The organism is Syntrophales bacterium (assembly GCA_035363115.1).
In the GTDB taxonomy this organism is placed as follows: Bacteria; Desulfobacterota; Syntrophia; order Syntrophales; family PHBD01; genus PHBD01.
The window spans coordinates 172370-230040 of the sequence record DAOSEM010000005.1 but is presented as its reverse complement, the minus strand read 5'-3'; the positions used below and the strand labels follow the sequence as shown (position 1 = coordinate 230040).

Annotated in this window: 55 protein-coding genes (1 of these 55 cut by a window edge); 27 read left to right on the top strand and 28 right to left on the bottom strand. The window is 62.2% G+C overall.

What is annotated here, in order from left to right:
- Positions 1–923 precede the first annotated feature (923 nt).
- From ccsB to PLO63_11980, 8 genes are all read right to left on the bottom strand, one after another.
- Positions 924–1766, bottom strand: a complete 843-nt coding sequence (gene ccsB / locus PLO63_12015) for a c-type cytochrome biogenesis protein CcsB (protein ID HOI74858.1) — start codon at positions 1764–1766, stop codon at positions 924–926.
- Positions 1763–3148 carry a cytochrome c biogenesis protein ResB gene (locus tag PLO63_12010; protein HOI74857.1) on the bottom strand — a complete coding sequence of 462 codons (1386 nt, stop codon included), beginning with the start codon at positions 3146–3148 and terminating at the stop codon, positions 1763–1765. Before PLO63_12010 ends, ccsB begins: the two co-directional genes overlap by 4 nt.
- Before the next feature lie 219 nt (positions 3149–3367).
- On the bottom strand, positions 3368–4159 hold the full coding sequence (locus PLO63_12005; protein ID HOI74856.1) for an enoyl-CoA hydratase-related protein: 792 nt from the start codon (positions 4157–4159) through the stop codon (positions 3368–3370).
- A gap of 51 nt (positions 4160–4210) precedes the next feature.
- Complete coding sequence (locus PLO63_12000) at positions 4211–6082, bottom strand: hypothetical protein (protein ID HOI74855.1); 1872 nt, start codon at positions 6080–6082, stop codon at positions 4211–4213.
- An 8-nt stretch (positions 6083–6090) separates the two neighbouring features.
- Positions 6091–6900, bottom strand: coding sequence for a rhodanese-like domain-containing protein (locus tag PLO63_11995; GenBank protein HOI74854.1), 810 nt, complete (start codon positions 6898–6900; stop codon positions 6091–6093).
- Complete coding sequence (locus PLO63_11990) at positions 6884–8881, bottom strand: multiheme c-type cytochrome (protein ID HOI74853.1); 1998 nt, start codon at positions 8879–8881, stop codon at positions 6884–6886. Before PLO63_11990 ends, PLO63_11995 begins: the two co-directional genes overlap by 17 nt.
- A 120-nt stretch (positions 8882–9001) precedes the next feature.
- Positions 9002–9892 (bottom strand): sulfurtransferase, encoded by an 891-nt coding sequence (locus PLO63_11985; protein HOI74852.1) that lies wholly within the window; start codon positions 9890–9892, stop codon positions 9002–9004.
- 23 nt (positions 9893–9915) lie between these two features.
- Entirely contained in the window at positions 9916–10935 is a 1020-nt protein-coding gene (locus PLO63_11980; GenBank protein HOI74851.1) for a cytochrome c3 family protein, read from the bottom strand.
- 91 nt (positions 10936–11026) lie between these two features.
- Here PLO63_11980 and PLO63_11975 point away from each other — a divergent pair, with 91 nt between their 5' ends.
- The 20 genes from PLO63_11975 to PLO63_11880 all read left to right on the top strand — a co-directional run bounded on the left by PLO63_11975 (position 11027) and on the right by PLO63_11880 (position 27864).
- Positions 11027–11191: a hypothetical protein gene (locus PLO63_11975; protein ID HOI74850.1), complete on the top strand. Its 165-nt coding sequence runs from the start codon at positions 11027–11029 to the stop codon at positions 11189–11191.
- Positions 11192–11596: 405 nt separating this feature from the next.
- Positions 11597–12172 carry a phospholipase D family protein gene (locus tag PLO63_11970; protein ID HOI74849.1) on the top strand — a complete coding sequence of 192 codons (576 nt, stop codon included), beginning with the start codon at positions 11597–11599 and terminating at the stop codon, positions 12170–12172.
- 50 nt (positions 12173–12222) lie between these two features.
- Positions 12223–12768 (top strand): DUF4142 domain-containing protein, encoded by a 546-nt coding sequence (locus PLO63_11965; protein ID HOI74848.1) that lies wholly within the window; start codon positions 12223–12225, stop codon positions 12766–12768.
- A 190-nt stretch (positions 12769–12958) separates the two neighbouring features.
- A complete protein-coding gene (locus PLO63_11960) occupies positions 12959–14521 on the top strand; it encodes a flavocytochrome c (protein ID HOI74847.1) in 1563 nt (520 codons plus the stop codon).
- A gap of 70 nt (positions 14522–14591) precedes the next feature.
- Positions 14592–15305 (top strand): cytochrome c3 family protein, encoded by a 714-nt coding sequence (locus PLO63_11955; GenBank protein HOI74846.1) that lies wholly within the window; start codon positions 14592–14594, stop codon positions 15303–15305.
- A gap of 223 nt (positions 15306–15528) precedes the next feature.
- Positions 15529–16902, top strand: a complete 1374-nt coding sequence (locus tag PLO63_11950; protein ID HOI74845.1) for a sigma 54-interacting transcriptional regulator — start codon at positions 15529–15531, stop codon at positions 16900–16902.
- A gap of 161 nt (positions 16903–17063) precedes the next feature.
- Positions 17064–17960 carry a rhodanese-like domain-containing protein gene (locus PLO63_11945; GenBank protein HOI74844.1) on the top strand — a complete coding sequence of 299 codons (897 nt, stop codon included), beginning with the start codon at positions 17064–17066 and terminating at the stop codon, positions 17958–17960.
- Between the two features lie 223 nt (positions 17961–18183).
- Positions 18184–18585, top strand: coding sequence for a NifB/NifX family molybdenum-iron cluster-binding protein (locus PLO63_11940; GenBank protein ID HOI74843.1), 402 nt, complete (start codon positions 18184–18186; stop codon positions 18583–18585).
- A gap of 233 nt (positions 18586–18818) precedes the next feature.
- Positions 18819–19679 carry an Mrp/NBP35 family ATP-binding protein gene (locus PLO63_11935; protein HOI74842.1) on the top strand — a complete coding sequence of 287 codons (861 nt, stop codon included), beginning with the start codon at positions 18819–18821 and terminating at the stop codon, positions 19677–19679.
- 25 nt (positions 19680–19704) lie between these two features.
- On the top strand, positions 19705–20055 hold the full coding sequence (locus tag PLO63_11930; protein HOI74841.1) for a NifB/NifX family molybdenum-iron cluster-binding protein: 351 nt from the start codon (positions 19705–19707) through the stop codon (positions 20053–20055).
- A gap of 35 nt (positions 20056–20090) precedes the next feature.
- Complete coding sequence (locus PLO63_11925) at positions 20091–20534, top strand: iron-sulfur cluster assembly scaffold protein (GenBank protein HOI74840.1); 444 nt, start codon at positions 20091–20093, stop codon at positions 20532–20534.
- Positions 20535–20557: 23 nt separating this feature from the next.
- Positions 20558–21064 (top strand): tRNA (N6-threonylcarbamoyladenosine(37)-N6)-methyltransferase TrmO, encoded by a 507-nt coding sequence (tsaA, locus tag PLO63_11920; protein HOI74839.1) that lies wholly within the window; start codon positions 20558–20560, stop codon positions 21062–21064.
- A gap of 50 nt (positions 21065–21114) precedes the next feature.
- Positions 21115–22140 carry a (Fe-S)-binding protein gene (locus tag PLO63_11915; protein ID HOI74838.1) on the top strand — a complete coding sequence of 342 codons (1026 nt, stop codon included), beginning with the start codon at positions 21115–21117 and terminating at the stop codon, positions 22138–22140.
- Between the two features lie 108 nt (positions 22141–22248).
- Complete coding sequence (locus tag PLO63_11910; GenBank protein ID HOI74837.1) at positions 22249–23208, top strand: MBL fold metallo-hydrolase; 960 nt, start codon at positions 22249–22251, stop codon at positions 23206–23208.
- A gap of 135 nt (positions 23209–23343) precedes the next feature.
- A complete protein-coding gene (locus PLO63_11905) occupies positions 23344–24348 on the top strand; it encodes a (Fe-S)-binding protein (GenBank protein ID HOI74836.1) in 1005 nt (334 codons plus the stop codon).
- Positions 24349–24797: 449 nt separating this feature from the next.
- Positions 24798–25970, top strand: coding sequence for a YedE family putative selenium transporter (gene yedE, locus PLO63_11900; protein ID HOI74835.1), 1173 nt, complete (start codon positions 24798–24800; stop codon positions 25968–25970).
- Positions 25971–25983: 13 nt separating this feature from the next.
- A complete protein-coding gene (locus PLO63_11895) occupies positions 25984–26202 on the top strand; it encodes a sulfurtransferase TusA family protein (protein HOI74834.1) in 219 nt (72 codons plus the stop codon).
- Between the two features lie 89 nt (positions 26203–26291).
- Positions 26292–26768, top strand: a complete 477-nt coding sequence (locus tag PLO63_11890) for a DUF3343 domain-containing protein (GenBank protein HOI74833.1) — start codon at positions 26292–26294, stop codon at positions 26766–26768.
- Entirely contained in the window at positions 26756–27646 is an 891-nt protein-coding gene (locus PLO63_11885; protein ID HOI74832.1) for an NAD(P)H-hydrate dehydratase, read from the top strand. Before PLO63_11890 ends, PLO63_11885 begins: the two co-directional genes overlap by 13 nt.
- On the top strand, positions 27643–27864 hold the full coding sequence (locus PLO63_11880) for a hypothetical protein (GenBank protein HOI74831.1): 222 nt from the start codon (positions 27643–27645) through the stop codon (positions 27862–27864). The genes PLO63_11885 and PLO63_11880 overlap by 4 nt, the downstream gene beginning before the upstream one ends.
- 123 nt (positions 27865–27987) lie before the next feature.
- Here the strand turns inward: PLO63_11880 and PLO63_11875 are convergent, their stop codons facing one another.
- The 10 genes from PLO63_11875 to PLO63_11830 all read right to left on the bottom strand — a co-directional run bounded on the left by PLO63_11875 (position 27988) and on the right by PLO63_11830 (position 35600).
- On the bottom strand, positions 27988–28278 hold the full coding sequence (locus PLO63_11875; GenBank protein ID HOI74830.1) for a GYD domain-containing protein: 291 nt from the start codon (positions 28276–28278) through the stop codon (positions 27988–27990).
- 257 nt (positions 28279–28535) lie between these two features.
- Entirely contained in the window at positions 28536–29375 is an 840-nt protein-coding gene (locus tag PLO63_11870) for an MBL fold metallo-hydrolase (protein HOI74829.1), read from the bottom strand.
- A gap of 11 nt (positions 29376–29386) precedes the next feature.
- Complete coding sequence (locus tag PLO63_11865; GenBank protein HOI74828.1) at positions 29387–30259, bottom strand: ATP-binding protein; 873 nt, start codon at positions 30257–30259, stop codon at positions 29387–29389.
- 131 nt (positions 30260–30390) lie between these two features.
- A complete protein-coding gene (locus PLO63_11860; GenBank protein ID HOI74827.1) occupies positions 30391–31335 on the bottom strand; it encodes a radical SAM protein in 945 nt (314 codons plus the stop codon).
- On the bottom strand, positions 31332–31598 hold the full coding sequence (locus PLO63_11855; protein HOI74826.1) for a zinc ribbon domain-containing protein: 267 nt from the start codon (positions 31596–31598) through the stop codon (positions 31332–31334). The genes PLO63_11860 and PLO63_11855 overlap by 4 nt, the downstream gene beginning before the upstream one ends.
- A 3-nt stretch (positions 31599–31601) precedes the next feature.
- The gene (locus tag PLO63_11850) at positions 31602–32450 is read right to left on the bottom strand and encodes an ATP-binding protein (GenBank protein HOI74825.1); all 849 of its coding nucleotides are present in this window, start codon (positions 32448–32450) and stop codon (positions 31602–31604) included.
- 97 nt (positions 32451–32547) lie between these two features.
- Positions 32548–32910 carry a NifB/NifX family molybdenum-iron cluster-binding protein gene (locus PLO63_11845; GenBank protein HOI74824.1) on the bottom strand — a complete coding sequence of 121 codons (363 nt, stop codon included), beginning with the start codon at positions 32908–32910 and terminating at the stop codon, positions 32548–32550.
- Positions 32911–33007: 97 nt separating this feature from the next.
- Positions 33008–33388 (bottom strand): DUF5320 domain-containing protein, encoded by a 381-nt coding sequence (locus tag PLO63_11840; GenBank protein ID HOI74823.1) that lies wholly within the window; start codon positions 33386–33388, stop codon positions 33008–33010.
- A gap of 27 nt (positions 33389–33415) precedes the next feature.
- Positions 33416–34027 (bottom strand): NifB/NifX family molybdenum-iron cluster-binding protein, encoded by a 612-nt coding sequence (locus tag PLO63_11835; protein HOI74822.1) that lies wholly within the window; start codon positions 34025–34027, stop codon positions 33416–33418.
- Between the two features lie 175 nt (positions 34028–34202).
- The gene (locus PLO63_11830; protein ID HOI74821.1) at positions 34203–35600 is read right to left on the bottom strand and encodes a sigma 54-interacting transcriptional regulator; all 1398 of its coding nucleotides are present in this window, start codon (positions 35598–35600) and stop codon (positions 34203–34205) included.
- 329 nt (positions 35601–35929) lie between these two features.
- On the opposite strand from PLO63_11830, the gene prxU reads away from it, so the two are divergent.
- Positions 35930–36655, top strand: coding sequence for a thioredoxin-dependent peroxiredoxin (gene prxU, locus PLO63_11825; protein ID HOI74820.1), 726 nt, complete (start codon positions 35930–35932; stop codon positions 36653–36655).
- A gap of 171 nt (positions 36656–36826) precedes the next feature.
- Here prxU and PLO63_11820 read toward each other — a convergent pair whose 3' ends face one another.
- Together PLO63_11820 and PLO63_11815 are read right to left on the bottom strand one after the other, a co-directional pair.
- Positions 36827–38908, bottom strand: a complete 2082-nt coding sequence (locus PLO63_11820) for a molybdopterin-dependent oxidoreductase (protein ID HOI74819.1) — start codon at positions 38906–38908, stop codon at positions 36827–36829.
- Between the two features lie 285 nt (positions 38909–39193).
- Positions 39194–41275: a molybdopterin-dependent oxidoreductase gene (locus PLO63_11815; protein HOI74818.1), complete on the bottom strand. Its 2082-nt coding sequence runs from the start codon at positions 41273–41275 to the stop codon at positions 39194–39196.
- 473 nt (positions 41276–41748) lie between these two features.
- Between PLO63_11815 and PLO63_11810 the strand changes: the two genes are divergently transcribed.
- Positions 41749–44076, top strand: coding sequence for a hypothetical protein (locus PLO63_11810; protein HOI74817.1), 2328 nt, complete (start codon positions 41749–41751; stop codon positions 44074–44076).
- A 47-nt stretch (positions 44077–44123) separates the two neighbouring features.
- Positions 44124–44756, top strand: a complete 633-nt coding sequence (locus PLO63_11805) for a hypothetical protein (GenBank protein ID HOI74816.1) — start codon at positions 44124–44126, stop codon at positions 44754–44756.
- A 131-nt stretch (positions 44757–44887) separates the two neighbouring features.
- Here PLO63_11805 and PLO63_11800 read toward each other — a convergent pair whose 3' ends face one another.
- The 3 genes from PLO63_11800 to PLO63_11790 form a co-directional block, all read right to left on the bottom strand.
- Complete coding sequence (locus PLO63_11800; protein HOI74815.1) at positions 44888–46645, bottom strand: biotin carboxylase N-terminal domain-containing protein; 1758 nt, start codon at positions 46643–46645, stop codon at positions 44888–44890.
- Positions 46646–46821: 176 nt separating this feature from the next.
- The gene (locus PLO63_11795; protein HOI74814.1) at positions 46822–47652 is read right to left on the bottom strand and encodes a cytochrome b/b6 domain-containing protein; all 831 of its coding nucleotides are present in this window, start codon (positions 47650–47652) and stop codon (positions 46822–46824) included.
- A complete protein-coding gene (locus tag PLO63_11790) occupies positions 47645–48658 on the bottom strand; it encodes a 4Fe-4S dicluster domain-containing protein (protein ID HOI74813.1) in 1014 nt (337 codons plus the stop codon). The genes PLO63_11795 and PLO63_11790 overlap by 8 nt, the downstream gene beginning before the upstream one ends.
- Positions 48659–49013: 355 nt before the next feature.
- Between PLO63_11790 and PLO63_11785 the strand changes: the two genes are divergently transcribed.
- Positions 49014–49493 (top strand): tetratricopeptide repeat protein, encoded by a 480-nt coding sequence (locus PLO63_11785; GenBank protein HOI74812.1) that lies wholly within the window; start codon positions 49014–49016, stop codon positions 49491–49493.
- Positions 49494–49516: 23 nt separating this feature from the next.
- Positions 49517–49984 carry a DUF3617 family protein gene (locus PLO63_11780; protein ID HOI74811.1) on the top strand — a complete coding sequence of 156 codons (468 nt, stop codon included), beginning with the start codon at positions 49517–49519 and terminating at the stop codon, positions 49982–49984.
- On the opposite strand, the gene PLO63_11775 is transcribed toward PLO63_11780, so the two are convergent.
- From PLO63_11775 to PLO63_11765, 3 genes are read right to left on the bottom strand one after another with little or no spacing between them, the layout of a single operon-like run.
- Positions 49944–50921 carry a hypothetical protein gene (locus tag PLO63_11775; GenBank protein ID HOI74810.1) on the bottom strand — a complete coding sequence of 326 codons (978 nt, stop codon included), beginning with the start codon at positions 50919–50921 and terminating at the stop codon, positions 49944–49946. The two genes, PLO63_11780 and PLO63_11775, sit on opposite strands and share 41 nt — an antisense overlap.
- The gene (locus PLO63_11770) at positions 50918–51937 is read right to left on the bottom strand and encodes an ATP-grasp domain-containing protein (GenBank protein ID HOI74809.1); all 1020 of its coding nucleotides are present in this window, start codon (positions 51935–51937) and stop codon (positions 50918–50920) included. The genes PLO63_11775 and PLO63_11770 overlap by 4 nt, the downstream gene beginning before the upstream one ends.
- 11 nt (positions 51938–51948) lie before the next feature.
- Positions 51949–53262 carry a KamA family radical SAM protein gene (locus PLO63_11765; protein HOI74808.1) on the bottom strand — a complete coding sequence of 438 codons (1314 nt, stop codon included), beginning with the start codon at positions 53260–53262 and terminating at the stop codon, positions 51949–51951.
- Positions 53263–53507: 245 nt separating this feature from the next.
- Here PLO63_11765 and mutM point away from each other — a divergent pair, with 245 nt between their 5' ends.
- On the top strand, positions 53508–54293 hold the full coding sequence (gene mutM / locus PLO63_11760) for a bifunctional DNA-formamidopyrimidine glycosylase/DNA-(apurinic or apyrimidinic site) lyase (protein HOI74807.1): 786 nt from the start codon (positions 53508–53510) through the stop codon (positions 54291–54293).
- Positions 54294–54488: 195 nt separating this feature from the next.
- Here the strand turns inward: mutM and PLO63_11755 are convergent, their stop codons facing one another.
- Complete coding sequence (locus PLO63_11755) at positions 54489–55472, bottom strand: Tim44 domain-containing protein (GenBank protein HOI74806.1); 984 nt, start codon at positions 55470–55472, stop codon at positions 54489–54491.
- Positions 55473–55578: 106 nt separating this feature from the next.
- Positions 55579–56217: a hypothetical protein gene (locus PLO63_11750; GenBank protein HOI74805.1), complete on the bottom strand. Its 639-nt coding sequence runs from the start codon at positions 56215–56217 to the stop codon at positions 55579–55581.
- A 755-nt stretch (positions 56218–56972) separates the two neighbouring features.
- Here PLO63_11750 and PLO63_11745 point away from each other — a divergent pair.
- On the top strand, positions 56973–57671 hold the 5' portion of the coding sequence (locus PLO63_11745; GenBank protein ID HOI74804.1) for a site-specific integrase. It continues 567 nt past the right edge of the window; the window shows 699 of its 1266 coding nt (coding positions 1–699); its start codon is at positions 56973–56975; its stop codon lies beyond the right edge, outside the window.

Sequence of the window (57671 nt, the reverse complement as noted above, 5' to 3'; positions counted from 1 at the left end):
CGCCCTCCGGCGGGCATGCAATGCCACACCCCTCCCCGAGCCCCCCTCCTTTTCGAAGGAGGGGGGCTCTTCTTTGGGGAGATAGAGCGACGGATTTCAAATCCGCTCCTCTTCCTTTTTCCTTTTTTTTAAACAGAACCAGCCGCCAATGGATGGTCGAATGGCGGGAGGGGGACTTCCCTCGCGCTCAGAAGCGTTTTTTCGACCCTGCATCGTCTCGCTCCGCTGCAAAGTCATAACTCGCACCTGGCGGTGCTCAGACAGATGACTTTGCGGGCGCTGCGCTGCGACGGCAGGGTGCCCCGAAAAAGCCGCTATTCGCGCTCCGGGAAGCCCCCTCTCCCCGACCGACGTTCGCGGGGGCGCGACCGGGGGTTCCCAGAGGAGCAATTCGAAAACGTTTCCGGATCCGAGGCTCATCGGTTTCAGAAGGCGAAGAGAGGAAACGTTTTCGCGACGGCGGGAGCCCCCGTGGCAGCCCCCTGCGCCGATGCGTTGAATGTGAAAGGAAAGGGAATTCGGCTCGGTACAAAAAGAAAAGAAATAGGAAATACAGGGACACTTCCCTTATTATTTTGATTCGGGAACAACGCGCCTTGCCTGTTCGTGACGAAAAAATAGGGGAAGTGTCCCTATGTTTAAAGGTTCGCGGGGGCGCGACCGGGGGTTCCCAGAGGAGCAATTCGAAAACGTTTCCGGACCCCAGGCTCTTCCGTTTCAGAAGGCGAAGAGCGGAAACGTTTTCGCGACGGCGGGAGCCCCCGTGGCAGCCCCCTGCGCCGATGCGCTGAATGCACAAGGAAAGGGGATTCGGTTCGGAGGGAAAGAAAAAGAAAGACGGAAAGAGGAGCGGATTTGAAATCCGTCACTCCTGAACAGAATGACGAGGGGAACGAAGCAGGCGGGCAATTTTCAATAACCCGTCACATGTAGGCGTGGAGGCTGGGCAGATAATTCACCCCCAGATACGTGAACAGCATCGCCGCGAATCCCACCAGGGCAAGGACGGCCAGTCGTTTCCCCCTCCAACCCCGGATGAACCGGGCATGAAGAAGGGCGGCATAGACGACCCAGGTGACGAGAGACCATGTCTCCTTGGGGTCCCAGCTCCAGTAGGCTCCCCAGGCGTAGTGTGCCCAGATGGACCCGGTGGCGATCCCCAGGGTCAGGAACACGAATCCCAGCAGCACACTCTGGTAGAGCAGCTCCTCCAGGTCGTCCTCGTCCGGAATGTGCGAGACGAAACGGGAGGAACCCGCGCCCGGATTTCCCCGCCGGAGCTTGATCAGGTACAGGATCGCCAGGCCGAAGGCCACCGTAAAGGCGGCATATCCCATGAAACACGTGATGACGTGGCTCGTGAGCCAGTTGCTCTGGAGGGCCGGGATCAGGGGCTGGATCCGGTCGCTGATTCCCGGTGAAATGGAGGCGTAGGCCATCAGCAGAAAGGCGACGGGAACCACGAACACACCGGTCGTGCGGTTCCGCGTCCGCCACTCCACCAGGAGGTACAGAAAGGCCACCGCCCATGAAAAAAACACGAGAGACTCATAGAGATTCGAAAGGGGGGCATGCCCCATCCCCATCTCGTAGGACTCCCTCCACCGGAGGAGCAGGGCTGCCGTGTGAGCCAGCAGTCCCGCCACCAGGGTCCAGGAAGCCGCTTTCCCCCATCCGTCCCGTCCGCGGACGATGCCGATCAGGTATCCCGTGAAGGAGGCGAAATACAGAAATGTAACCCAGGCCAGGATCTTCGAGCTGATCATTGCGGCTTGTCCTCCTTCCCCCGGAGCGCCCCGACCAGACCGGCCAGTTCGCGGTCCAGTCCCGCGGACGTCCGCAGGCTTCGCCCCGCAATGGAGATCCGGTGCTTTCCCCTGTTCTCCTCCACGAGCATCCAGACACGGCGGTGATCCACCAGGAAGACAACCATCAGTCCCGCCACAAGGACCAGGCCGCCCAGCGCCACCAGGGGAACCCCCGGATCGGTCGCGGCCTTCAGAACCGTGTAATATCGAGCCTCGATGCCCTGAAGCGAGAAGACATAGGGGGAGAACAATCCCGGGTTGAAAAGAGGCACCTGTTCGAAGAGCCCCGGGTTCCCCTCCCGGATCTTCACGATTTCCTGAAAGACCCAGAACTGGACCGCGCCCCGGTCGGACCGGACGCCGAGCTTCATTGCCGGCCCCATCTGCATCATGTTCTCCTCGACCCGCAGAACCTGGACCGTCCCATCCCCGTCCGGCAGGTCGAAGGACTCCCCGAGCGTAACGGCCAGATCTTTCCGGTCCCCTCCCTTCCGGGTAAAGGACAGGCGGGCCTTTCCGTCGGCGGACTGGCCGTAGCTCGACTGGTAGAAGCGGATCCCCTCGAAGGTCAGGGGGTGGTTTACCAGAAGTGCACCCTGGAAGGCCGGTTGTCCCTCCTTCAGGAAGGTCAGGTCGGACCGGTAGGTCTTGGGCATGCCGTTTTCGTAGGTCTCAATGAGGAAACGGTCACACCGGATCCCGAATCCGAGCTTGTGCTGCCCCTTTCCACCCGCCAGGTCGGCGGCCACGGCCGTTTCCCCTTCGCCGATGTGCACATAGGCGTCAAATCCGAAGAGGGAGCCCGCCACCCCCCCCGCCACGATGAGGAGGACGCCCAGGTGGACGGCGTACACGCCCAGATGGGTGATCCGCCCCTTCTGTCCCTGGAGGACGACGCCCCTGGATGTCTCCGACCGGCGGATGTCGCGGTATCGCCCGCGGAGCGCGCCTTCGGCCCTTGCAACCGCCTCGTCCCGCCCTCCTTTGACATAGGCCGTCCGCTCCGGAGGCACATCGCGGAACAGCCCTTCCGCCGCGGGCGGCTCCGCCTTGAAGCGCCGCCAGGAGGCAGGGAAGCGGTTGACGGAACAGACGACGAGGTTGGCCGTCAGGAGACCCATGGCGAGCAGGAACCACACGGAGTGATAAAGGTCAAAAACCTGCAGGGCATCGAGAATGCGAATCGCTCCCGGAGACAGCCGCCGGGCCAGCTCTTGGGCGGACTCCTGCTGCGGCACCAGCGTTCCGATCACGGCGAGAACGGCCAGGACGGCCAGAAGGACCAGGGTGAGACGAACGGAAGAGAAAAAGGACCAGACAGGGTTGTTTCTGATGCCCAATGGGCGGACCTCCGGTGTAGATGTAACTACCCGACCGTCCGCCCGTCCTGTCCGGCAGCGCCGTCGGGAATGGCTCCTTTTTATCATCGACGGAATGGCAAGGCAAGAGACGAGACGCGCAAACGGGCGCGGCCCGTCTTTTCCGTCCGCCTGTCGATATACCCGTCTTTATCGGTGAAGCGGCTTCTCCGGCTGCCGGGTGAAATCCCCGCCGGCGTCTCATTTTCCGCTGAATTCAGGCAGCCGCTTGGCGAAAAACGCCCGGGCCCCTTCCTGGTAGTCGCGGGTCTTACCCGCCCGGATCATCCCGGACCGCTCCCGCTCCAGCTGCCGTTCCAGGAGGTCCATCATGGAGTGGTTCATATTCTCCTTGGCGATGGCGAACGCCGTCGTGGCACCCCGGGCGAGGCGGCCGGAAAGTTCATGGACTTCCCGCTCCAACTCCGGGTCTTCCACGACGCGGTTAACGAGCCCCCACTCCAGGGCCTGCCGGGCGTCGAAGACCGTGTCGAGGAAAATCAGCTCGTTGGCCCGGGAAAATCCGATCAGGAGCGGGACCAGGAGCGCCCAGGCCCCGTCGGGGACCAGCCCCAGGCTCGTGTAGGCCTGCCGGAACCGGGCCGAGGCCGCGCAGAGGCGCAGGTCGCAGGCGGCTGCCAGGCTGATGCCGGCTCCCCCGGCGGCCCCGTTTATGGCGGCGAGGACGGGTTTGTGCATCGTCCGGATGGCCAGGATGGCGATGTTCAGAAGCTTGATGATTTGCCGGAGGGGCTCCGAGGGGTTCGTGTCCAGTGAATCCCTGAATTCACCGATGTCCCCGCCGGAGCAGAAGGCGCGCCCCTGCCCCGTCAGAACCACGCAGCGCACCGCGTCGTCTTCGGCGCAGATCTCCAGCCCTTTCACGATGTCCGTCAGGTGGCCCGTGCTCAGGGCATTGAGGGACTGCGGCCGGTTCATGCGGAGAACGGATACGGAATCCCATTTTTCCAGCAGGATATGCTCGAATTCCACGGCGGTTCCCTCCTTTCCGGAACGGGGTCCGTCCGGTCACGCCGCACCTATTCAGGGCGCCAGCATTGCCCAGACGATGAGCGCAGTGAGAAGAAGGCCCAAGAGCAGGCTCCCCAGGCCGAAGATGGCGGCGAAGAGCTTTACGGGCAGGCCGGGATGCTCCCGCTTGAGGCCATCGAGCCTCCCTTCCGCCACGACCCGCTCATACTCCAGGGGACGCTGCTCCTTCATTTCGTCCAGGGTATAGGTTCCAGAGAAAATGAGCCGGTCCAGCGGGAACTTCGTCGGGATGAAATGCGTGTTGAAGAAGTGGACCGTGAAGATGAACAGGGCCGCCAGGAGCGCCTCCTCGGAGTGGACCAGGGTCGCCACGTTCAGAACCCAGCCGGGAACGATCCAGGAGGACCATTCCGTCTTCCACAGCAGAAGACCCGAGACGCCGATGGCGAACATGCCCCAGAAGACCGCCCAGAAGTCGAACTTCTCCCAGTAGGTCCAGCGCTCGAACTTCGGCATGGGCCCCCGGTTGAAAAACCAGAGGAACATGTCCCGGATGTCCCGGATGTCCTTGAGATTGGGAACCAGCGACTCGGGACCGAAGATGCGGCCGACGAGGCCCTTCGCGCCCTGCCCTCTGGGGAAGAAGTATATCAGGCCCTTGATCGCCACGATCGTCACCATGACGATGAGGACAAAGGCCGCCAGCCGGTGGAAGAATCCGGCCACCTCGTTGCCTCCCCACAGTCCAAGCAGGAATTTCGACCAGGCCACGGAGGGGTACTTGATGGGGAACCCTGTCAGGATCAGCGTGAAGAACGAGATGATCAGGACCACGTGCATCAGCCTCTCCCAGGGACGGAAGCGCTGGATCTGGACATGACCGTCGGCTCCCGGGAAGCACTGTTCCGGCAGAAGGCCCTCCTTTTCCCGCCGGTGCTTCTCCCAGTAGACCTTCCGCCACCACAGGGCGGTATGGGTCCAGAAAAAGATGAACACCCCTCCCAGCAGGATCTCCATGAAGATGAAGGCCCAGTAGAGGGCGGGGTAATTCTCCCTGTCATGGTAGTCCGGATGGGCGATGTAGGACGTAAAGCGGGGGTGGAATCCCCGGTGGCAGTCGCCGCAGCTCTTCGTAAGGTTCGCAGGATGGAGACTGGATTTGGGGTCCGTCTTGGGAAGGATGTCGTGCCCCCTGTGGCAGTCGGCGCATCCCGCGACCCGGGATGGATAGCCGGCGTCGCGGACCTTGCCGTGATAGGTCTGCTCGTAAGAGGCGACGACATTCGACCTCAGCCTGTTCCGCTTCACCAGGTCCGGATCGGCATGGCACTTCACGCACCGCTCCGTGTAATGCGTCCGTGCCTCCTTCGGGTGCGTGCCGCCGGCCGCATGAAAGGCCCGTGTGTCGTGGAGGCCGTGGCAGTCGGCACAGGAGGCGGCGTCTTCGTTGCCCTTCAGAACGGCCTCGGCGTGTCCTGCGGAGACGTATTCATCCCGGCTGTGGCATCGCGAGCAGTTTTCGACGATGGCCTTCTTGACACTCCCCTCTGTTTTCCGGAGCCCGTGAATCTCCCCATGGCAGTCGGCACACTGGAAATTCTCCCGGAGGAAATGAACGTTCTTCCCGAACGCCCGGGTGACTTCCCCGTGGCAGTCGCCGCAGGCCACGGGTGTCGGCCTCTCCTCGCCCCGCATGTGGCGGCGCGTGTCGGAGATCCCCCGGTGGCAGCTTGTGCAACTGTTCGCTCCGTGGGCCGATGCAGCATATCGGGATTTGAACGGCTCGCCGCTATGGCAGCCCAGGCAGGTCGAGGACGAAACCAGGGCGTACCCGGGTCCTGCCGTCAAGAAAAGGGCCAGGCATGCAACCGCCGCGAACAGGCCCGCGCCGTGTCGCCGCAACCAGCAAAATAATCGTTCCATCGTTCAACCTATTTTCTGCCCCGGGATTTCGATTCCTGTTCGAGAAACGCCTGCCACTGCCGCATCCCTCCGAAGAGGCGCCATGCATCGAGCCCTTTTCTCCGCAGGTACGACGCCGCGAGAAAAGACCGCTCGCCCTGGTCGTCCACGACGAGAACCGGTCTGTCGAGGGGGATTTCCGGATAGCGCTCGTGAAGCGCCTCGAGGGGGATATGGACGGCTTCGCCGATGTGGTTTTTCTCATACGCACCGGGGGTCCGGATGTCGAGGACCGTAAGGGGCCGCTTCTGCTCCAGCCAGCCCTTGAGCGCGGCGGGCCGGATCGCGGGCATGGGCTTCCGGGGAATCCGCGAGGGAGACTCGACGGCAAAGCCCGCCTCTTTCCAGGCCTCCATGCCGCCCTTGAGCATCGAGGCCTTCTTGTACCCGAGGGACCGCGCCGCCTCCAGGAACGGTTCCCATTGGGAACAACCAGGAATCCCGCAGTAGAGAACCAGCGGACGGCTCCGGTCCGGTGCGATCCTTGCCAGCTGTTCCGCCGGATCCCCGGTGGAGAGGCAGACCGACCCGGGGATCCGGCTGTCCAGGCACTCAATCCGGCTCATGACATTCAGCACCGTTGCTCCTCCCTCCCCGAGGAGGCGATTCAGGTCCGTCGGGCCGACGGCCGACGGGCCGCTTCCGGCATCCTGGGAGGCGGCGGCGGTTCCAACCGTCAGCAGAACGAAGCAGACGATCATGCCGAAGAAGCCGAATCCCTTGAGCCTGGCAAGGAGCATCCGGAATGTACGGCAGCCGGGATCAGTAGGACGGGACACGGGTCAACCCCCATTCGCTCATCTGGGGAGCCGCGTTCGGCTCCTTCAGGTTCGGATAATCATCCTTGAGGAACCCCCTCGGGTTCTTCAACTGCATTTTCGAAAAGAAAGGGGCCGCATCATCATGGCACTGGGCGCAGCCCTTCGCACCGAGGGTCTTCCCCTGCTTAAGGGGCGCGATGCCGTGCTCCACCGGATAGGACTTCACCGCATCGGCCGGGGGCTCCGCCGCGATCCCCTTTCCCTCGAGACGGTAGACCCGGTCGGAGACGAAGACCACGTTCCGGAATCCCTTCTTCTGCAGCACCTGGAGCATCCCGAGGATGTCCGCATCGGACACGACGGCGGGGAGACGAACCTTTTTCTCGTCCACACCGCTCACCGAAAGGATCGTCAGGCCCCGAACCTCGCCGGCTGCCCGGCGTACGTGCCGAAGGGGAATCGGGCGGATCTCCCCATTCTTCGTCCGCTCGCCGAACCAAACCTTCATTTTCGGAACATGAGACAGGTATTTCTCGCGGGACACCCCGCCAGACCGGCCCCTGGCCTGCCAGGGAAGCCATGGCGTCCGGGCCTGTCTTCCATAGTCCGCCGGGACGAGGGCAAGGTCGAACGCGTCCGCCGTGAACCCGGACTCCCGGCCGGTGCTCATGTCGAGCATCGCCAGTCCCCGGGCGGGCCGCTCCGCGGCATGGCATCCCGTACAGGCGATGAGGGAAAGATGGAAGGAGCCCCGGGGAAACTTTTTCTCGTGCGTGCCTTGCGGATCCCTGGCCGCCGTGGGCATTCCAGACCGGGAAGGCCTGTACTTCCCTTCATAATGGCATGCGGCGCAGGTTTTCATGTCCCGCCCGTCCAGGTCGTTCCGGACGGACACCGCCGGATTCCATCCCTTGGCGATCTGGTGCCGGAGCCGCTCCGTCCTGGATTTCCCCGCCAGGGGATGGCAGTCGGTGCAGCGGAGACCCGCCGCGGCGTGAACGTCATGGGAAGCATGGTTGATCGTTCCGGTGTTCTTGGCGTCTCCATCGCGGTGACAGGCCAGGCAGTTGTCCCGCTCTACCGCCCGGGAAAGGACGGATCCTCGAAGACGGCCGTCCTTTGTGAACAGACGCCCGTCGCCCCAGGAATAATCCGTAACGGGCCGTTTCGTGAAGTTCCATGTTCCCTGGAGAAAGGCCTTTGATTCCGGTCCCGCCCCGGGGGCGGCATACGCGAAGACGGAACCGCTTACCTTCCCGAGGCCGCCGCCCGCCGTGGCGGCCCAGCGGTAGTTCCGGCGGTTGATCTGCTCGATCCGGTCGTCGAACCGGTAGTTTTTCCGGTGACAGATCAGGCAGTCCGCCTCCAGGACGCCGCTCTCGCGGAAATGGCTCCGGCCGTCCGGTGTCAGGTGGGAAGAGTAGTCACCGTCGAGAGGGGCCTTCGCGGACCGCTCCGCCTCGATATGACTCGCCGTCAGGTTGCGGCGTCCGTCGGCACGGCGTCCGTACTCGAGGGGACCGCCTCCGGGATGGCACCAGCCGCAGGCCACGGACTCGACGCCGGCCTTCCGGTTCCGCTTCCCGTAACCGCCGATCCAGTCGTACGTGGACAGGTCGATCTCCCGTGCACTGCCGTTCGCCTTCCGGGCGACCCGTCCGGCGGCGGCGAAGGGAGACCAGTTCCCGAACATGCCCGGGGAGAGGATCCAGGGCCTCTTCGGATCGTGGCGGTCGCTCATCTCGTCGAAGCCCTGCTGGAAATGGTACCCCGAGGTGATCGTGTCGTAGTTGTGGCAGGCTCCGCAGGTCCGCTTCGGACTGTAGGCGTCCGCCCGATTCTCGGAGGGGGTGATCCGGTCGCCCTGCTCGTTTCTCAGCCAGACGTCCGGATGCATCCGGGCGCACGCCGGGGGGGCCGCGGTCAGAATGAACACCAGTGCACAGAACAGGAGGACGGCCGTGACAGGAGATACCTGGAATGCGGTCGGCTGCTTCATGATCCGGTTCCCATTCCATCAAACGGGGAGAGCGGCGCGAACGGCGGATCCGCTCCCATGATCGGGGGTTGAAAGGCCCGTCCGTCCCGGCCGGGGCGGACGGGCTTTTCTACAGCGAGTTTACGGCTCCATGGGAGCGGAAGGATCCTTCGACCATTCCATGAAGGAGCCGTCATAGATCTTCACATCCTTGTAGCCCAGCATGGTTGACATGACAAAGGCCCAGGACGTGCAGGTCTTGCCGGTGTCGCAATAGAGGATGATCTCCCGGTCGAGATCCAGCCCCGCGGTTTTCGAGGCAAGAGCGGCCAGGGTATCTTTCGGCTTGTAGAGCCCCTCCGGCGTGAAGATCGCTGCCACGGGCAGGTTCACGGCGCCCTTGATGCGCCCCGGCTTAGGAACGAAGGGCAGTTTTTCCTTTCCTTCAAAAAACGCAGGGCCGCGGACGTCGACGATCACGGCCTTCCCCAGCTTGTCCGCGACATACGCCTTGGAGACGAAGAGCCCCTTGTTCACCTTTGCCTTGAAGGACTTCGCCTTAGGCCTCACCATGTCCTGGGAAAGCGCCTTTTTCTCTTTTGCCCACTTGTCCTGCCCGCCGTCCAGGATCGCCACCCGGTCGACGCCCATGTACTTCAGGGTCCAGGCCACCCGGGTCATGTCGAACCGGTCGGGCATCGCCGCGGTCTTTCCAATCAGGACGACCCAGGAGTCCGGCCCGATCCCGGCTCCGCCGATTGCATCCGCCAGATCATCCGGCGGCGGCAGCTCATTCAGGAGCTCCCCCTTCTTGATCGCCCAGGTCCCGTAAAAGGCATTGACCGCCCCGGGAATATGGCCGGCCTTGTATTCCTCAACCTTCCGGAGGTCCAGCATCACCAGTTTCGGGTTTGCCAGGTTCTTCTCCAGCCAGTCGGTTGTTACGATGGGATCCAGAACCTGGGCCCAGGCCGCCAGGGGCAGCAGCAGGGCAGCCATCACGACGGCCAACAGCACGCTCCTTCTCTTCATCGGTCATCCTCCTTATGCAATTTTTACTGCTTGATCGGCCTGATCGGACAGATCAGTCCCTGGTTGGCCAGGGAGCCATCTTTGATCAGTTGCTCCTTCGTCAGGAAGCCCGCCTTCTCCACGTGGCAGGCGTCGCAGTTCCGGGTCCGGTCCGTCCGCTTCCGGATGTTGTGGACCGGGCTGTCCCAGTAGTTGGGAAGCGCGTCGAAATGCTCCATCTTGATGCCGGCTGGAGCAAATGTGTTGCGGACGGTGGGAATCAGCCGCAGGGTCGTCAGGCGTTTCGGGTCCCGGGGGCTAAGGCCCAGCCGGAAGGCGGATGACGACTTGGAGTGACCGTCGTGGCAATCGCTGCAGTCCCTGTATTGTCCGGAGGAATGGCAGCCGTAGCAGGTCACCTTGTCGCTGTGCCCCTCATGTGACGCCTGGACGTACAACCTGGGACTCTTCGCCGGCTTGTGGCAGTTCGTGCAGGCCGGCCGATCCTTCACCTCCTGCTTGCTCCTGTACGCAGTCCCGTCGCCGTGCATTTCCGCCTTCTTGTGGCACTCCATGCACATCATCCCCTTCTGGTAGTGCACATCCGGCGAGCCTCCGAACTCGCCGGTAAACTCGGGATACACCCGGCCCCCGTGGCAAAACGCACAGGTCCTTCCCTCGTCCTTCTTCACGAACTTGTGGCCTTTAATCAATCCCAGGCTGATCCCGGAAACAGGCGGCGACTTGACGTGGCAGTCACCGCAGGAGGCATGGCAACTCCGGCAGGACTTCTCAAAAACTTTTTCCTCGAAGACCTTAAACTCCGCTGGAGAGAAGCGCGGCTTGACTCCTTCCCGCTGGCCCGCCGAGGTGTAGTGAAGGGATTTGGCATAGGTCTCCGTGATCTTCCGGTGACACATGGCGCACTTCTGAAGGTTGTCGGAGGGTTTCCTGACGAGGCCCTTGTGCGCCCTGTCCTTGGATACAATGCTGTCATCCCCCTGATGGCAGACTTTGCAGGGAAGCTTCAGGTGGACGTCCTTCCCGACGAGGTTCTTATCCACCACGTACCCTTTATAATATTCTTCCGCCTTGACCGGCGGAGGCGCTCCCGCTCACCCCTCCCCCGCGGCTTCCAGAGAGGGGGGCTTGACCATGGACTTCATGATCGACGGACTGGTGTGGCAGGTCACGCAGGAGCTTGTCTGGGCGGCATGGGCGGCCAGGGCCGTAAAAAAAATCAAGGGCAGGCAGATCGAAAACGGTTTGAAAAGCCATCGCATGGCAGGGCCCTCACGGTGGTTGATCAATGTGAGGTGATATTAACAAACCGGTTCTCCCGTGTCAAACGCCGGGATTCACAACTTTCCGGATACCGGGGGCGACCCGTATCGGGGCTTCTCCCCGGCAAAAGTAGGGGTTGTCCCCATTGTCCGCCGGCGGCGGTTCCGGCATTCTGATTCCCGCAGGGTCGAAAAGCCTGAAAGAGATGCGGCCGGCACGGAACGTGGACCCGGCTCCCGGCCGGCAACAGCGGCGATCCGGAGGAACCGAAAAAAATCTGCCATTGTCTTTGAAAATGTAGTATAAATTTCGCGCGTCAAGCGTGTCGGAACTTCAAAGGCGGTTTCCGGTTTCTTTCGAAGCGTCTCCTGGGTTTTTCGTCCACCACCGATCACAATCCTGCCGGAACGGATTTATGCCGTTTCGCTCCTGGGACGTGCCATGTTTCGCATGAGCCGCTATCCAAGACCGGCCCCTCGCCGCTCTCACCTGCGGAAACCCCTGCTTTTCCTTGTCATCGCATGCATTGCCGGTCCCGGGACAGCCATCGCGGCGGAGCTGATCCTCAGAAAGGACACGCCGGTCCGAGTTTTTTTCAGCCCCCGGGGAGGCGCCACAGCGGGGATCATTCAGGTCCTGGACGGCGCCCGCTCGGAGATCCTGGTCCAGGCCCACACCCTCCTGAGTCCCTCCATGACCCGGTCCCTCCTGGACGCCCATGAGCGGGGCGTCCGGATTCAGGTCATTCTCGACAAATCGGAGCGCCAGGAAGGCTTGACACCGGCCGTGCAGCTGGTCCAGGCAGGCGTCCCCGTCTTCCTGGACGGCGCACACGCCACCGCCAACGACCGGGTGATCGTCATCGACGGCCGGACGGTCATCACGGGGTCGATGAACTTCTCCACGTCTTCCGACGAGATGAACGGCGAAAACCTCCTGATCATGGACTCACCGGAACTGGCCCGGGCATTCACGGAGAACTGGAAGTCACACCGGTCGCATTCAGCCCCGTACTGACGGAAGGAGACGCCTCCTTCCGGCCGCCGGGCCTTTGGAAAGGAAGAACGATGAAGATCGTCGGAACGGCAAGATGGATCATTTACGGCATGCTTCCGGTCCTCATGATATTCGGCATCGCCTTCGCCCAGGATCGGGGCAATCCTTTCCCGGAGCCGGACCGCTCGTTTCTCCTGCAGGCGGCAAAAGACAGCCTCTGGCAGATATCGCTGGGAGACCTCGCCCGGATGCAGGCCGCAGGAGGAGACATCCGGAACTTCGGGAAAGACATGATCCTGGAGAATCAGAACATTCAGGACAAGCTCATCTCCCTGGCACAGAAAAAAGGGATTTCCATCGACATCATGCTCGATCCGCTGCAGGGCCGGACGCTGGATTATCTCTCCCGGGAGCAGGGGGCGGGCTTTGACCGCCAGTATGTCAGCCTCATGATCGACGAACATGAAAAGAGCGAGCGCCTTTACCGGAAGGAGGCGGAACAGGGACAGGACCGGGACGTCCGGGCCTTCGCCGGGGGCATCCTTCCCTGGATCGAAGCGCAGTTGAAACGGGCGCGGGAGATTCTGTTGCGAATCCCTCAACCCTTTTTAAAATAGGAAACCCTGACCAGACACGGAAAGGAGGCACACCGGAACCCATACGAAACAACAAGACAGGCAGCGGATCGAGACGCCACTGCGTCGATCCGCCCCGATTCATGGTGGGAATCGGCGGTGGAATGCGGTCGAGTGACCGGCTCCACAGGGTAAAAAGAACCACCCCATGTCTATGCAAGGAGGTAAGCGAATGATGAAGCGTGAAGACACGGAAGCGACAGGGACCAAGGGCGTAAGCAGGCGTTCGGTTCTCAAGGGTGCCGTTGCGATGGGTGCGGCGGCGGCCAGCGGCCTCGCCCTCAACATGGGAGTCCCCGGTTCGGCGGAAGCAATGATCAAGAAACTCCCGACCAAGTGGGACGAAACGTGGGATGTGGTCATCATCGGCTCCGGCTTCGCCGGACTGGCGGCGGCGGCAGAGGCTGCGGGAAAGGGCGCGAAGGTCGTCGTCCTGGAGAAGATGCCCACCTACGGCGGAAACTCCATCATCAACGGCGGCGTCTATGCGGCCTGGGACAGCGAATTCCATTATCGCCAGAAGCTGAACCTGGGTGAGGACAGCCCGCAGCAGCACATCAACGACACCCTCAAGGGGGGCGACTACTACAACATTCCCGAACTGGTCGCGGTCATGGCCAACGGCGCCGCCGACGCCCTGAACTGGATGATCGACGAGGGCGGAGCGAAAATTCGTCCGACGGTCACCCGGGCCGGCGGGCACACCGCCTATCGGACCCACTCGGCCGTCGCCGGCGTAGGGCGTGAATACACCGAGGCGCTCCGGAAAATCGCCGAGAAGCGGGGAGCCAAGATGGTCCTTAATTCCGAAGTTACCTGGATCTGGCGGAAGGACGCCGATCCGAAGAGCCCGGTCCTCGGCGTGGAAGTCAAGCGCGGACGGCGGACCCTGAACATCAAGGCCGCCAAGGCCCTCATCCTCGCCTCCGGCGGATTCAGCCGGGACCTCAAGATGCGGATGGCCCACAACCCACGGTTGGTGGCCGCCTTCGGCTGTACCAACCACCCGGGGGCGACGGGCGAGATGATCCGCTTCGCCCAGGCCATCGGCGCCGACACCCTCCAGATGAACTTCATCCAGCTTTACCCCTTCGCAGAACCCGAGACGAGCATCCTCGACACCCCGGCGGTGTATCCCTTCAACGGCCCGGGATACGGCATCGTCTACGTCAACAAGCTGGGCAAGCGCTTCGTCAACGAGCTGGAGCGGCGCGATGTCTGCGCCTTCGCGCAGATCAACATGGGCGCCAGCATGAAGCCCACCTGGAGCATCTTCAACCGCGCCATGGTCCTCAAGATGGGCGGCTCCTACGAGGAAGTGGACGCGGGCCTGAAGAAAGGCCGGTTCATCGAGGCCGCCTCCATCCGCGAGATGGCAGGCAAGCTCGGCATCCCGGCGGACGCCCTGGAGAAGACTGTCAATGACCACAACAAGTACATCGAAACGGGAAAAGACCCCGACTTCAACAAGTCCATGACGAAAGTCATGATCCCCCTGGTGGAGGGCCCCTTCTATTCCGTCGCCCAATGGCCCGCCGTCCACCACTGCATGGGAGGCATCCGGATCAACCCGATGGCCCAGGTCATCGACGTCTTCGGCGCCGTGATCCCGAAGCTCCTTGCGGCCGGCGAAGTGGCCGGCGGCGTCCACGGCTCGAACCGACTCGGAAGCAACGCCATTGCCGACTGCGTGTCCTTCGGCCGCGTGGCCGGTGTGAATGCCGTCAAGGCGTAAACGAACCCCCTTGCAGGGGAGCCCGCACGGGGATTCCCCGCGGGCTCCCCTTTCCCAAGGAAGGTCACCCATGAAGAAGAAATATTATCTGCTGTTCCTGTTGCCGGCACTCCTGGCGATCCTTCTCGCCCTGCCCGCGGGAAACGCCGACGGGGCGGCAAAAAAAGCCGGAGTCTCATGCAGCTCCTGCCACGCGGACCTGAAGGCCGTCGTCGGAAAGACCCACCCCCCCGTGACGGGAAAAGACCTGGCGGCCTGCCTTGCGTGCCACTCCCCCGACATGAGCGGCGAGGCGAAGAAGCGTCCCTTCTCCGTCAAGATTCACACCGGCCACATCCCCCCGAAGGGCAGCCTCGACTGCCTGACATGCCACGCCTGGACGCCCGGAAAGAGCTTCGGACTGGTCGGCGTGAAGGGAAGCTGGGGAGCCCCGACCCGGGAGGATATGGACCTGCTTAAGGAGATTTACAGTACGCTGGCCAAGGAGGAATACACGGCGAAGCTCCATGCCGACAAGGGTGTGGCATGCGCCAGCTGCCACGGCAAGGCGTTGCCAAAACCGGACGACACGGTGGAAAACGCCCGCTGCCTGACCTGCCATGGTCCGATGGAGAAACTGGCCCAGAAAACGGAACCCAAGGACTTCAAGGACCGGAACCCCCACAAGTCCCACCTGGGGGATATCGCCTGCACCGTCTGCCACAAGGCCCATGGTCCGTCTAAAGTGTACTGCCTCGACTGCCACGTGAAGTTTCAGATGAAGATTCCCGGGCAGGCGAAATAACTCCCAGCCGTCCGGGACGACGCTTCGGACGCCGTCCCGGACAGATTTTTCTTATCCCCCGCCACCTGCACCATTCCCGGCGATAAACTCCGTCCCGCACCGGTCGCACGCGTTTCTCCCATCCGAAAATCAAACCGGAAAAAGCCGCAGCAAAAGCATCAGCGGTTGAAAACCATATGGAGATTCCTTATGATGGAAGCACTCCTCTCGAAACGGCATGCTCATGAAACCGATCTTCGCAACGGCCAGGGCCGGAAACATCATTCTCGACTCCATCGCCGATGGTGTCTTCACGGTGGATCACGACTGGAGGATCACCAGCTTTAACCGGGCGGCCGAACAGATCACCGGGGTTTCGCGCCAGGAGGCCGTCGGTCAGCTCTGCAGGGAGGTCCTGAAGGCTGACATCTGTGAAAAAAACTGCCTTCTCAAGCAGACCCGGGAAACCGGAAGGCCCATCATCAACCGGACGATCCGGATCATCACCGCGGCGGGCCGCCGGATTCCCATCAGCATTTCGACGGCCATCCTGAAGGACGAGGCCGGGAACACCATCGGTGCCGTTGAGACCTTTCGCGACACCAGCGTGGAAGAAGACCTGAGGAAGAAGATCCGGGGGAAATACTCCTGCGAAGACATTCTTTCCAAAAATCCGCAAATGCAGCGCCTGTTCGACATCCTCCCCGACGTGGCCGCGAGCGGCAGCACGGTCCTCCTGGAGGGCGAGAGCGGAACGGGAAAGGAGCTTTTCGCCCGGGCCATCCACAACCTGAGCCCCCGGAAAAACGGGCCTTTCGTCGCGGTCAACTGCGGCGCCCTGCCGGACACCCTCCTGGAGTCGGAGCTGTTCGGCTACAAGGCGGGTGCATTCACAGACGCCAGGCGGGACAAGCCCGGGCGCTTCCGGAGAGCAGAGAAGGGAACCCTGTTCCTGGACGAAATCGGCGACATCTCCCCGGCAATGCAGATCCGGCTGCTCCGGGTGCTCCAGGAAAAGATGTACGAGCCCCTCGGATCGGTGGAGGCTGTCCCGGCGGATGCCCGGATGATCGCCGCGACTAACCGGAGGCTGGAGGACCTGGTCCGGGAGGGGAAGTTCCGGGAGGATCTTTATTACCGGATCAACGTCGTACGCCTGGTCCTGCCGCCCCTCCGCGAGCGGATGGAAGACCTTCCTCTCCTGGCGGACCACTTCATCCGCCAGATGAACGCCCTTCAGAACAGGGACATCCCGGGCCTGTCAGACGAAGCAACGGCCTGCCTGATGTCCCATGGTTTCCCGGGCAACATCCGGGAGTTGGAGAACATCATCGAGCGGTCCTTCATCCTCTGCAAGGAGGGTCCGATCCTGTTTCAGCACCTGCCTGAATTTCTCTGGGCCCGGGAAACGGGAGGGCTCACGGGGGTACCCGCGGAGCCCCTGTCGATGAAACAGATGGAGGCGGCATTTCTCATGAGCGTCCTCCAACGGAACGGATGGAGCCGGATCAAATCGGCGAGGCAGCTCGGCATTCACAAGAGCACCCTCTTCCGGAAGATGCGGGCACTCGATATCCACCCTCCCGATCGTCCGGGGTCGGACGGCCGGGTTGCATAAATGCAACTCACGGCGGAGTCATTGCCTGAACAGGCTGGAGCTGCGACCGGCACTCAACCCGCTCTTCCGCCTGCTGCGGGCTTCCGGGGACGGGATGGAACTGTGGCACATAATGTGTTAGTCTATGTATGGGGTGTTTCACCCAGGAAAGGAGGAGGATCATGAACAGGAGAATTTTTTTAAGAGCCCTTCCGCTGGTCTTCCTTCTGCTTGCATTCACCGCTCCAGCGGAAGCACGGGACATCCCGCCGATCGTCTCGACGGAGTGGCTTCAAGCCAACCTGGACAACCCGCGGCTGATCATTCTGGACGTGAGAAAAGTCGAGGATTACAAAGCGGGCCATATCCCGAAGGCCGTCAGTTCGTTTTTCCGCGCCTGGGCCTATAAAAAGGGGGAGCTGTACTCTGAGGTCCCGGAACTGGACGATCTACAGGAAATGATCTCCGAGGTCGGCATCGGCACGGACTCCCTCGTGGTCGTCACGGGCAGTGTCGCCTCCCCCGTGGAAAGCTACCAGAGCGCCCGGGTGGCCTGCACACTCCAGTATGCCGGGATTTCGAACGTGGCGCTTCTGAACGGAGGAATCGATGCCTGGATCCGGGAGAAGAGGAAACTGACGACCGTGCCCGGGAAGCCCGTACCGAAACCCTTCACGGCAAAACTCCGGCACGATTTCATTGCCGACAAGGAATATGTAAAGACCCACATGGGACAGGTCCTTCTTCTTGATGTCCGGGAGCCGGAAATCTTCTCCGGAAGGAAGAAACTCGACTGCATCCCCCGGGCAGGCCACATCCCGGGAGCGATCAACATGCCCACGTCCTGCGCCTTCAACGCGGACGGGACGTTCAAGACCCGCGAGGAGCTGGCCGCCATCGCGGAGGCCGCCATCGGCAAGGATCTATCCAGGAAGGTCGTCACCTATTGCGACGTGGGACAGTGCTGCCCCACCTGGGCCTTCCTCCTGAGGGAACTCCTCGGCTATCGCAACATCCGCCTGTATGACGGCTCAACCCAGGAGTGGATGGCCGACCCCGCGGCACCGGTTGAAAAGTAGACAGGAAGCCTCTACAGGCATTCAGCCCGCCGGTCCGGAGCGCTCCTGACCGTTCCATGAGTGCAGATCCGCAATGAACCGCCCTGGAATGGGTTGCAGAAACGCGACCCATTCCAGGGTACTTGTTTTCCCCCATGCACCGCCTTTCAAGTTATTCCAATCTTTTATCCTGTTCCGGTCGCCTCTGGCACAATTGCTGATAAGAGACCTGCGAGGAAAGACCATGAAGATTGCCGTTCCGTTCTGGAACGGCCGCGTCGCCACCGTTTTCGACGCGGCTGATGAGATCGTTTTGATAGAGAGCCTGCCCGGGGGCGACCGGGTTCAACGGATGGAATTCCCGAAGGGTCTCTCTCCGCTCCACCGCGCGGATCACCTCAAGGATCTCGGGATCGAAGTCCTGATCTGCGGCGCCCTTTCGAGATCCATTGCTCACCGGGTCGAGGCCTCAGGCATTCGGCTGGTCTCCTTTGTCCGGGGGCCCGTGGAAGAGGTCGTCAACGCCTTCCGAGAGGACAGGCTGGACCGGGAGTGTTACCGCCTTCCCGGATGCCGATCTGCAACCGGGAAACGTGATGCGCCATGCCGAAGCCGACGCGTTTGCGCTGAGAAGCCGGATTCATGACCGTCATCCTTGTGTCCCTCTTCCGATTTCGCAGCATCCTTCCTCCTCAAGCCTCCCCCGCGCTGTCCACGGCGGGGGAGGTCCCGCCGGACGGGACCGCTGGCATGCAGAATCGAAAACAGGGTTGACAAAAACGGCAGACAGAGGGAGCAAGGAGGCGCATCGGCCGGCAGGGAGAAATCCGCCGCCACAGGATGAAAGTAAGGATACAAACCGAAGGAGGACACAGCAGCATGCAGAATTGCGGGGGAAGCGAAAAACAAATCACCGAAAAGCAGGCATCGAATGACATGGACGAGCGGCTGCGGAAGCAGATGATGCGGATCCGCCACAAGGTCATGGTTCTGTCGGGAAAGGGCGGCGTCGGGAAGAGCACCGTGGCCGCAAACGTGGCCGTGGCTCTGGCACTGGAGGGAAAAAAGGTGGGGCTGCTGGATGTGGATTTTCATGGACCCAGCATTCCCAGGCTTTTGCACATCGAGGGACCGCCGCCGATGACCCCGGGCGCCAGACTGTCGCCTGCCGTTTATGGGGAGAACCTCAAGGTTGTTTCTCTCGGCTTCCTCCTGCCCGAACAGGACTCCGCCGTCATCTGGCGAGGCCCGCTGAAGATGGGCGTCATCAAGCAGCTCCTGGCCGATGTCGATTGGGGCGACCTGGATTACATGATCATCGATTTCCCCCCGGGAACCGGGGATGAGCCCCTCTCGGTGGCCCAGCTCATCCCGGACAGCAGCGGGGCCCTCATCGTCACGACTCCCCAGGATCTCTCCCTGTCGGACGTCCGCAAATCCATCGACTTCTGCCGGAAAGTGAAGGTGCCCGTCCTGGGGGTGATCGAAAACATGAGCGGGTTTGTCTGTCCCAACTGCAAGACCGTCATCGACATCTTCAAACGGGGAGGCGGGGAGAACATGGCCAGATCCATGGGTGTCCCCTTCCTCGGCCGCATTCCCATCGATCCGAGGATCGTCGAGGCCTCCGACAGCGGCACGCCTTTCGTCTACCATTACAGCGGAACCGAAGCGGCCGTGGCCTTCCAGCCGATCATCGGGCTGCTTCTCGACCTGAAGGAAAAAACCCGGCTCCATTGATGGAGCGGCAAGGAAAGGAGTTTTCATGAGCGCAAACATCACCATCGCCATTCCCATAAGCGGAGGCCGGCTCTGCGCCCACTTCGGCCACTGCGACACCTTCGCCCTTCTGGAGGCCGACCGGGACCAGAGAATCGTTGTCCGCCGCACGGACCTCGAACCGCCTCCCCACGAACCGGGCGTTCTGCCTGCATGGCTGCAGGAGCAGGGGGCAAACGTGATCATCGCGGGCGGGATGGGAGCGCGGGCACAGAACCTGTTCGCGTCCAAGGGAATCCAGGTCGTCGTCGGCGCCCCGTCGGAGGAGCCGGAGCGGCTCGCCGAGGCCTGGCTGGCGGGAAGCCTGGCAACGGGAATCAACCTGTGTGATCACTGAAGGAGGGCCGCGGCTTCTAGACGATGACTTCAGCCATGCCGGGAAAAGGTCCCCTCTTCCCGATCGCCGGGCATGAGGGGCACGAAACGGATTTTTCCGACCGGGTCCTCGACTACGGGACGAGTCCCCGAAACTATGGATCCCTGGCGGATCCCGACGGGTATGCCAGATATACAGGCCCCTGCGGAGACACCGTGGAGATATTCCTGCTTGTAACCGACGGGCGGGTCACCGGCGCGTCCTTCCGGACGGACGGCTGCACGCCGGCCATCGCCTCTGCCTCCGCCGTAACCCTGATGGTGACGGGGAAAACGCTCTGGGAGTGCGTACGGATCGACCCGGAGGCCGTCCTGGAACACCTGGGCGGACTGCCGGAAGACTCCCGCCACTGCGCACTCCTGGCCGTGAGAACCCTTCGCAGGGCCCTCCGGAGCCTCGCAGAAGCGAGGAAGAACGACGTGAAGCGGGTACTCCCATGATAACGATGAAGGATTCATGATCCATGGCGGACCTTCTGGCATACAGACCTATTGGAATTATCCATTCACCGTTTTCCGACCTCGCCGACATGCCCATCCAGCCGACTGGCGCAAAAGGGATCCCCGGGCGGGCCGTGATCGATCCGGCCTATCGGGAGGGCCTGAAAGACCTCGAAGGCTTTTCATACATCCACCTGGTTTACGCATTCCACCTCTCCGAAGGATACAATCTCCATGTGAAGCCCTTTCTGGACAACCGGATCCGGGGCGTCTTCTCGACGCGGGCACCCCGGCGCCCCAACGCCATCGGCCTGTCGGTCGTCCGGCTGGTCCGGGTCGAGGAAAACATCCTCCATATCGAGGATGTCGACATGGTCGACGGGACACCGCTCCTGGACATCAAGCCCTACGTGCCGGCCTTCGACGTCAGGTCCCCGGAGAAGACGGGCTGGCTGGAGAACAGGGCCGAAAACGCCGCCACCCTCCGGTCGGACCGGCGTTTCGTGCCAGCGGCAAACGGAGAGTCATAGTGACAGCGAAAAGCTGAAACGCCATGGAATAGAAAAGGAGGAAGGCAACCATGTTTCATGAAGATCGGTGCGATTTCTGCGGAGACTGCCTGGCGCGGTGCCATTACCTGCCCTTCGACCAGGAAAGCGGATCGGCGGCGTTCCGGAAACTTGTGGAAGAGGGAAAGGCCGATTGGCTTTACGACTGCGTCACCTGCATCGCCTGCAACGAATACTGCCCCCGGGATGCGAGGCCTTTCGACCTGATCCTCCGGAAGATGGAGGAGGCGGGGAACTTCACCGATCCCGCCCTGAAGGCCCAGATGGCCGACCGCTTCAAGGCGGAGGGAACGCCCAAGGCCATCGCTCCCGCCGAACGGGTCATGTCCCTCTGCGTCATGGAAGGCAGCATGCCCTGGGCCCTCCATGGAAGGCTCTTTGAAGGGATTCCCCTTCTGAAGGGGCGCCATTATTTCTGTAATGTCCTCTTCGCCCACATGGGGGACGAGTCCATCATGCGGGACAGGCTCCAGGCTCTCGTGGACAACCTCGCCCTCTCCGGAGCGAAGGAAATCGTTTTTGTTCACGACGACTGCTACGCCGTCCTGAAGGGCATGGCCCCGGAGTTCGGCGTCACGCTCCCCTTCCGCCCCGTGTCCATCTTCGAGTACCTCCGCGACTACCTGAAGGAGCACAGAGGGGATGTGAAGCCCCTGAACATGAAGGTCGCCTACCAGCGGCCCTGCGCCTCCCGGTACACCCCGGAAAAGGACCCCTTCCTGGATGAAATCCTGGACATCATCGGCGTGGAGCGGGTGAAACGGCAGTACGACGGGATCGACGCCATCTGCTGCGGCGTCGAGCTGGCAGGACCGAACCTGAAGCTCTTCCCCCGGGGCAAGAACTTCGAGCCCTTCCGGGACCGGAACATCGCCGACGCAAAGGACCATGGCGCCGAGGCCATGCTGTACCTCTGTCCCATGTGCTTTCGGACCCTGAGCAAAAAAGCCAAAGGGGCCGGCATGGCCAACTACATGATCAGCGACCTGTGCCGCCTTGCCCTGGGCGAGACCCTGCCGGAGGACAAGCCCGCCTGAAGCGGGTCCCCCGGCTGATCGTCTCGGAATCCTGCTGTTTCGCAAAACGGGATGGAGGCATCGTATCCGTCCCCGCGATATCATCATTTGGAAAAGGAGAAGCATCCGATGAGCAAGACCATCCCCATCAACGAAGTGGACCGGGTGGAGATCCTCACCCTCCAGGACAACTACATCGAAATCACCGCCATGGACAACACCGCGGTGGTGAGCCGCGCCACGGCCCTCAAGGACATGGAGTTCAAGAGCTCCATCCTGGCGGAGCATGGTTTCTCCGCCCTGGTGAAGACCACGACGGGAGACCGGACCCGGACGCTCCTGTTCGACTTCGGCTTCTCCGAGATCGGGGCAGCCCACAACGCCCGTGTCCTGGGGGCCGACCTGTCCCAGGTGGAGGCCATTACCCTCTCCCACGGGCACTCGGATCATACGGGGGGATTCCATGAGATGACGGCCATGATCGGGAAGAAGGGGCTCGAGCTGACGGTCCACCCATCGGTCTTTAAAAAGCCCCGCTACCTGAAGATCGCACCGGAGTTCAAGATCCACTTCCCGAAGTTCGACCGTGAAACCGTCGAAAAGGCGGGGCTGAAGGTCGTGGAGTCGAAGGAGCCGCGGCCCCTCCTGGACGGGGACATCCTGTTCCTGGGCGAGGTCCCCCGGCGGACGGACTTCGAGAAGGGGTTCCCCATCGCCTTCTGCCAGGAGGGAGGCGAGGAGAAATGGGACGCCATCGAGGACGATACCTCCGTCGTCATGAACGTGAAGGGCAAAGGGCTGGTGATCCTCTCCGGCTGCGCCCACTCGGGCATCGTCAACACGGTCCTCTATGCCCGGGAGGTAACAGGCGTGGAGCCCGTCCATGTGGTCATGGGGGGCTTCCACCTGAGCGGCCCCCTCTTCGAGCCCATCATCGGCCGGACCACGGAGGAGCTGAAGAAGATCAACCCCGCCTACGTCATCCCCACCCACTGCACGGGCCGGAAGGCCATCATGGAGATGGAGAAGGAGATGAAGGAAGCCTTCATCCTGAACATGTCGGGAACGAAGCTCACGTTCACGGCGTAACGGCAGGAAGTATCTCCCGAGAAAGAAAACCGCGGGATGCGGCCCGGCGGATTGCCCCGCCGGGCCGCCGGGCGATGGCTGAAGCCGCCGGGACGTCAAGACCGTCCCTGCGGCATGGGAAAAGGAGAAGAATTCATGTGGGATGCTTCAAAGTGCGATCTGTGCGGCGACTGCCTGGCCCGGTGCCTGTACGTCGAGTACGACCGTGAGAAGGCGGCGGCGAACATTCAGGCCCTGATGGACGGCAGGGACGCGGAGATCCTGCACCGCTGCGTCACCTGCTGCGCCTGCCGTGAATACTGCCCCACCGGGGCCGACCCGTTCGACCTGATCCTGCGGGCCATGGAAGAAAGGAAGGCCTTCCCGGCACCGCCGGAGACAGGACAGATGTTCGCCCTCGCGGGGACCCTCCCGGCATCGGTGATCCCGGGAGACGCCGACAAGCCGGCCCTGTCCATCTGCGTCATGGAGGGCAGCCTCCCGCCCGGGGCGCTGGACGGAGAGTTGTTCAAGGGGCTGACCCTCGTCAAGGGGGGCGATTATTTCTGTTACGTCGGCTACGTCCACATCGGCCAGGAAAGCCCGGTGGAACGGCAAGCCCGCCGGTTCATCGACAACCTGGCAGCCCTGGGAAAGGACATCGTGTTTCTCCACGACGACTGCTACGCGATGGTGGACGCGAAGATCCGGGACTACGGCATCACGGCGCCGTTCCGGTACATGCACCTGTACGAGTACATGAGGAACTTCCTTCGGGACCACCGGGACCGGATCACGCCCCTCGGCAAAAAGGTCGCCTACCAGCGACCCTGTGCCTCCCGGTATACCCCGGCCAAGGACGCGTTCCTGGACGAGATCTTCGAGTTGATCGGGGTGGAGCGGGTGGCCCGCCGGTACGACCGGGAGGAGGCGCTCTGCTGCACCGGGGCGTTCGCCCGCGTATACCCGGACCTGGCCCGGGAGATCGCCACCCGGAATATCGACGACGCGGTCGCCTTCGGGGCGGAGGCGATCGTGACCCTCTGCCCCATGTGCGACCGGGTGCTCCGCAAGCCCGCGGCGGCCAGGGGACTGACGAAAATCTACGTGACCGACCTGTGCCGGATGGCCCTGGGCGAGATCCCCTTCCCGGCGGCATAGCGGAGAAGGGGAAAGGGGTTCCATTACGCGCCTTTTGTGCTATTTCTCCGCCACCGGAAACACGGCCGGCAGGAAGGTACGCCGGATCGGTTTTCAAGGAGAATGCAGGCCGTAACACCCAGAAAAGAGAAATCGATGCAACATCCATTGTTTTTCACCCCGTTAATTTGAGGCGCTGAAAGAGAACCCGGGCGGTTCTCCGAAAACGCCACTCCTCCGCTTTTCCGCCCATAACCGGTCGGCCCCCTGCCCGGTCATGCCGCGGGGAATGCGGCAAGGCACGGCAGGGAGGCCTGATTGGATCTTCGAAATCCAACCCCATCCGATCATTTCCAGAAAATCACGACCACTCGTTCGGGTGGCCTTCCGCCTTAGCTCGCCGTTGACGATGCCCTGAGCATCGGATCGACGGGCTGCCGCGCTGCAGTCGGGTATGCCGGAACCGTGGAATCCGCCTCCGGCATGACCCTGCGGGGCGGCATCACAACCCAACCCAGCACAAATCAGATGGAAAAGGAGAATCGCTTGTGAACGGAATCAAGAATTTGTTCGCGGGGCGGTGGGGCATCATTGGTGTCGGCATCCTCATCGGCATACTGGCTCCGCTCCTGCAGAAATGGGGTAACCCAGGCAACATGGGCGTCTGCGTCGCCTGCTTCGAGCGAGACATCGCCGGGGCGCTCGGCCTCCATCGGGCCGACGTGGTGCAGTACATCCGCCCGGAGATCATCGGCTTCGTTCTCGGGGCACTCATTGCCGCGTATCTGTTCAAGGAATTTCGCCCCCGCCTGGGATCGGCGCCGATCGTCCGGTTCGTCCTCGGCATGTTCGCCATGATCGGGGCGCTGGTATTTCTGGGATGCCCCTGGCGGGCGGCCCTGCGTCTGGCCGGCGGCGACTGGAACGCCGTTCTCGGCCTGGCGGGCCTCGCCGTCGGCATCGGGATCGGCACCCTGTTCCTGAAAGGCGGCTACAACCTGGGCCGCACCCAGCAGACCCACCACACGGCGGGCTGGATGCTTCCCCTCGTCATGATCGGACTGCTGTGCCTGCTGCTGATCTTTCCCCAGGTCCCCGGCGAAGCAAAAAGCGGGGTTCTTTTCTACAGCGCAAAGGGTCCGGGAGCCATGCATGCGCCCCTGGCCGTATCTCTCGGCATCGGCCTCGTGATCGGTATTCTCGCCCAGCGGAGCCGTTTCTGTACGATGGGCGCCATTCGTGATTTTGTTCTCTTCCGGCAGACGCATCTCCTGTCGGGGTTCATCGCCCTGATCGCAACCGCTTTTGTCGTCAATCTCATCGTCGGCCAGTTCAAGCCGGGATTTGAGGGACAGCCCGTCGCCCATACCATGCACCTGTGGAACTTCGCCGGGATGGCCCTGTCGGGCCTGGCGTTCTGCCTGGCCGGCGGGTGCCCGGGACGTCAGCTTTTCCTGGCCGGCGAGGGAGACGGCGACGCCGCCGTTTTCGTCGTCGGAATGATCGTCGGCGCCGCGATCGCCCACAATTTCGGCCTGGCCAGCTCTCCCACCGGCGTCGGCCCTTACGGAGTGCCGGCGGTCATCATCGGCCTTGCCGTGTGCCTGTTCATCGGCTTCACCATGAGAAAAAGGATTGCCTGAAAAGGAGGAAAACATGTCGAAAACAGTAGATGCCCGCGGTCTTTCATGCCCCCAGCCCGTCCTGATGACCCTTGACGAGATCAAGGCGGGGACCTCGACCGAGATGACCGTCCTGGTCGACAGCGACGCCTCGAAGGAAAACGTTTCCCGGGCGGCGGCAGGCAAGGGATGGACGGTCGCCGGAATCAGCGAGGACCGCGGCGCGTACAGCATCACCATCAAAAAAGGCTGATCGCCGTGGCCCTCTTTCCATTTTGGAAAGGAAAGCAGACACGAAAAGAATCCCCCGGCCCCGACAACCGGGTGGACCGGGGGATTCTCGTGTTTGAAAACACCGGTGAGGTCATCCAGGCGGAGACCCTGCTGAAAAAGGGCGGGTGGGAGATCCGCGTCATGGGCCCCCCGCCGGAGGTCCGGCAGGGGTGCGACCTGGTGATCGAGTTCCCCCTGATCGAGGAGCTGCAGATTCTCAGAATTCTCGAAGCGGCGAAACTGCCGCCCCTGAAAACGGTACCCGTGACCGGTCCCCTCCTGGAGCCGGTGAATATTTTTCAAGTCAAGGATTTCGGCAGGTACCTCATGGTCCGGGCTGCCAACATGAAACTCACCGTGGACAGGGAAAACGGCACAATCGTCAACGTGTCCGGGGGCGGATGCCCCGATGTTCCCTATCTGGCCGCTTCCATGGTGGGACAGAAACTTGCCGATGCGCCAAATCCGCGGGACATCGGGCACACGCTCTGCGGTTACGCGCTCCAGCTCGCCTTCGAGGAGGTCAAGCGCCTATGCTCTGCATAATGGGAACGGTTCCCTCGGACGCCTTCCCCCTCACGGAAGGGACGGCCGTTATGGACGGCGAACGGCTTCAAATCGGCTCCGTGACGATCGACGTGAACCGGGGAACGCCCGCCCTCGTCGCCGCCGCCGCAGTTGCGGCGGATACCCTGGGAAGACCGGGGCCGTTTGTCTGTCTCGCCGGCGATACGGGAACCGGCAAGGGAAGCCGCCGTCTCTATCAGCACATGACCGCAGCCTTGCCCGGGAACTCCTTCCGGACCATCGTTTTTCACTACCTGCAGCCCATTGTTCACTGGCACAACAGGCTGGAGGGCATCCTGGAAGCCATGAGCCCCCGGCCGACGCTGATCGCCGACGCTGGATTCATGTACGTGGCCAAAATGAGCGGCCGGGCATCCATCTTCGACCTCTTCACGCCCGACGTGGGAGAGCTCGCCTTTCTGGCGGACGAGGAGGCGCCCCACCCTTTCTACACCAGGGGGTTCATCCTCCACGAGGAAAACCGCGTTCCCGACCTGATCGCCCGGGCATACCGGCACGGCAACGCGGCCCGGCATCTCCTTGTCAAGGGGGCCAGGGATTACCTGGCCGATGAAAAGGGAATCCTGGAGACGGTCGACAGTCACGCCGAAGAAGCGATGGAGGCCATGGGCGGAACGGGCGACACCCTGACCGGTCTTGTGTCCGTTCTCATCGATTCGGGAATGAGCATCCGGTACGCAGCCCCAGCCGCCATGAGGACAAACCGCCTGGCCGGACGGCTCGCAAGGCCCACACCGGCAACCCAGATCGGGGAACTGATCCGGCACATCCCGCAGGCACTGCGACACGTGCTGGAAGCTTCTCCCGAAAACCATCGCGCAAAGGATACGGCATGAAAGACGAAACGACGGCCATCACGCCGGAGACGGTCATTCTCGACATCATCAGCCGGTACCGGGAAACGGAAGCCGTGTTCAAGAGGCTGGAACAGGAGACCGGCGCCTGCATCTACTGCCAGGCTCTGTTCCTGCCACTCGGGGAAGCAGCTGCCCGGTTCGGCTTCGACCTGGACCGCGCTCTCGACGACATCCATGGATTGATCCGCATAACGTAGATCCCTTGCGGCAGGCGGAACGGCAGAGGACGATCGGACGGTCGAGAGCGGCGCACAGAGCCTCGGCAGATCTTCATCCCCGGCATTCCCGAAAACCATGGTCTTTTGCACAGACACGAGTTTTCAGAAGCTGAACTTGAATTCACTGACCACTTCCGGCAGGAACGCCTTGATTGTGTGGGTCCTGACATTGCCTGTGGCACCAAGCCCCAGGATGAAATCGACAGCGATCTCATCGCTGGGGGCCTCGCAAATGGCCAGGTAATCCCATTGCCCCATGGTCAGATAAACGCCCTTCACGACTCCCCCTTTCTTTTCAAAGGCGTTCTTTGCCTCTGCAATCAACTGGGTCGAATCCTTCACGGTGCGAATCCCCTGATCCGTGAGATTCATGAGAATGATGTAGAGTTGCATCTGTTTTCCCCCCTTTCATTTATGGATGGGTGTGCGCCGCCTCCTTTTTCTTCCTGCCTGCGACGGACGGCATTCAGCCCGTTTCGCACGAGGAAAGGTTTTCAATTGCTGATTCCGTACAATTCGCTCAGGGTTGAAAGGGATGGTAACCGGTGAATGAAAATCTCTTTTGAAACAGAATGGAGTGAACTGGATCTATCCGTTTGTATTATTGGATCATCCCACACAGGACCGCGCTCTGCAAGAGAAACATCTCTTCAGGACTCAAACCGGCATCGCATTCCCGCGGATCCTGGCCTGCCCTTGCTGCCCAGGGCTTCGAGCAGGACGGCGGACGCGTGTTCGCCGGTGCAGTGGCAGGGGATCACCAGATCCGGATCCAGCGAGAGGAGTGCAGCCACGGTGCGGTCGAGGCGTTCGCGGCCGGCATGGAGCAGGTGCAATCCTCCGATGACGGCCCGGATCCGCATTCCGCCGTTCAGTTTCTGCACCCGGTTCAGGGTGTTCAGGAGTCCCGCGTGGCAGCAGCCGACGCACACAACCAGCCCCTCGTCCGTCCGGATCCACAGGGCGAGGTCGTCTTCGATCGGATCCGCCTGCCGGCCTTCACGATCGAGGAAGAACGCACCCCCCGTGTCCTCGAATCCGGACTCCCGTGGCACCGGGCCCGTAAGACCAACATCTCCCGGAAGAGACACGGGGTTCTGGATCCAGTGAAGACGTTCCAGGGGGAATCGGTCCAGGGCCGACGAGGAGTCCTTCGGCATGTGGATCGCCCTTGCCGCTCCGTCCCGAATGGCGTACCGGGGCAGAACGACACCCGGATGACAATATATTACAAGCTTCCTGGCCCTTCGCAGGACCTGGGGAATTCCCCCCACGTGGTCATAGTGCCCGTGGCTCAGGACCAGCATATCCGTTCCGGCCAGATCGACGCCAAGGGCCCAGGCGTTGGGCACCAGGGCCGCACCCTGCCCCGTATCGAAGAGGATGCGCCGCTCCCCCGTCTCGATCCAGAGCGAGAGGCCGTGCTCCGCCATCAGTCCGGGGGCCGCCCGGTTGTCGACGAGGATGGTGATTTCAATCGGTTGGCTCATGGCTTCTCCCCCTACCCTGCAATGTCTGCCCAGATTCTTCGAATGTCCTCGACACAGGAGGCGTCGATCTCCACGACGGCCCTCTCCTGAAGCTGGGCCGTGGTCACGGAGCGGTCGTACCGGATGCGGCCGGAGACCCGGGCCCCCATCCCTCTCGCCTTCTCCTCGATCCGCTCCGTCATCGCCGTATTCAGGTCCCACTTGTTCACGCAGACCACCGCCGGGATGGCGAAATGACGGGTCAGCGAAAGCAGCCGCTCCAGGTCGTGCTCTCCCGAGACGGTCGGCTCCGTCACGGCCAGCACCTCCGTCGCCCCCGTCAGGGACGCAATGACGGGACAGCCGATCCCCGGGGGACCGTCCACCAGGATCAGGGACCGGTTTTCCTCCTCCGCGATGCGGCGGGCCTCCTGACGAACCGTCGTAACGAGCTTCCCCGAATTTTCCGCGGCGATGCCGAGCCGGGCGTGCACCATCGGGCCGCAGCGGGTCTCGGAGATCATCCACTCCCCACAGAGCCGCTCCGGAAAATCGATGGCTGACGTCGGGCAAAACCGGACGCAGACCCCGCATCCTTCACAGGACACCGGATCGATGGCAAACACGGATCGGCCGGAGGAGTCTTCCGTTCTCATCACGGCCTCAAAGCGGCAATCGTCGAGACAGATGCCACAGCCGATGCAGTCCTCCGGCCGGATGACCGCCTCGCGACCGCTGTAAAACGCGTGCCGCTCTTTCACCGACGGCGAGAGTACCAGATGCAGATCCGCCGCGTCCACGTCACAGTCCGCGATGACCGGCCGGTCCGCCAGCACGGCGAACGATGCGGCCAGGCTGGTTTTGCCGGTTCCTCCCTTGCCACTGATGATCACGATCTCCTTCATGATCCCTATCCTTCCCCGGAACTCCTCCCAGCATCAGCAGCAGGAGAGGACCCGACTGCTTTCCAAACCGGAGCATCGGACCGTGTCCGCAACACCCGTCCCGATGCGGACCGCCCTGCCGTATCCGGCATTCAGGAATCGGCCTTCGCGTACACGCTTCTCCCGTCGGAGACAACCCAGCGGATTGTTCCCGCCGCGATCAGGGCGTCGATCCGCTTGAGGACCTCGACCGCGTGAACACCCAGCCCCGATGCAATGCCCTCGACCGTGCAGGGCCTTCTCCGGAGCAGGGCCAGGATGTCCTCATCCCTGACCGCCGGATGCGAAACAGCCCGGTTCTTCTCCGCATAGTCACAGATGATGCCGACCGGCTCCGGGAAGAAATGCTTCAGGACCGCCATCTCATCGGAGGGAACCGAAAGGGCGGAGGGATCCGCGGGCGGACGGACCACCGTGTTGAGCTGCACCCTCGAAGGCCCGATGAGCGAGACCAGGGCCGCGATCTTTTTCGCCTCCGCAGGAACACCCGTCAGACCGGCCAGGAGCAGGATCTCCAGCCACACCTCCCCCGGGAATCTCCGGGTGAACTCCGCCATGCCGTCCACCATGCACTCGAAGGATATGCCTTCGTGCGGACGGTTCACGATGCGAAACATCCTCTCGTCCCCGGCGTCCAGCGACGGGAGCACAAGGTCCGCCGACATGAGATCGTCCTGCACGTCCCTCATCCACAGCAGGGAGCCGTTGGTCAGAACCGCCACGGGAACCGTCGTGCGCCGGTGGATTTGTTCGATCACCCGTCCGATGCCGGAGTGCAGCGTCGGCTCCCCCGATCCGGCCAGTGTGATGTAGTCCGGAATGTCTCCTCCCGCCAGCTTCCCGTCCAGTTCCGCCAGGACGGCATCAACCGGCACGTGCACGTCCCTTGCCAGGGTCCTGTTCGTCGTCCGTCCCAACTGGCAATAGACGCAGTCGAAGGTACAGACCTTGAAGGGAACGAGATCGACCCCCAGGGAACGGCCGAGTCGGCGCGACGGGACGGGCCCGTAGACATAGTGATACTTGCTATCGCTCATGATCCGCCCGAGCACGGCGAATCGCCGCAGCGATCGGCCCTCCCGCAACAGGTCCTGCCTGTCCGGTCCAGGGAGCATCCATCCCCCCGTCCCTGTCCCCGCGCCGAGCCGCCCCCTTTCATGATGAAGCCGGCGCCGCCGCTGATAAGCCTCTTTACACTGCCGCGGCACTCCGGGCATTCCACGAGGGGCGCCTCGCTGATCCCCTGTCTCTGCTCAAAACGGATGCCGCACCGCTCGCACTCGTACTCATAGGTAGGCATGACTCAACCCCTCCTGTCCGCAATCCGTCGCATGACGTTTCCGACAAGCCCGAGGAAGCGTTCCCGGTATTCCGGAAGCGCCTCGACGACAAGCTCCCCCCGGGAATACGCCTCGGCAATGCGCCGGTCGTCCGGTATCTCCAAGAGGACCGGGATGTTCTCCTCCGCGCAATAGGCATGCACCCGGCCGTCACCGACCCCGACCCGGTTGATCACGACGCCAAAGGGAATCCCGAGTTCCCGAACCGTCTCCACGGCAAGTTTCAAGTCGTGAAGTCCGAACGGGGTCGGCTCCGTGACCAGGACGACGAAGTCGACGTCCCGGAGCGTGGCGATCACGGGACAGGACGTTCCTGGCGGCGCGTCCAGGATCGCGGGTAGACCGTCTTTCATGCGGGCCTTCACCGCCCGGATGAGAGGGGGCGCCATGGCCACGCCGATATCGAGGCGCCCCTGGATCAGGGTGATGTTGCCGGCCCGGATCGTCTCGATCACGCCGATCCGGCGGTCGACTTCCCGGAGCGCCCTCGGAGGGCACACCATCATGCAGCCGCCACAGCCGTGGCACATCTCGGGAAAGACCAGGGGCAGCGTTCCGAAGGAAACGATGGCGTGGTACTCGCAGAAGGATCCGCATTCACCACAGCCGTCGCACAGGGATTCATCCACTTCGGGAACCGGGATGCTGACGGGTTCCGCCTCGCTGACAGATCCCGGCAGAAAGAGATGGGCGTTCGGCTCCTCCACGTCGCAGTCCAGGAGAAGCACCTCCGAACCGAGAACCCTGGCCGCATTGACCGCCACCGTTGTCTTGCCGGTACCGCCCTTTCCGGATGCAATGGCCAGAATCATTCCGCACCCCCCGGCGTCTTCCCGATATGACATTCCCGGCGGCCGTTCCCGCCTCTTCCGGCCCGGAACCCTGAACGGCCTTCCCCGGCGCCGCCCCTCACGACCAGTGTCCCTCGACGTTGGCGGCGTCCGCCTCGGTCAGGCCTCCGGCACGGTACAGATCCAGGGCTTCCCGGACGGTCGAGGCACCGGCGGTGTAAATCCGGATTCCCGCCGCGGAAAGCACGCGAAAGGCCTTGGGGCCGCAGTTCCCGGTTACGACGGCCCCCGCGCCCGAGCGGGCCACGGCCTGTGCAGACTGGATGCCCGCGCCCTGGGCGGAATCCATGGTTTTCCGGTTGTCGATCACCGTGAAGGTGTTTGTATCCAGGTCATAAATGAGAAATTTCGGGGTCCGGCCGAAACGCGCGTCCAGTGGTGCGCCGAGATCATCCCCCGATGTGGAAAATGCGATCTTCACGAATGGCTCCTCCATGCATGCGGCGGCATCCGTTACGCCGGCCGCACCGGCTCATCAGCCGGTACGGCCGATCCGTCTCTGCCGCCTGGGTCCGCTGTCAGGCCGCCGTCCCGCTCTCCATTTCGGCGAGACGCCTGCGGATCAGGTTCAGCTCCGACTCCATGGCATCGGCCTGATTCCGCAGGGCCTGCCTTTCCATCTCGGGATCGGGAGCGGAGCCGAACATCGGATAGCCAGACGGCGCTCCATACCCGCCGAACCGCATCCAGCCCGGCAGGCCGGTGGCGAAAAACCGGTTTCTCCATCCACGGCCGCCTCCACCGAAACCACGTCCGCGGCCAGACCCCATTCCGAATCCGCCGCCCCGCCCGGCCATCGGGTTCATGTACCCGGGAGCGCCGAATCCCGCGCAGAGTCCGGCTGCGCGTCCGCTCATGGCACCCAGGCCCCTGGGTCCCGTACCATCTCCTCTTGGCATGTTTATGTCCTCCTTCCTATGGTTTCATCATGCTCTTGTCATCGTGGTGCCGCATTCCGGGCACTGTCGTTCAAAGCAGGGCACGCCCCGCTGGTGGGGTTCCCGGTGTCCGCACTGGGGACAGACACACTCGCCCGCCGGTCCGGCCATCTTCCGGCCCCCCATGCGGCCCAAACCCTGTCCCGTTCCGGCCGCGCCGCCCATTCCGCGACCACCGCCCTGGCCTCTTCCTCCGCCTCTTCCATTCATGGTGCAATCCTCCCTGGATGCGCCGTCCATCCGCCCGAACCGGCCTCGCCCCCTCCCGGAACAGCCCGGCATGGCAAATGCGTCTCCCTTCAGTCCGCCCCGGATCCACGCCTGGACAACCTCCTGCAGGTCGCCCGCCACGAAGGGAATCACCCGAATCCCGTAGGCATTTACCATTCCGTGGAGAGGCCTGGAAATTGCGCCGCATACCAGCGTGCCGATTCCCAGCTCCGCAAGACGCAATGCCTTTTGAACCGGAAGGTCCCCAGGAAGGATCTGCTGCTCTTCCCGGACGATCCTTCCCGACTCGACCTGCACGATCAGGATCTGCCCTGCACTGTCGAAGACCGGAGCGACTCGATTGTTCCAGCAGGAAAAAGCCACGTTCATGCGGAGCCTCGCTTTCCCTTTTGTCACGATGAATTGCATTCTTTGTACCAACCCCATGCATGGGGGCAGAAGACCATCATTCAATTGACTTTATTTATATTTATTCTCGAACGGGATGAAACGGAAGGACTATGGAGTATCAGACATGATACTGTACGGAGAATGTACAGTTGCGTCAGGGCTTCTCTTTGGCAGCCCGGGAGGAGCGGCCGTCTTGTTTCGGAAGGGAAATTCGCAGTTTCTTAAGCTTTCTGAAGAAGGTGGTCTTGTGGACGCCGAGATCCCGCGCCGCCGCGAGGCGGTTGTACCCGTTCCGCTCCAGCGCCGCCCGGATCGCCTGGATATCGAGGAGTTCGTGGGCGGAGCGGACGTCTGTATCCGCGCTCGTGGAGGCGCCGCGGGACGTCAGTTCGTCGGGGAGATGGCCGATTCCGATGAGCCCTTCCCGACAAAGGATAAACGCCCGCTCGATCACATTTTCGAGCTCCCGGATGTTGCCCGGCCAGTCGTGGGCCATGAGCAGGGCGACGGCCTCGGCGCTGATCCCCCGGATGGACCTGCCCTGCAGGCGGTTGAAACGCTGGATGAACTGATCCGCCAGAAGCGGGATGTCCTCCTTGCGCCTGCGGAGCGGTGGGAGTTCCACCCGTACCACGTTGATCCGGTAGTAGAGGTCTTCCCGGAAGCCCCCTGTTCGCACCCGTTCCGCCAGGTCCCGATTGGTGGCGACGATCACCCGCGCATCCACCGTCTCGGTTCGCGTTCCCCCCAGCGGCTCATAGGTCTTCTCCTGAAGGACGCGCAGCAGCCGCACCTGGAGTGCCGGGCTGATTTCCCCGATCTCGTCGAGAAAAATGCTCCCGCCCTTCGCCAGGGCGAAGCGGCCCGGCTTGTCCTTGCCCGCCCCCGTGAAGGCGCCGGCCTTGTAACCGAACAGCTCGGATTCAAGAAGCGTATCCGGCAGGGCCCCGCAGTTCACAGCAATGAAGGGACCTTCCCGTCGGGGGCTCAGGTCGTGGATCGTCCGGGCGATCAGTTCCTTGCCCGTTCCCGTTTCGCCAAGCACCAGGACCGTGCTCGGGCTTGCCGCGACGGCCGGCATAACCTCAAAGACCCGCTGCATCAGGGGGCTCCGGCTCACGAGGTCGCCGACCCGCACCCGGCCCGCCAGCTCCTGGCGCAGGGCCTCCACCTCGGAGAGGTCCCGGAAGGTCTCGGCGCCCCCGATCACCCGGCCGTCCGCGTCCTTGAGCACCGCCGTGGAGACGCTGATTGGGATGCGGTTCCCCTCCGCATCAATGATGTACCCGGATTTTCCGATGACTGGCCTGCCGGTTTTCAGCGTTTTCTGAAGCGCGCAGTCTTCCCCGCACATGCTGGACCGGAACACCTCCGAGCAGGGCCGTCCGATGGCCTCCCGGCGGGAAACACCGGTGATCTCCTCGGCGGCCCGGTTGAAGGAGGAGATGCGCCAGTCCATGTCCACGGTGAAGACGCCGTCGGAGATGCTCTCCAGGATGGCCTCGTTGGGTGTTGCGATCCTTTTCCCTGCACCGGCTTTTCCACGTGCCACGTCCACGGCTCCTCTGCAATCCTGCTGTTTTGATCCCGGGCCGGAAAGCCTGCCGGGAGATTCCAAGGTTAAACTATCCGGTTGGACTCCATTGTCAAGGCCATTCCTCCGAAGGGCCGTTGACATCCGGAAATCGAAATGTCATGAATATCACGAATAGGATAATCCGTGCTTTGCGAGGATCGACGTGCGTTCCCCGGCAAACACCCCGCATGGCGGCGGTCCCTTCCACTTGCTGCACGCCCTGCCGGCTCCGGTGACCCGTCGCGACTCCCGAAAAGGGTGAGGATAGACAAGGCAACCCACATCAATCCGGAAAGGAGGTTCCCATGGCAAAAGAGATGAAGGTCGGCTGTGCCCGGCCCACGGGGGGCCCCGTGGGCGAAGCAGTGATCGAGGCAACCGGAGATGCTCCCCCCCAACCCCGGCAGAAGGAGGTGAAGCAGATGGTGACGGTCGGCAAGAAGGCGCCGGATTTCACGGCACCGGCATACCAGAAGGGCAAGTTCATCGAGGTGAAACTCTCGGACTATCTCGGAAAGTGGGTCGTCCTCTGCTTCTATCCGGGCGACTTCACATTCGTCTGAGCAACGGAGATCTCGGCGGTCGCCGAGAAATACCCGGAGTTCAAAAAGCTGGGCGTGGAGATTCTCTCCATGAGCGTCGACAGCGTCTTCGTGCACAAGATGTGGAACGACCACGAGCTCAGCAAGATGGTCAAGGGCGGCGTTCCCTTCCCCATGCTCTCCGACGGCGGGGGCAAGGTGGGAAGCGTATACGGCGTCTACCTGGAGGACGCGGGAGTCGAGGCCCGGGGCAGGTTCATCATCGATCCCGACGGGATCATCCAGGGCTTCGAGGTCCTGACGCCGCCGGTGGGCCGGAACATCCTCGAGTCCCTCCGCCAGATCCAGGCGTTCCAGATTGTCCGGAAATCGAAGGGCACGGAAGCGACGCCCTCGGGCTGGAAACCCGGTAAAATGACCCTGAAGCCGGGTCCGGACCTGGTGGGCCGGGTCTGGGAAGTCTGGAAGACAAAGATGGCCTTCGACTGAGCCTCCGGAGACCGGAACGATTTGCAGGGGTTTTCCCCGGGCCCGCCGGCCCGGGGAAAACCGCCCGCCGGATATCGCTCCACTGGCCGTCACGGCGCCGGGGCTTTCATCCCATGTATCGAATCGATCCCATCAGCCCCGGCAATCTGGACCGGCTGGTCCCCTCCCCGTTCAAGCCTTCCTGCGGATCCGGCAGGGCATGCTTTTCAGGTTCGGCGTACCGTATTCCTTCCCCAGCTTCCCGACGGAGGTGAGCATGTTGAAGTTGGCCGACTGCCAATCGTACTGGGCAGCCGGGTCCGCCTCGGGGAACCACCAGCCGTGGGCGGCGCAGACCACCCCCGGCATCAGGGCGTCCGTCAGGCGGGCCCACTGCTCCACCCGTCCGTACTTTGTCTCGATAACCACCGGGTCGCCGTCGGCCAGGCCGTAGAGCGCCGCCGTCTCCGGGTGGACCTCGGCGAGGGGCCGGGGCTCCCGCTTCCGGATCTTCTCCACCCACCGGTAGGAGGAATGGAGGTAGTTCCCGCTCTTGGCGCTCGTCAGGACAAGGGGATACTCCGGATCCTCCTCTTCCGGCAGACCCTTCCACTCCGGCAGGGCCGCGAGGCGGAACTTCTCCGCCACGCTGAGCTTCAGCTCCACCTTCCCCGTGGGAGTCTTGAAGCCCTTCTCCTTCCAGGAGCCGAACCGGTCCGGTCCTTTCAGATACCCCTTCTCCACGAACTGGGCATAGGTCAGCCCCGCGGGCTTCACCACGTCCTCCAGGAACTGCTCGTAATCGTCATGCCACAGCGCGGGATCGCTCACCCGCTTGCCCAGTTCATTCATGATCTTCATGTCGGGCCAGCACTCTTCCGGGGGCTCCACGATCTTGGGCCGCGCCAGGATGTAGCCGTGGCCGATGCCGTAATGGCCGATGTCGTTGATCTCGAAGGTGGTGGCCGCCGGCAGGACCACGTCCGCCATGGCCGCCGTCGGGGTCATGAAGACATCCGCCACGGCAACGAAGTCAAGCTTTCGGAAGGCCTCACAGGTGAGGCGGCTGTCGGCGTAGGACAGCATGGGGTTGGAGCACATCCCGTAGAACCCCTTCACGGGGTAGGGAACGTCCTCCAGGACGGCCTTCCGGAAGAAGGCCGGGGCAATGGTCATGAGCCGCGGGATCACCCGGTGGTGGGCGCTGATCATGTCCTTGCGCTTGTCCGGGATGAGGTCCGCCCGGACGAATGGTCCCAGGCCCATGATCCGGGGGTCGTGGGCCTCCACGTTGCCGCCGGGGACGTCCAGGTTGCCCGTCACGGCCATGAGGCAGATCAGGGCCCGGGTGGCGTCGAAGGTATGGACCGTGTGCTCCAGCGGGTTCCCCCACTGGATCACCGCCGGCCTGGCGGCGGCGTAGGCCCGGGCGGCCTCGCGGATGAGGCCCGCCTCGACGCCGGTGATGGCGGAGACGGCCTCGGGGGTGTATTTCTTCACCTGCTCCGCCAGATCGGCGAATCCCTCGGTCCACTGCGCCACGAACTCCTTGTCGTAGAGACCCTCTCCGATGATGACATTCAGGAAAGCCAGGGCCAGAGCCGGGTCCGTTCCCGGCCGGATCGGGAGCCAGAATTTGGCTTTCTTCGCCAGCTCGATGCGGCGCGGGTCGATGACAATCAGTTCCGTGCCGTCCTTTACCTGGTCCAGGAGAAGCTTGCAGATCTCCCCCTCCTCGTTGGTGGAGGTGATGTTGCTCCCCCAGAGAACCGCCAGGGCGCTCTTATGGTGGAAGTCCGCCACGGGATAGAAACCGCATGTGTGAAGTCCCGTGATCTCCCGGGGGGCGTGGCACACATCCTGGGAGGCGATGACGTTCGGGGATCCGAAAAGGTTCGCCAGCCGGATGAGGACGAAGTGCTCCAGCCCCTTGGGCATGCCCACACCGAAGGCCACGGCCCTTGGTCCGTGCTCTTCCCTGATCTTCAGCAGGCCGGCGGAGACCGTCTCCAGGGCCTCCTCCCAGGAAATGCGCTCCCACTTCCCCTCACCACGGCCTCCCTTTCGTTTCATGGGATACCGCAGCCGGTCCGGGTGGGTCAGCCGGTCCGGCGAGGCCACGCCTTTGGGGCAAATGTAGCCCCGGCTCAGGAATCCTTCCGGATCGCCCTTCACCTGGACGATCTCGTTTCCCTTTACGCCCACGAGCAGCGCGCAGCCGCCGTGGTCCATCCTCGCACAATGGGTCTTCACCCAGCGGACGCCTTCCTCCATAACTCCTCCCTCTCCTTGATTGCGGAACCGTCGGCAGGACACCTGTCTCCGTTATAAATAACATATAGCATGAGTGGGAATCTGCACAACGATTCATTTTCCCGCGCCTCCGGAGGACCGGACTCGGAAGGCGTCTTACAGGATGCAAGGGTGATGCGGGTTTTTCTCCCGCAGATGGGACAGGAACGTCCATCCGGGGTGTGGGGTGAAGGAAACAGGAAAAGCCCGACGAATCGCTCCGCCGGGCTCCTTGACTCGCAGTCGCAGTGATGCCTTGATGCAAACCTATGCCTTCCGGCGGATCCGGCAGGGCATGTTTTTCAGGTTTGGCGTGCCGTATTCCTTTCCCAGCTTCCCGATGGAGGTGAGCATGTTGAAGTTGGCCGACTGCCAGTCGTACTGGCCTGCCGGGTCCCCTTCGGGAAACCACCACCCCAGGGAGGCACTGACGACCCGGGGATGGATGATATCGGTCACGAGGGCCTTCTGGGTCACCGTTCCGTGTTTCGTCTCGATGACGACGTCGTCGCCGTCCCGGATGTCAAACCGGGCCGCTGTGTCGGGATGGATCTCCAGCGTCGGATGGGGATGCTTGTCCCGGAGCCGCTTGACCCAGCGGTAGGCCGAAAGGAGATAGTATTGGCTCTTGGCGCTGATAAGGATCAGCGGAAACTCGGGATCATCCTCCTCCGGAAGTCCGGAAAACTCCGGCAGCGCTTTCAGGCCGAACTTTTCCGCCGTGCTGAGGCGCAGCTCCACCTTTCCCGTCGGCGTCGGGAAGCCTTTCGCTTCATAGGAGCGTGCGATCTCCGGTCCCTTCAGGTACCCCTTTTCGACAAATTCGCGGTACGTCAGTCCCGCCGGGCGGACAAGGTCTTCCAGGAACTGCTCGTGATCCTCAGGCCACAAGTCCGGCGGCGAGACGCGCTTCCCCAGCTCGGTCATGATCTTCATGTCGGGCCAGCACTCCTCCGGGGGCTCGACGATCTTGGGGCGGGCGAGGATCATGCCGTGTCCGATGCCGTAATGCCCGATGTCGTTCATCTCGTACTGGTGCGCCACGGGAAGGACAATGTCCGCCATGGCGGCCGTTGGCGTCATGAAGATCTCCGCGACGGCCATGAAGTCGAGACTCCGGAAGGCCTCGTGGGTCAGCCGGCTGTCCGCCCAGTTGACCAGCGGATTCGTGCACATTCCGTAGTATCCCCGGACGGGGTAGGGAACCCCCTCCAGGACCGCCCGGCGGAAAAAGGCCGGGGCGATGGTCATGAGACGGGGGATCACCCGGTGGTGGGCGCTGATCATGTCCTTTCGCTTGTCCGGGATGAGGTCCGCCCGGACAAACTGCGCCAGCCCCATGATTTTAGGATCCCGGGCATGGACGTTGCCGCCGGGGATTTCCAGGTTCCCGCAGATGGCCATCAGGCAGGCGAGCGACCGGACAGCGTCGAAGGCGTTGACGTCATGCTCGATGGCGTTTCCCCACTGCAGGGCCGCCGGTTTCGCCTCCGCGTACATCCGGGCGGCCTGGCGGATCTTGTCGGCGGGCACCCAGGTGACCTCCGCCATTTTCTCGGGGGGGTAGGCCTTCAGGTGTTCGCGGAGATCATCGAAGCCGTGGGTGTATTTCTCCACGAATTCCCGGTCATAGAGGGATTCTTCGCAGATCACGTTCATGATGGAAAGCGCCAGGGCCTGGGCTGTGCCCGGCCGGATCTGCAGCCAGAGGTCCGCCTTTTCGGCGAGCTCGATCCGGCGGGGATCGACTACGATCAGCCTGGCGCCGTTCTTCACCTGGTTGTGGAGCAGGCTGACGATCTGTCCCTCCTCGTTGGTGGCCGTGGGGTTGCTTCCCCAGAGGAAAAGAAGCTTGGACGGGTGGTGCAGGTCCGCCACGGGATAGAAACCGCAGGTGTGGATCCCCGTGATCTCCCGGGGGGCGTGGCATACGTCCTGGGAGGCAATGACGTTGGGGGAGCCGAAGAGATTGGCCAGACGGATCAGGACAAAGTGCTCCAGTCCCTTGGGCATGCCGACGCCGAATCCGACGGCCCGGGCGCCGTGTTTCTCCTTGATCCGGAGAAGATTCTCCGCCGTCTCCTCCAGGGCCTGGTCCCAGGAGATGCGCTGCCATTTCCCCTCACCCCGCTCTCCGACCCGTTTCAGGGGATGCCGGAGACGGTCGGGGTGGGTCAGCCGGTCCGCCGAAACCCGGCCCTTGAAGCAAGTGTACCCGCGGTTCAGGTACCCCTCGGGGTCTCCCTTGATCTGGACGATCTCGTTTCCTTTCACGCCCACGAGCAGCGCGCAGCCGCCGTGGTCCATCCTCGCACAATGGGTCTTCACCCAGCGGACGCCTTCCTCCATAACCCCTCCCTCTCCTTGATTGCGGAACCGGCAGCAGAATTGGGACCGCCGTTTGAAAAACCATACAACACGGAAAGGAATCGGTACAATGAATACTTGCCCACCGGATCGGGAGACCGTGAACGGAAGGAACCGGGAACGTCCACGCAATTTCAGCAGTGTTCCGTTGATACCAAAAGTCGGAACGGCATTTCATGTGGTCTCCCGGCAGGTCGAGAGATATGCCCACTCCTCTGTCTTCAAGTCATCCAACAAGGGAAAGTACCAACCCGAAACAGCTTCCTTCCAGGCCGGACGGCAACTCTTTCCTGGAAGCCCTGATAGACGCCCGGTGAAGGCTTTAAAACGGCATGACAGAACGTTCATGAAGTTCCACTTGAAACGGCCGGACCTATCCGCTAACATGCGCCGCGATATTCTCTTTCATTGCAGGCAAACCCGAAAATCCAACCCGGGACATGATCGAATCAGCCATGTGGAAAACACTTCAGCGGGGAACATCCCCGGAATATCCCTACCAGGTGACCTGGTCCTCCACCGGCTTCGACGGAGACGGCACGGCTGTACTGGGCGACGGAAGCACGTACAACGGCGGGTTCCGGAACGGCCGTTTCGATGGAACGGGCGTTTTTACCTGGCCGGACGGCAGCCGGTATGAGGGCTCCTGGACGGATGGCCTGCCGGAAGGTCCGGGGCGGTTGACCCGGCCTGACGGATCGGTCGTGGAAGGGACCTGGTCGGCGGGCGTCCGCCAGGTGGAAGAACCACCCGCCGTTCCGGAGGCTGTCGATGAACCCCAGGCGGAACCGGCCGCCCCCGAAAAGGAGCCGGAAACGCTTCGCGAGGAAGCCCCGGCTTCGGCCCGGCTCGTGGAGGAACCGGTGATCCCATCCGAGCCGGAGCCTGTGCGGGCGGCACAGGCCGAAGCGCCGGTTGAGCCGGAACCGCCCGTACCTGCCGAGATCGAAGCCGCCCGGGAAGCGGAAGTGGAAGAGGGGCCTGCCGTTGAAGAGGCGGCGGCTCCGGCTGAAGAGCCGCCTCCACCCCCTGATGAAGCGCCGATCAAGGAATTCGCGGAAGTTGGCGTCCCACAGCCTCCGGAAGAGGCGGAAATGCCACCGGAAGAGGAACCCCTTCCTAAGAAACCGCCGAGGAAGTCGAAACGCGCCACCGAAGAGCCGCCTGCCGAAGTGGAGACAATCGAGACGGCCGGGGAGAAACAGGCCGCGCCCGCCCTGGATGAAGCCATTGGGAAGGAAGCCCCTGCCGCCGCGCCACCTCCCGAGGAACCGGACATTTCATCCGTACCCGAGGCAATTCTTGAACCGGTGGAGGCCATAGAAAACGGAAAGCCGGAAGAGCCGGTGCTTTCTGAACGTGCCGTAATCGAGGCTGTTTCAGAAGTCAAGGAGATCGAAACGGCAGCACCCGCCACAGAGGAGGCCCCGCCCGCCCTCGAGCCGGCCGTGGCCGCCCCTGAGGCCGCCGCTGCCGAGCCCGCCGTCTCGCCCGGGCCTTTGGAAGAATTGGAAAAGCCTGCGGGAGAACCTCCGGCCGCGGAATTTTCGGAAGAACCGGCTCCTCCGGAAGAGCCGGCTCCGCGGGTTGAGGAAACGGCCTTTCAGGAGAAAGTACTGGAGAAGGAAGTACGGACCGTCGAGGAATATCCCGCCCCCCTGGAGGCAATCGAAGCGGAGGAGGAAGCGGTGCCCCCGGAAGAGCCGCCCGCGGCCATCAAGGAGGAGAGACCCGCCGAATCCAGGGCCACCATCGAGGATTTGCGGCCGGAAACCGGAGCGGAAACGATGCCGGAGCCGCTGGAGTTCGAAGCGGCCGAGCCCCCCGGCGAAGAAACACCGGAAGAAGCGGAGCAAGCCATGGCAGCACCAGTGAAGAAGACAGGGAGGGCAGCGAAGGAAGCTGCGAAAGCCGGGGTGGAAGAGGAAGAACGGCGGATTGAAGCGGCTCCCCGTGTCGAAAAGCGGGAAGAAGTACTGCCTTCTGAACCGGAGGAGGAGCCTGTTCGACCCCGGGCGGCGAAGGGTCGCCGGAAGGCCAGACCCACCGTCGAAATGGAGGAAGCGCCCGCGCCCCCGCCCGTCGAGGCACCCAGCGACCTGTTCGGAGACCTGGACGAGGCGGCCATGGCACAGGCGCCGCCGGCTCCGGGAACCCAGGCGCTGGAACTCCCCGACGGAAGCCTGTACACGGGCGACCTGGAAGGGAACCGTCCCCACGGACGGGGAATCGCGAACCATCCGGACGGGCAAAGCTACATGGGGGAATGGCGCGTCGGCTTCAGGGATGGCGTCGGGCTTCTCCGCTACGCCGACGGAGCCGTTTACATGGGCGGATGGCGCAACGACCGGAAAGAAGGACTGGGGATGATGACGTATCCCGCCGGGCGCACCTACATGGGAGAATGGCGCGACGACCGCTGCCACGGCCAGGGGACGGACATCTTTCCGGACGGAATGCGTTATGAAGGACAGTTTGAAAAGGGAAAATTCAACGGCATGGGAACCCTCATCCTGCCGGATGGCCGGAAATACATCGGCCGCTTCGCCGACGGCCTCTTCAACGGGAAGGGAATCCTGACGTTTCCCAATGGAGACCGCTACGAAGGCGAATTCAAGGAAAACAAGTATCACGGGCTCGGCGTCATGACGATGGTGGACGGCAGAAAGTACGTGGGACAACTTGCAAACGGGCGCCCCCATGGCGAGGGGACCATGACCATGGCGGACGGGCGCCGCCTGCAGGGCGAGTTCAAGGACGGGAAATTCATCACCAGGAAATGATCCGCCATGCGGCAGGATCCTTTCGGACGGCATAACAGGCAAGATCCATGAACCAGTACCTAAAGAAGATCGAGGACGGAGAAAGCGTTTCGCTCGCCTGGGAGGAATCCCCCCGGGAGGGCGAGGGGACCATCATGTTCCCCGATGGAGGACGCTACACGGGCTCGTTCCGTCCGGGTCGCTTTTCGGGCTCCGGGAAGTACACCTGGCCCGACGAGGCCGTTTACAACGGCCAGTGGGAGGATGGTCTGCCCAACGGGACCGGCTGGATGATTCTCCCGGACGGCAGGATTTATGACGGGGAGTGGCTGGAAGGCATGCCCCACGGGACGGGAACGGAGACCCTGCCCGATGGCGGTCGTTATGAAGGCCGCTGGGAAAAAGGGAAACGCCACGGCGAGGGGCTGGAAACCCTGGCGGATGGCGGACGCTATGACGGGGAGTGGCTGGCAGGACAGAAATCGGGCAAGGGCAGGATGATCTTCGCCGACGGGAAAAAATACGACGGCGAATGGGATCATGACGTCTGCCACGGGCAGGGAACCCTGCACTTCGTCGATGGATCGAGGTATACGGGTATCTGGAAGGATGGGGATTTCTTCGGAAAGGGAACACTGACCCTGGCCAGCGGCTCCTCCTTCGAGGGGGAATGGCAGGGGGAGGAATTCATCATGCACTGACGGCTTCCTGATGCCCGCCGCCGCTCCTTCCCTTGCGGCCGACACCTGGAATCGGCCATCCGCTGTCTTTCATCCCGCCTCAGGGAGACAGGCAACCCTCTTTCGCCGGATCTCCCGCCCGGTATTCTCCTTCAGGCCTCCACCGTGCACACCACGATCATGGTGTCACCCACGTCGACGGAATCACCCGGCTCCACCAGAACATCCGACACCCGGCCGTCCAGATCGGCAATGACGTGGGTGTGCATCTTCATCGCCTCCAGGTCGATCAGGATGTCTCCCACGCAGACCTCGTCCCCGACGTCCACGAGGACGCGGTTCACCTTCCCCTTGATGGACGACTTGATGATCCCCTCCCGCTTGAGCTCCTCGATTTCCTGGGTCGTCAGGATCCGCTTCTCCAACAGGCGGCGCGTCCGCTCCTTCCGCTCCCGGTCGTCCGTGATCACAGCCTGGCCGTGCTCGTCGACGGGGACAATCGTCTTGTAGACCGCCTCTTCCAGGATGTAGTGGTCATGGTCGGGATAGCGGAAAATGGACGGATGGGTATCCAGGTAGGATGTGTCAAACTTCCGCGCCAGGAAATCGGGCTCGTCGCAGATGGCCAGGTACAGGGGGATCGTCGTCTTGGGCCAGACGATGGTGAAGTCCTTCAAGGCCCGCTTCAGCCGCTGCACCGTCTGGTCCCACCGGTATCCCCGGACGATCAGCTTCACCAGGAGCGAGTCGTACACCGTGGGGACCCGGTATCCCTTGTAGATGGCCCCGTCCACCCGGAGTCCCGGACCTCCGGGCGATTCGTAGATCTCGATCATCTTCCCGCCCTCCGGCAGGAAGCTGTTCTTGGGATCTTCCGCGTTGATGCGCACCTCGATGGCAATCCCGTTGATCTGGATGTCCTCCTGCTTCAGTCCCAGGGGATGGCCCTCGGCGATCCGGATCTGGTGCTGGACGATGTCTTCCCCAGTGATCATCTCGCTGACCGTGTGCTCAACCTGGAGGCGGGTGTTGACCTCCATGAACCAGAACTCGCTGGTTTTGGAGTCCACAAGGAATTCCACCGTGCCGGCGTTGACGTAACCGGCCGTCCTGGCAGCCTTCACGGCCGCTTCCTGGATAGCCGCCGTCACCTCGGCGGGCAGTTCCGCCGGGGCCACTTCCAGAAGCTTCTGGTGACGGCGCTGGATGGAGCAGTCCCGGGTGCCCAGGTGAATGACGTTTCCATGGGTGTCGGCGAGGATCTGAACCTCGATGTGGCGGGGGTGGACGATGCACTTCTCCGCGTAGATGCGGTCGTCGTGAAAGGCCAGGAGCGCTTCCGCCCGTGCGAGGGGCATTTCCCTCCTGAGTTCCTCCTCACTCTCGATCCGCCGCACCCCGCGGCCTCCCCCGCCGGCCGTCGCCTTCAGGATGATGGGAAACCCGCATCTCCTGGCAAACGCCAGGGCTTCCTCAATACCCGCCTCGCCGGCAGAAAAGCTGTTTGTCCCCGGGATGATGGGGATTCCGGCCCCGGACATGGTCTCCCGCGCCAGGACCTTGTCACCCAGGTCCCGGATGACGGAGGGCGGCGGACCGATGAACAGGATGCCCGCCCGCTCGCAGGCGGCGGCCAGATTCGGGTTTTCCGCCAGGAAACCGTAGCCTGGGTGAACGGCATCGGCCCCGCTTTTCAGGGCCGCGTCGATGATCCGCTCGATATTCAAATACCCCTTGCCCGGCTCGTCGCTGATCTTGATGGCCCGGTCGGCAAACCGCAGGAAATAGGCATCGTAATCCGGCTTTTCGTAAACGGCGATGGCCTCGATGCCCATCTCCTTGAGAGTGTTCATGATTCGGAGAGCAATCTCCCCCCGGTTGGCAATCAAGACCTTCCTGATCGTCTTCATGGAGTATCCTGCTGTGTTCTTCGGAGTGCCTGGAGAATCAGGCGGTGGCGATCACGGACGGGTTCTGCGTGCAAGGCGATCCGCAATCAACGGGTGTGGTGATAGCACATTTGCCGGTCCCTGACAATCCATGAATGCAAAGGGCGGGAAAACAGGTTCCGTTTGGAGGTTTTCGATCAGGGATTCCGCCCGCTGTCACCGGATTCCGGCTGTGAAACAGGTGGAGGCGTTGATTCCATCGTTTCTTTCGTGCCGGGCAGGGATTCCGCTTCCGGTTCATCCTCCGGTGGCTCCGCGGGGAGAGGCGCGGCCGCGGCCGCGGGCTCCACGGGCCGGGACGGCTCCAGCTCCGCGATCCAGAGGGGATGGCGGTGCCGGGCATAGTCAAGGCGGATCTTTCCCGTCAGGATGCCGCGGAACATGGGACGGTTGGGCTTGAGAAGGATGGCACCGATGTGGGCCAGAAACGCCAGGATGAACAGCATGAAAAAAACGTTGTGTGTCCATGTGGCCCACAGAAGAATCGTCAGGGACATGTCCGGGGCATAGAGGTTCTTGTAGGTTTTCACCAGCCCTGAGATGATGAGGCCTGCAATGATCACGGCCATGCCCAGGTAGGCAAGGCGCTGCTCCGGCAGGTACTTGTGAAAGGGCGGCTCCTCCCCCTTGCCGAAGAAACTCAGGATCACCTGCCAGGAAGCCTTCAGGTCCCCCCTGCGGGGCAGGAGAGCGAAATCCCCGCGGATTCCGTGGTAAACGACGTGAAAGACCGCCGCTGCAATGAAGACGACGGATGCCACGTAATGGATGCTCAGGGAAGAAATGAAATCACCGGACCAGGCCATGCCGGGCAGCTTGTCGATGGCATAGCGGCCGGCGAGCGGCAGTTCGAACATGCCGGAAAGCAGAAGCAGGAGTCCCGAGAGGGCGATCGTCCAGTGCTCCAATAATTCCACGAGGCCGTGGCGGACAGCCCGGTTCCGTTCTTCAAGGATTCGCTCAGCCATCCTGATTTTCCTCCGCTTTCACACGTTTCTTCCTTCTGGAAAGATAACCGAGAGCCCCGGCAATGCCCGCCGCCGCGCCGGCCACCGGCGAGACGAGGACCGCCCGGCCCAGGCCGTCGGTCTCTTCCATCCGCCGCTTCACCGGCTTGAAGCCGGGCCTTCCCTTTCCCGTCACAACAGCCCGGTCCAGCACATCGAATGGAACCGGCGAGACATAGAGGGTCGATGTTCCTCCATTTTCCTTCTTGCCGTAGAGAAAGCCGCCGGTACTCCGGGCACGCTCATCCGCAAGGCTGAAAATCTTCTCCCGCGGCCCGATCAGCAAGGCCTGCCGGGGACACGACTCGACGCAGGCGGGCAGGCCGCCGTCCTTCAGGCGGTCTACGCAGAGGTCGCACTTGAACATCACGCCGTTGCCGGCCAGCGTCGGCAGGACATGGAGATAGATTCCCACCCCCGACTGGCGCTGGGGGATCTCCCACGGGCAGACCGTGCGGCACTTGGCGCCGCCGAAACAAAGGTCCGGGTCGATGACGACGGCCCCGCTTTCATACTTGTGGTTGGCCGAGAAGGGACAGATGGTGGCGCAGGCGGGATTGTCGCAGTGCATGCAGCGGCGCGGGATGAAGAGGGTCCTTTTTGCTCCCTCGACCTCCACCTCCGCTTTCTGGACGAAGATCCGGTTGTAGGGAGTGAGCCGGTCGTGGACGTCCTGCTTTTTCGACCAGTCCTCGATCCCCTTGCCCCCGACCGGGAACGGCGAGGGAATGGGTTCGACCGGCTTCGGAACCTGGCCGTTCCGGGCGGATTTGCAGGCGGTGATGCAGGCGGGCAAGGCACGATCCGGACATCCGTCACAGAGGTTCAGGTCGATCAGGGTTGCCAGCCGCCCTTCCCTGCTCCGGGCCTCCGCCGCCCGTGGAACCGCAATTCCCGCTGTAGCGGCGAGTCCCGCCCCCGCTTTGAAAAAGCTCCGGCGTGATATCCCTTCCTTGCTTTTATTCATGGCTTCTTTCCTTGGGCCGGCTTGAAATGCGTTTTTGTCCGACTGGAGCTTACCGATGCATCGACCTGCATTGTATACGCGAGAAGTTAGTAAGCGGAAGTGATCTTGTCAAACGCCGCGCCCCCTTTGCCGTGTAACTGCACAATCTGCTTGAATATCCATGGGGAACGGGTTATGAAAAGAGCGAGCGACACGAGATGGATATCGGCATTTCGCCCGGTCGGGAGTTCGGTTCTCGAAATCCGGGCCGCACATGTGCTCCAATACAAAGTAAGACAGATCCCGAAAGGCTGGAGCAGCACCCGGAAGCATATCATGGTCCCTGACAGGTACCTTTGATCGAAGGAGGAAGGATATGGCAGCGTTGAAGCTATCGTTCGGTCGTGGAGCAAAGAAAGAGAAAGCCCCCGCACAGCCCGCCGCCAGTGCGGCCCCTGTCCGGAGCAAATCCAAGGAGACGGACTCACCGGGCGAGGAGTGGAGACTCCGGGGTCTTTCCGCCCTGATGAAGGACGACTTCACCGGCGCCATCGAAGCCTTCACCCAGGCCGTCAAGATCGACCCGGGCAACGGCCGGGCCTTCCACAACCGGGGTTTCGCCGCCTACAAGCTCGAGCAGTATGATGTCGCCGTCCGGGATTTCGACCAGGCCCTCGACATCGACCCCGGCTATGCCGAGGAAGCGGGAAGCTACGTCTACCGGGGCCTGTGCAATGAAAAGATCGGCAGGCACGAGCAGGCCCTCGAGGACATGAAAATGGCCGTCACGTTCAAGAACAAGGACGCCGAGCACTACCTGCTGTGGCTCAGCCGCGGCGGGGATTCGCAGCGATAGGCCACACAGGCGGAAGGATCGCCATGATCCGGATGATCTTCGTCATGACGGCTCTTCTGCCTTTTTTTTGCACTTCCCCCGCGTCGGCCGAGGCGGCCTTCCCGTCCGGCCTCTGGGAAATGACCGCCACCATGGAAATCCAGGGGCTCGCCCCCGGCCTGTCCCGTCCCCACGTCTACCGGCGTTGCCTGACCGGAAAGGATCCCATTCCCCGTGAGCCCGAGCGGGACCGGCAGTGCCGCCTCCTCCGGTCGAGCCTGGAGGGCGACGCCCTCACGTGGAGCGTACGGTGCGAGATGGACACGGGATCGATGACGGGAAAGGGACGGGTTCTCTTCCGCGGAGAGACGCTGACGGGCGTAATGAAGGGGAAGATCCTCGGGAAGAAAGGGAAAACACTTTCCGTAACCCAGCGGATCGAGGGACGGAGGATCGGCGACTGCCCGAAGGCTACGGAAGATCCGCACAGATCCGGGACACCACCTCGGTAAGACCGAACCCCGCCTCAGCGGCCGACGCGAGGAATCCCGCGTCCGGCGACAGGCAGGGATTCGTGTTCACCTCCAGCACCCAGGGTCGGCCGTCTTCATCCACCCGGAAATCCACCCGCCCGTACCCGTGCAACCGGAAAACATCCCAGCACCGAAGGGCTATTCTCTCCAGGGAGGACAGGAGGTCCGCGTCCTCTCCCGGAAAGTGGAAACGTCTCGGGGTCTGCCGGTACTCGAAGGAATCGGCGTCCCACTTGGCCCGGTAGTCCACCAGGCGCAGCTTGCCGGGGGGAAAGGCGTCGAAGAGGATCTCCGCCGGGGGAAGGACCCGGGGTCCTTTTCCGTCCGCCAGCAGGGAGAGATTGAATTCGCGTCCTTCGATGTAAACCTCGGCAAAGCAGGCCCCGCCGGTTGCGTCCCGGCGAAGTCGGAGAGCCTCCCGAAGCCCCGCATCCCCGTCCGCGAACAGAACCGAGCCTTCGTCGATTCCGATGGATGCGTGCTCCCAGACGGACTTGACGATGTATCGGCCCGGTTCGATGGGACCGGAAAGGCCGCCTTCCATCGGAAACCAGGACGGCGTGTCGATCCCCTCGAGGAGCATGATCCGCTTGGCCAGGAGCTTGTTCGACGTCAGGTAGGTCGCGTCGGCGGAGGCCCCGGTGAACGGGATGCCCAGCACGTCCAGGACCAGCGGGCCGAGCGCGATGAGACAGCCCTTCCCCGCCACCGACTCGACGAGGTTGAAGGCGAAGCGGGGCCGGAGACGGCGGAGCGCTTCCAGGGCCGCTTCGAGGTCCATCGAGAGGGGAACGGGGACGGGCCGATGCCCGAGTGACGCGAGGGCCCGGCAGACGGTCTCCACCTCCACCAGCACATCCTGCTCGTCCATTCCGGAACCGTCGGAAACAGACCCATGCAGCACGGCCACGGTCATGGTCCGGGTCCGCCGTTTCCCGCCGCGGTGCGCCGCAGGGCCGAGTCCATGATCCGACCGAGGAGGTCCCGGTAGGAAATCCCGCCGAGGGTGCAGAGAATCGGGAGGTCCGAGTGCTCCGGGTGGAGGCCCGCCAGCGGATTCACCTCCATGAAGTGCGGCTCTCCCCGCTCGTCCGAACGGATGTCCACCCGCCCCCCGTCGCGGCAGCCCAGCCCGCGCCACGCAGCCAGGGCCACCGCCGCGGCCCGCCGGGCCTCGCCGTCGTCGGCCAGGCGGTAACGAACCAGGCGCTCGCAGTATTCCTTGTTGATGTAGGAGTAGACCTCCTTTTCCGCTTCTGCCAGGAGAAGAACCTCCATGACCCCGACGGTCTCCGCCTCCTCCCCGGTGCCGACAACGCCCACGGTGAATTCGCGCCCCGGGAGGAACCGTTCCACGAGGACGGGCTGGCCGTAGGCACCGAGCAGGCGGCGGCAGATCCTCTCCAGCGCACCGGGGGAATGAATCACGGACTCCCCCGTGATGCCCTTGCCCGTCCCTTCCGCCACCGGCTTGACGAAGAGCGGAAAGGGGAGGCCGACGGCGGCGATGTCCGCTTCCTTCTCCACGACGGCGAAATCCGGCGTCGGGATGGCGAGGTCGCGGACGACTCGCTTGCACATGCCCTTGTGGAGGGTCAGGGAGAGAACGAGGGGATCGGAAAAGACATATGGAATGCCGTAAGCCTCCAGCAGGGCCGGCACAAGGCTCTCCCGGCCATAGCCCCGAAGGCCCTCGGCGATGTTGAAAACGAGATCCCACCGCGCTCCCGCGGCGAGCCGTCCGACGAGGGAGCGCGCGTGGCCGATCCGATCCGTCCGGTACGACAGGGAACGGAGCGTCGCCTCGATGGCGTCGATCGTCTCCGCCCGGTCGAATTCCGCCGTTTCCTCTTCGGAATAGCCCTCCGCCAGGTAGTCGTCGCGGAGGTCGTAGACAAGGCCGACGGTCAGTCCTGTTTCACGATGCGTCACGGGCTGCGGCCTTAATGGACTTCATGATGGACGGGACCGCCGTCCGGGTAACGGAAGACCTTCCCTTCATAGTTACGGATGAGAAGATCCGGACCGTCGCGGCCGACCACGTATTCCGGCAGGAGGGGGATCTTGCCGCCCCCGCCGGGGGCATCGATGACGAAGGTCGGAACGGCGTATCCGGTTGTGTGGCCCCGCAGGCCCTCGATGATTTCGATGCCCCGGATGACCGGCGTCCGGAAGTGGGCCGATCCCGGGATGGGATCGCACTGGTACAGGTAGTAGGGCCTGACGCGGATCTTGAGCAGGCCCTGGAAGAGCCGCCGCATCACCTCCACGGAATCGTTGACACCCGCCAGGAGCACCGTCTGGCTGCCCAGGGGAATCCCCCCGTCGGCCAGGCGCATGCAGGCCTGGCGCATCTCCGGCGTCAGCTCGTCGGGGTGGGTGACGTGGATGCTGAGCCAGAGCGGGTGATACCTTTTGAGGATCTTTACCAGTTCCGGCGTGATCCGTTGCGGGAGGGTAACGGGGACTTTCGTGCCGATCCGGAGCATTTCCACGTGCGGAATCCTGCTGAGCCTGGAAAGAAGCCACTCAATCTTCCGGTCGTGGAGCGTCAGGGGATCGCCGCCTGACAGCAGGACGTCCCGGATGGCGGGGTGTGATGCGATGTAATCGATCGCCTTCTCCCAGTGCATTCTCAGGCTGCTCTCGGCACCGGACCGCCCGATTATGCGGGACCGCGTGCAATACCGGCAGTAGGCCGCACAGGTCCCCGTCACGAGAAAGAGGACGCGATCCGGATATCGATGAACCAGGCCGGGCACCGGGCTGTCCTTTTCCTCATCCAGGGGATCTTCCTTTTCCCCGTCCACCCGGAAACACTCCTGCATCACGGGAATCATCGAGCGGCGCAAGGGATGCGAAACATCCATCGCATCCAGCAGGCTGGCATAGTAAGGGGTGATGGCCACCGGACGGGGTCCCGCCGCGTAGGTCATGGCGCTCCGCTCTTCCTCGGAAAGCCAGATCATCAGCCCCAGGGTCTCGTAATCGCTGATTCGGTTTTTCAGCTGCCAGCGCCAGTCCTGCCATTCTTCCCGGGAAACGCCCGAATAGAAGCGCTTTCGGAAGGCCTGGGAGCGGCGGCTGTCTGTAAAACGGGAAGGATGCCGGTCGGGACGGACCGGGATGGGGGGAGGCGGTGAAACGGCCGGATCGTGGGGAACAATCAGGTCATGGGCGGCTTTCTCCAAACCTGTCAGGCCGTTGAGCAGGCCTGGGGGCTCCATTTCTTCGCTGAAAAGGGACTCGATTTCCATCGTCCGACGCCTCCGGCTTGCCGAGCCTTCATTTTTTTGCGTTCCTCGACCGGAAATTCCGCTCCGGCCGTCGTTCCATTCAACCCCGGAAAACCCCGTTATCATGGGCGTTTTCTATTGCGTCTCATAAGGCCAAGGGCGACGTCTTGTCAATAAAAAAGGCGCCTTTGTCTTACTTTTTCTTTTCGCTTGACCGGAGGTTCCTCCCGGCTTTACATGCCCTTGAATTCGCAGGGAGTCTGATCATGCCCGAACTGCCGGAAGTGGAGACGCTGCGCCGCCAGCTGCTTCGAGAAATCAGGGGAAAGAGGCTCCGGGTCCTCGCCATTCACGATGCGAAACTTGGACCCGCCCCGAATCTGGAGGGACGGAAGATTGACAACGTTTGTCGACAGGGAAAATTCCTGGAGATCGCCCTTGACGATGGATCCGTCCTGCGGCTCCATCTCCGGATGACGGGCCGTCTTTTCCGGAATGACATGGCGGAGGGTGCGGAGTTGCCCGCCCATACAAGGTTCCGGCTGGTCCTGGAAGACTGCGAAGTCATCGGGGTCGATCCGCGGCGGTTCGCCACGCTGACCCTGGAGCAGCCGGACCGTCACCGCCCATCCGGGCCGGATCTCCTGAAGAACCCGGATCCATCCGCCTTTCAGCAGGCCGCCCGGAAAAGGCGCCTGGCAACAAAGGTGTTCCTCCTCGATCAGGCGGTGTTTCCGGGTATGGGAAACATCTACGCCTGCGAGATTCTCCATTCTGCGGCAGTGGACCCGAGGAGGCCGGCATCGGAGGTGACACGGAAAGAATGGGAGACCATCGGCCGCGAAACAAGGCGGATTCTGAATCTGGCGGTCCGCTGCCGCGGCACATCCGTGTCGGATTGGCGCGACCTTCACGGAGACGCCGGGGAATTCCAGCATCACCTTTGCGTGTATGGCCGGGAAGGGATGCCTTGTCCCCGCTGCGGGTCCGGCATCGAGCGAATCGCATTGGGCGGCAGGGGGACCTGGTTCTGCGCAAAATGCCAGAAATGAGGGTATACGGACCCCTGTGCGATGCCGGCGCGGGATAGAAGACTCGCGGGCGGAAGACGGGGCGGGCAGCCCGGAACGTCCGCAACGACAGCGGGGGTGCCCCTCTCGGGAACACCCCCGTTTGCCAGTGCCGCATCGATCCGTCTTCGTTCGACAACCCCTCCGCAACCGGCAATTCCGCCGGCAACAGGACGCCTAATCCGCCTGGTTGATGCCCGAAAGCTGCCAGGAACCGCCGCCCACGGGCCGCGTGTATGTCCAGAACTCCTCAAATTTGACTGGCTCCGTTTTGCTGCCGGAGATCAGATCTCCGGACTCGCTGGTCGTATAGTCCAGGAGATTGGCCAGGAACCGCACCGTCACGAAATCCTGCCCCTGCTCCTGCCAGGCCTCGGTGATCTCCACGGACCTCACCGCGATATTGTCGAGCCGGTTGAGCTTCTTCTCCGCCCGGAGCTTCTCGGCATCCGCCTGCATGAGGCCGTACATCCCGTCCGTCAGGAGTGCACGGATGCCCGTCATGTCCCGGTTCGCCCAGGCCCCCTGGACGCGGAAGAAATGGTCCGTGCAGAATTCGTTGAAACGCTTCTCGTCGAAGGAGGGATCCATGCTGCGGATATGAGCCAGGCCGGCCGCGAGGTCATCCGCGGCCACCACTCCCGTCTTGGCGACCGTCTCAAAGGAAAGGGGCGGCTCCTGCCAGGTCGAAGCACTGGTGGAAGAATAGGCGGCCGCCGTCGCTTCCCTCTGTTTCCTTCGCTTGATGAACCAATAGATCCCGTAGAGAAGCGCTCCAATCAACAGGATATCGAACAGCCCGATGCCGCTTCCGCCTATGCCCCGGGCCATTCCGCCCGCTCCGTGGCCGAAGCTGCTGAAGAGCATGCCGCCCAGAATGCCGCCGAGGGCTCCCGCACCGAAGGTTCGCCAGAAGCTGGGGCGTGGCTGCGCGGCAGGATTCGGCATGGGGCTCGCCTGCTGCGTCGTCTGGGGGGTTGTGTACGCCCGGCTGGCTGGCTGCGTCGCCTGCGGGGACGTGGATGTCCGGCTTGGCGAGCTGTAGGAGCGGGATCCGCGACTGCCCATGGACCGGCCGCCGCCGGCCCGGGCCCAGGCATCCATCTCCAGGACCCATATCATGAAGAAAAGCGTTGAAACGACCATTACACCGACCTTCATCCAAGTTTTTCGCATCCCTTTTCCCCGATCCTCTATTTATGATCTTACACCATCTGTCCCGGCCGTTTCTATCTCCGGCCTCTCCCGTCGAACAGCCCGTTCCATTTCAGTCTCTTCTCATAATCAGCATGATGATAATGGTGAATGAGGTCAAAATGAGAAGAAATACGGACGTCAGGATGAACATATTCGCGATGCCGTAATCAATGATTGTTGCAAGGAACCCTCTTACCTCGATCGGAAAATCAATATAGAAAACCCCATCCGGATGAGTAACTCTGTACCTCTTGTCATACCTTCCCTTGGGCGCATCTTTCCAGGACTCCGTCCAGACGATGACTCTCGTTTCGGCTCCCGCCTGCATTGGACCGACAAGAATACGTCCGTTGAAATCCGACGAAGAAACCTCTTTCTCATTCTTGACGATCTGGGAATGACCTTTAAAAGGAACTTCTATGTAAATCTTACTGATGTCCCTATCATCCCGATTTTTCAAAACAACCGTCAGAATGGAGTTTCTTTCAGAAAAACAGCGAAAATTTTCTTTGACTTCCTCATTGCCGATTCTCCCAATTTCCCTTCGGATTGAATCGGGAAAATGGAAAGTATAATAATGCCCTTGTGCCTCCAGGTTATAGCCGTTTGCAGGTCTAAAATGATCATAAAGCTCAAAGGCCAGCCAGATGATGCCCAGAAGCACGCATATCTTGATCAATTGCACCAATATGCGACGTACGTTCGTCACGGTATGGTTTTTCCTTTACCATGCATCATCGTCGACCGATTGATACAATCAGGCGACTTGCATGTTCATTTTCCTGGAATCCGTCCGGTATCTTTTTTCGAAGCCACATCAAGATTGGATGAAAAGCATGATCCGGGTTATCCGTATCTCCGTCTGATATCTTTCCATTCATTTGAGTTTCAAGACCCTTTATGTAAGAGAGTCTTGTTCTCTGTTCCCTGGTGCAGCCCTCTATTAATATCAGAAACGGCATTGTTTCGGCAATCGATAGAATAAATCTGAATCGGGAAATCGAATTCGGCAATAAATACAGGCTATCATGCGAGAGGCAAGATGATCCTCATCAATAAAAAAAGGGCTCAATGGATTTTCTTAACCATTCAAGCCCTTGTTTTCATTCTGGTGCCGGAGGTCGGAATCGAACCGACACTTCCGCGAGGGAAGGGGGATTTTGAGTCCCTTTTTCGTCATTTCCTTTAGTTGCCCTTTACCATACAAACTACTTGACATCACAGATTTTTGTGGCATATTTAGTTTCACATGACCACCTTTAAAAAAACACCATTTCAGCCCCAAAGTGGGGAGAGAATGGGGAGAGAAAGTCGGGGGATTTCAACATCTGCGGACAAAATGGATTTTAAAAATGGGGAGAGAATGGCGGGGGATTTCAAAGAGCATCCGAAGCCAAAGATTGAATTTTGTCTCCACCCCATCCCCGTTCGCTGTCCTTATACAGTAAGTCTCTGGGGGGTGCAATGACTGCGAAGTGGATTGGCTCAAAGTTCAAGGGTGTCCGTTATTACGAACATCCAACGAGGAAGCATGGCGTCAAGAAAGACCGCTATCTGGCAATCCGGTATCAGAGGGACGGGAAGCGTGTTGAAGAGGGGATCGGATGGACGAGCGAACGGGACCCCGAGGATAATCAGTACTGGACAGAGGAAAAGGCGGCGCTTGTCCTGGAACGGCTGAAAGGCGCAGCCAAGCACGGCAAGAAGGAGGCTCCCACCCGCATTTCAGAAAAGCGGGAGATTGAGAAGAAGCGTCGGGAAGAAGAAAAGACAGCACAGGAGCAGGCCGAAAAGGAAAACACCACCTTCGGGCAATACTTTGAAAACGTCTATTCTCCCATATCCAAGGTTGGAAAGAAGAAAGGCACGACCCGGAAGGAGGCAGAGCATTTCAAGAACTGGATCAAGCCCGTCATAGGGAAGATCCCAATGAAGGACATCAAGCCCTTCGCCATCGAGAAGATGAAAAAGAAGATCCTCGATGGCGGGAAATCCCCTCGCACACTGCAATACGTCTTAGCTACCGTGCGCCAGACTTGGAACATGGCAAGGCGGGACGGGATCGTTTCCGGCGACTCCCCCACAAAGAGCGTCAAGATTCCCAAGATCGACAACAGGAGGATTCGCTTTCTGAACCACAACGAAGCTGAAGCCCTCCTGAAT

Bases quoted from the DNA above. Each gene is read 5' to 3' on its own strand.
- ccsB (HOI74858.1), bottom strand. From the start codon at position 1,766: ATGATCAGCTCGAAGATCCTGGCCTGGGTTACATTTCTGTATTTCGCC.
- PLO63_12000 (HOI74855.1), bottom strand. From the start codon at position 6,082: ATGGAACGATTATTTTGCTGGTTGCGGCGACACGGCGCGGGCCTGTTC.
- PLO63_11990 (HOI74853.1), bottom strand. From the start codon at position 8,881: ATGAAGCAGCCGACCGCATTCCAGGTATCTCCTGTCACGGCCGTCCTC.
- PLO63_11985 (HOI74852.1), bottom strand. From the start codon at position 9,892: ATGAAGAGAAGGAGCGTGCTGTTGGCCGTCGTGATGGCTGCCCTGCTG.
- PLO63_11975 (HOI74850.1), top strand. From the start codon at position 11,027: ATGGACTTCATGATCGACGGACTGGTGTGGCAGGTCACGCAGGAGCTT.
- PLO63_11970 (HOI74849.1), top strand. From the start codon at position 11,597: ATGTTTCGCATGAGCCGCTATCCAAGACCGGCCCCTCGCCGCTCTCAC.
- PLO63_11965 (HOI74848.1), top strand. From the start codon at position 12,223: ATGAAGATCGTCGGAACGGCAAGATGGATCATTTACGGCATGCTTCCG.
- PLO63_11960 (HOI74847.1), top strand. From the start codon at position 12,959: ATGATGAAGCGTGAAGACACGGAAGCGACAGGGACCAAGGGCGTAAGC.
- PLO63_11955 (HOI74846.1), top strand. From the start codon at position 14,592: ATGAAGAAGAAATATTATCTGCTGTTCCTGTTGCCGGCACTCCTGGCG.
- PLO63_11950 (HOI74845.1), top strand. From the start codon at position 15,529: ATGAAACCGATCTTCGCAACGGCCAGGGCCGGAAACATCATTCTCGAC.
- PLO63_11945 (HOI74844.1), top strand. From the start codon at position 17,064: ATGAACAGGAGAATTTTTTTAAGAGCCCTTCCGCTGGTCTTCCTTCTG.
- PLO63_11940 (HOI74843.1), top strand. From the start codon at position 18,184: ATGAAGATTGCCGTTCCGTTCTGGAACGGCCGCGTCGCCACCGTTTTC.
- PLO63_11935 (HOI74842.1), top strand. From the start codon at position 18,819: ATGCAGAATTGCGGGGGAAGCGAAAAACAAATCACCGAAAAGCAGGCA.
- PLO63_11930 (HOI74841.1), top strand. From the start codon at position 19,705: ATGAGCGCAAACATCACCATCGCCATTCCCATAAGCGGAGGCCGGCTC.
- PLO63_11925 (HOI74840.1), top strand. From the start codon at position 20,091: ATGCCGGGAAAAGGTCCCCTCTTCCCGATCGCCGGGCATGAGGGGCAC.
- tsaA (HOI74839.1), top strand. From the start codon at position 20,558: ATGGCGGACCTTCTGGCATACAGACCTATTGGAATTATCCATTCACCG.
- PLO63_11915 (HOI74838.1), top strand. From the start codon at position 21,115: ATGTTTCATGAAGATCGGTGCGATTTCTGCGGAGACTGCCTGGCGCGG.
- PLO63_11910 (HOI74837.1), top strand. From the start codon at position 22,249: ATGAGCAAGACCATCCCCATCAACGAAGTGGACCGGGTGGAGATCCTC.
- PLO63_11905 (HOI74836.1), top strand. From the start codon at position 23,344: ATGTGGGATGCTTCAAAGTGCGATCTGTGCGGCGACTGCCTGGCCCGG.
- PLO63_11895 (HOI74834.1), top strand. From the start codon at position 25,984: ATGTCGAAAACAGTAGATGCCCGCGGTCTTTCATGCCCCCAGCCCGTC.
- PLO63_11885 (HOI74832.1), top strand. From the start codon at position 26,756: ATGCTCTGCATAATGGGAACGGTTCCCTCGGACGCCTTCCCCCTCACG.
- PLO63_11880 (HOI74831.1), top strand. From the start codon at position 27,643: ATGAAAGACGAAACGACGGCCATCACGCCGGAGACGGTCATTCTCGAC.
- PLO63_11875 (HOI74830.1), bottom strand. From the start codon at position 28,278: ATGCAACTCTACATCATTCTCATGAATCTCACGGATCAGGGGATTCGC.
- PLO63_11870 (HOI74829.1), bottom strand. From the start codon at position 29,375: ATGAGCCAACCGATTGAAATCACCATCCTCGTCGACAACCGGGCGGCC.
- PLO63_11865 (HOI74828.1), bottom strand. From the start codon at position 30,259: ATGAAGGAGATCGTGATCATCAGTGGCAAGGGAGGAACCGGCAAAACC.
- PLO63_11860 (HOI74827.1), bottom strand. From the start codon at position 31,335: ATGAGCGATAGCAAGTATCACTATGTCTACGGGCCCGTCCCGTCGCGC.
- PLO63_11855 (HOI74826.1), bottom strand. From the start codon at position 31,598: ATGCCTACCTATGAGTACGAGTGCGAGCGGTGCGGCATCCGTTTTGAG.
- PLO63_11850 (HOI74825.1), bottom strand. From the start codon at position 32,450: ATGATTCTGGCCATTGCATCCGGAAAGGGCGGTACCGGCAAGACAACG.
- PLO63_11840 (HOI74823.1), bottom strand. From the start codon at position 33,388: ATGCCAAGAGGAGATGGTACGGGACCCAGGGGCCTGGGTGCCATGAGC.
- PLO63_11835 (HOI74822.1), bottom strand. From the start codon at position 34,027: ATGAACGTGGCTTTTTCCTGCTGGAACAATCGAGTCGCTCCGGTCTTC.
- PLO63_11820 (HOI74819.1), bottom strand. From the start codon at position 38,908: ATGGAGGAAGGCGTCCGCTGGGTGAAGACCCATTGTGCGAGGATGGAC.
- PLO63_11815 (HOI74818.1), bottom strand. From the start codon at position 41,275: ATGGAGGAAGGCGTCCGCTGGGTGAAGACCCATTGTGCGAGGATGGAC.
- PLO63_11810 (HOI74817.1), top strand. From the start codon at position 41,749: ATGTGGAAAACACTTCAGCGGGGAACATCCCCGGAATATCCCTACCAG.
- PLO63_11805 (HOI74816.1), top strand. From the start codon at position 44,124: ATGAACCAGTACCTAAAGAAGATCGAGGACGGAGAAAGCGTTTCGCTC.
- PLO63_11800 (HOI74815.1), bottom strand. From the start codon at position 46,645: ATGAAGACGATCAGGAAGGTCTTGATTGCCAACCGGGGGGAGATTGCT.
- PLO63_11795 (HOI74814.1), bottom strand. From the start codon at position 47,652: ATGGCTGAGCGAATCCTTGAAGAACGGAACCGGGCTGTCCGCCACGGC.
- PLO63_11790 (HOI74813.1), bottom strand. From the start codon at position 48,658: ATGAATAAAAGCAAGGAAGGGATATCACGCCGGAGCTTTTTCAAAGCG.
- PLO63_11785 (HOI74812.1), top strand. From the start codon at position 49,014: ATGGCAGCGTTGAAGCTATCGTTCGGTCGTGGAGCAAAGAAAGAGAAA.
- PLO63_11780 (HOI74811.1), top strand. From the start codon at position 49,517: ATGATCCGGATGATCTTCGTCATGACGGCTCTTCTGCCTTTTTTTTGC.
- PLO63_11775 (HOI74810.1), bottom strand. From the start codon at position 50,921: ATGACCGTGGCCGTGCTGCATGGGTCTGTTTCCGACGGTTCCGGAATG.
- PLO63_11765 (HOI74808.1), bottom strand. From the start codon at position 53,262: ATGGAAATCGAGTCCCTTTTCAGCGAAGAAATGGAGCCCCCAGGCCTG.
- mutM (HOI74807.1), top strand. From the start codon at position 53,508: ATGCCCGAACTGCCGGAAGTGGAGACGCTGCGCCGCCAGCTGCTTCGA.
- PLO63_11755 (HOI74806.1), bottom strand. From the start codon at position 55,472: ATGAAGGTCGGTGTAATGGTCGTTTCAACGCTTTTCTTCATGATATGG.